A 57671-nucleotide genomic window follows, 5' to 3' on the forward strand; every position below is an offset into this window, starting at 1 on the left:
TACCACGGCGCCCGGCGCCGGGGCCATCGGGGCCGGCACGAGGGCCGCGCACGGCTGGCCGCGCCAGTCCAGCGTGACGAGGGCCTCGGCGCCGAGCAGCTCGACGAGCTCGACCGTGCCGGTCAGCGCGAGCGTGCCGGGGGTCGGATCGCCTTCGGCGACGAGCCGCAGGTGGTTCGGCCGGATCGCGGCCTTCACCGGCTGGCCGTCCTGCAGGCGCGCGAAGCGCGGCGACGCGAGCGGCCAGCGCGTGCCGTTGCAGTCGAGCAGCACGTTCGCGCCGACGCGCGCGATCGTGCCGTCCGCGAAGTTCATCGCCGGCGTGCCGACGAACCCGGCCGCGAAGACCGTGTGCGGCTGGCCGTACAGCTCGGCCGGCGTGCCGATCTGCTCGATGCGGCCGCCGCGCATCAGCACGACGCGGTCGGCGAGCGTCATCGCCTCGAGCTGGTCGTGCGTCACGTACAGCGTCGTCGTCTTCAGCCGCCGGTGCAGCCGCTTGATGTCGCCGCGCAGCTGCGTGCGCAGCTTCGCGTCGAGGTTCGACAGCGGCTCGTCGAACAGGAACACGGCGGGCGTCTTGATCATCGCGCGCGCGATCGCCGCGCGCTGCTGCTGGCCGCCGGACATCGCACGCGGGCGACGGTCGAGCAGCGCGTCGAGGCTCAGGATGCGCGCCACGTCGCGCACGCGGCGGTCGATCTCGTCGGCCGGCACCTTCAGCCGCCGCAGGCCGAACGCGATGTTGTCGTACACCGTCATGTGCGGGTACAGCGCATAGTTCTGGAACACCATCGCGACGTTGCGCTCGCGCGACGGCAGATCGTTGACGACCGCATCGCCGATCACGAGCTCGCCGCCGGTGATCGCCTCGAGACCGGCGATCATCCGCAGCATCGTCGACTTGCCGCAGCCGGACGGGCCGAGCAGCACGATGAATTCGCCGTCGGCGATCTCGAGGTCGAGCGGATGCAGCACGGCGGGGCCGCCGTCGTAGTGCTTCGACAATGCGTGGCAGAGGATTCGGGCCATGGTTTAGGGCGTGTTCACGCTAATAACGGGTTTGCGCTGGCCCCCAGAAGGGCCGAGTGCGAGGATTGCGACGAAGCGAATACTCGACGTATTCGCGAGGAGCATGACGCGGCGATCGGCCCTTCTGGGGGCCAGCCCCGCGAATGAATTTTTCCAAACAGGGGAACGTGCCTTTCCGCCCACATTGCGGCGTCGTGCGTCGCTTGTTTGGCACGGCCAAACGGCGCTCCTTACTCCTTGCACTGCGGGCGGAAAGGCACGTTCGCAAACCCGTTATTAGCGTGAACACGCCCTAATCCATTTCGATCTGAATCTTGACGTCGCGCGGCTGCCCGCTCGCCGCTTCCTCGAACGCGCGCACGCCTTCGGAAAACGGGAACGTGCGCGAGATGAACGGCTTCACGTCGATCGCGCCGGACGCGATCAGCGCGAGCGCGCGCGGGAAGATGTTCGCGTAGCGGAATACCGATTCGATGCGGCCTTCCTTCGCCTGCAGCGCGACCACGTCGAGCGGCACCGGCGCGACCGGCATCCCGATCAGCACCGCGCAGCCGCCGGGGCACATCAGGTCGACGAGGCCCGCATATGCGTTCGCACTGCCGCTCGCCTCGAACACGACGTCCGCGCCCCAGCCGCCGGACGCTTCGGCCACCGCGTCGGCCAGCGGCCGGCTGCGCACGTCGACGGTCGTGACGGCCGGGTTGCCTGCGAACAGCGCGAGCTTCTCCGGCACGACGTCGGCGAGGATCACGCGCGCGGCGCCGCCGGCCAGCGCGGCGAGCGCCGTCATCGCGCCGATCGTGCCGGCGCCGATCACGACCGCGAGGTCGCCCGGCTTCATCGCCGCCTTCTTCGCGGCCTGCAGGCCGATCGACAGCGGCTCGACGATCGCGCCTTCGGCGAATGACACGTTGTCGGGCAGCCGGTACGTGAACGCCGCCGGATGCACGACGAACGGCGTCAGGCAGCCGTGGATGGGCGGCGTCGCCCAGAAGCGCACGTCGGGATCCAGGTTGTAGAGCCCGCGCAGCGTCGCGGCCGAATCGAGGCGCGGCACGCCGGGCTCCATGCAGACGCGGTCGCCGACGCGCAGGTGCGTGACGCCGCTGCCGATCTCGACGACCGTGCCGGACGCCTCGTGGCCGAGCACCATCGGCGCGTCGACGCGGAACGGGCCGATGCCGCCGTGAACGTAGTAATGCACGTCGCTGCCGCAGATGCCGACCGTATGCACCTTGATCCGGACGTCGCCGGGGCCGACCTCTTGCGGCAGATCGATGTCGCGCAGCGCGAGCTCGCGCGTGCGTTCGAGTACGAGTGCTTTCAACGTGTTCTCCTCATGTTCCCTTGACGATCGAATTGAGCAGCCGGCTCAGCATGCCGACGAAGACGAGCGGCGGCAGCGCGAGCAGCACCGTCGACGCGTTGATCACGCCCCACGGCACTTCCTGGCCGAGCGACGTGAACGCGGAGGCGACCACCGGCAGCGTCGCGCTGCGCGACGACGTGAGCGCGAGCGCGATCATCAGCTCGTTCCACACCAGCACGAAGCTGAACACGATGCCGCCGAGCAGCGTGCTCGCGCACACCGGCAGCGCGATGTGCCAGAACACCGCGTACGGGCCGTAGCCGTCGAGCGCGGCGGCTTCCTCGATCTCGCGCGGCAGCCGGCGGAACACGGGAATCGACAGCCACGTGATGGTCGACAGCGTGACGAGCAGGTAGGTGACGATCATCGACAGCTTCGTGTCGTACAGCCCGAGATCGACCCAGATCGCGATCAGCGGCAGCGCGACCGCGACGGGCGGCAGGAAGCGCAGCGACAGCAGGAAGAACTGGATGTCGCGCTTGCCGCGCACCGGGTAGCGCGCGATCGCATACGCGGCCGGCACGCCGAGCACCGCGCCGATCAGCACGGCCGCGCCGACGATCGCGATGCTGTTGCCGAGCCCGATCAGCACCTCGGGGCTCGACAGCACCTGTTCGTAGTTCGCGAGCGTCGGCGTGAAGAAGAAGCGCGGCGTCGGCGTGACGATGTCGAGCAGGTGCTTGAGCGAATTGAGCACGGCCCAGAACAGCGGGAATGCGGCGACGAGCAGGATCGCGCCGGCGATCGCGACGGTGGAAACGGCGGCGGCGGGGCCGCGGCGGGCCATCAGTCGTCCCATTTGTCGACCCTCTTCCAGATGAGCGTGAAGACGAGCGTGGTCGCGACCATCATCAGCACGGCCATGCCCGACGCATACGACACCTTGCCGGCGAGGCCGATGCCCTGCTGGTACGCGTAGAGATCGAGCGTCTCGGTCGCGATGCCGGGGCCGCCCTTGGTCATCACGTAGATCAGGTCGAACGAGCGCAGCGACTCGACCATCTTGATGAACACGAGGCTCACGAGCGGCGCCTTCAGCATCGGCAGCGCGATGTATGCATGCACCTGCCACGTCGTCGCGTAGTCGAGCCGCGCGGCTTCGAGCGGCTCCGGCGGCAGCGTCTCCAGCAGCTTCAGGATCACGACCGCGAAGAACAGCCCCCACTGCCACACGTCGACGAGCGCGACCGCGTAAAGCGCGAGATGCGGATCGGCGAGGAACGCGGTGTGCTCGACGCCGAGCGTGCCGAGCAGCCAGCTCAGGATTCCGGTGAGCGGCGCGTACATGAACTTCCAGATGAACGCGGCCGACACGCGCGGCAGCAGCACCGGCATGATCAGCACCAGCGACGCGACGCGGCGCCAGCGGCCGTGCACGCGCTCGAACAGGAACACCGCGAGCGCGATCCCGACGAGCACCGCGCCCGCGACCGTGACGACTTCCCACAGCACCGATACCTCGATCGCGTTCAGGAAGCGCCGGTCCGACGCGAGCCGCACGAAGTTGCGCAGGCCGACGTATTCGCTGTCGGGGTAGCGCAGCACGCGGTTGCGCAGCGCGAGGTTGATCGCGGCGATCGTCGGGACGAGGCTCAGGACCGCGAGCAGCGCGAGCGTCGGCGCGAGGAACACCCACGGCAGGCTCGTGCGGTCGCGGCGCGCGCGAGTGCGCCGGGCCGACGTTGCGGAAGGGGCCGGGCGGACGCCGAGCGCGCGTCCGCCCGCGCCGTCATTTGCGAGCGCCATGTTCGAGCGCGTCCTTCGCGTACTGGTCCGCGTCGTCGAGCGTGCCGCGGATATCCGTCTGCGTGCCGGTGAACACCTGTTCGAGCGCGATGCCGAGGTTGTCGCCGATATCGGGCCACTGCGGCGTGCGCCAGATCGTCACCTGCGTGACGGGGTTGGTGTCGTTCAGCCCGGCCTGGATCTGCGGCGCGACGTGCTGCTTGAAGTACGGGCTGCCGATCGTGCTCGAGCGGTTGTAGTCGCTGAACACGCCGTTGCGCAGCCGCGCCTGCTCTTGATCCTTGCTGGTCGCCCACGCGATGAAGCGGCCGGCGGCCATCCGCGTGCAGTCGTCCTTCGCGCCGACCGCGGAGATCGCGAAGCCGTGGCCGTACGCGGCCGACGGCAGCGGCGCGGGCGGCCGCGTGTAGCCGACCTTGCCGGCCACGCTGGACTTGCTCGCGTCTTCCATCCAGTCCGCGAACGGCGTCGATTCGATCATGAACGCGACCTTGCCCGAGCGGAACGCTTCTAGCGCGTTGCTCCAGTCGTAGGTCGGCGAGCCGGGCGGCGCGTACTTGAACAGGTCGCTGTAGAGCTGCGTGGCCTTCGCGGCGGCCGGCGAGTTGAACGCGGGCTGGCCGCCCTTGTCGGTCCACGTGCCGCCCATGCCGAGCATGAAGGGCGACCAGCGCCACACGTTCATCCCCGAGCCGCGCTGGCCGCGCGCGACCCAGCCGTACAGCTTCGGCGGCGCGTTGAGTTGCTTGATCGCGGCGACGAGCTGGTCGAGGGTCTTCGGCACCGGGATGTGCGCGGCGTCGAGCAGGTCGCGGCGGTAGAACAGGAAGTCGCCGCCGCCGATCAGCGGCGCGAAGTACGCGACGCCGTTGTAGCTCGCGACCGCGCGGCGGCCGGGCAGGAAGTCGTCGTAGTCGTATTCCTTCGGGTAGTACTTGAGGAGCGGCACGATCCAGTTGGCCGACGCGAATTCGGCGACGTTCGCCTCGTCGACGTAGTAGATCTGGTAGGAACCCGCGCCGGTCGACGCGTCGAGCCGCGATTTCGCGCGGCGGTCGTTCTCGCCGAAATAGCTGATCTCGACCTTCGTGCCGCTCTTCTTCTCGTAGTCGGCCAGCGACTTCTCCATCACCGACAGGCCGAGGCTCTTCTGCGCGAGCACGCGCAGGGTCGGCACCTTGCAGGTTTGCGCGGCCGCGACGCCCGGCAGACAGGCGCCGAGCAGCAGGCCGGCTGCGACGATTCGCATCTTGTTCACCCGTGTCTCCTTGATTCTGCTTGTTCGAATGCCGCCGATGACGGCAGGAACAATGGTGTGACGCGGGCGACGCGATCACCACATCAAAAGGATTCCTTAGCCGATACTTTTTGCTCACGGTGGGTCGTGCGATGCACAAAATGTGGTGGTCGATCCGTCGGGCGGCAGCGCCTCCCTGTCTTGCCGCGCCGCGCATCTGGGAGAATGCGGCTGCGGCCGTGCGATTCACGGCCGGCGTGCCGGCCGTCGCCGACACGACGCGCGATCCGACAGGTGGGAAATTGACCGACGACGACGAACTTTCACTTCGCCCGGAGAGCCGCTTCTGGCAGCTCGCACCGGTGAAATGGTGGATCCGCGGGCATGGCCGCGACGGCTATTCGTTCCGCCTGCTGCTGTGCCCGCTCGCGATCGTGTGCGTGCTCGAATTCGTCTGCATGATGGCCGACGCGCTGTACACGAGCATCGCGGTCAGCGCGGTCGCGACGCTGTTCCTCGGCATTGCCGGGTTCCACGGCGCGCAGCGCGAATGGCTGATGACGGCGGCGCCCGCCCGCGCGCTCGTGAAGGCCCGCATGAAGAAGGCGGCCGAGCGGCTCGCGTCGCTCGGCGTCGGCGCGACCGTGCTCGCGATCTTCGTCGCCGCGACGTCGCTGTCGCTCGTGATGGCGGGGCGGCCGGTGCTGGACAGCGTGTCGAAGGACGCTGTGTCGATCTTCATCGCGCTGGTGTTCCTGCCCGTGTACGTGTCCGGCGCGGTACGCAAGCTGGCGATCGCGCGGATCGAGGAGCTGGAGGCGTTGCGTCAGGCGACCGTCGGCACGCGGCTGACATTCGACCGCGCCGGCGCGGTGCGCGCGGTGGTCGTGCAGGGCGCGGCGGGGACGGGGACGGTGTCCGTGATGGAGTACACGGTGCTCGGGTTCAGCCCGCCGCTCGAACAGGTCGGGCGCGAACCGCGCGCATGAGGGCGTAACGGCGGCGCGTTACGCCGGGAAGCGTTCGCTGTCGGCGGCCGGCGCGAGATCGTCGGGCCACTGCACCTCGAACCGCGTGCCGCCCGCGCCGGTCGGCACGCACAGCGCTTCGCCGCGATGCGCATGCGCGATCGCCGCGACGACCGCGAGCCCGAGGCCGGTGCCGCCGGGTTGCGACTCGTCGACGCGCCGGAACGCCTGGAACACGTGCGGCGCGAACTCGGCCGGGATGCCGGGGCCGTCGTCCTCGACGCGCAGCCGGCACATGCCGTCTTCGATGCACGTCTGGATCCGGATCGTGCCGGGCACCGCGTGGCGGCGTGCGTTCTCCAGCAGCGCGAGCAACGCCTGACGGATACGGACCGGATCGCAACGCATGCGTCGCGGGTCGAGATCGAGCACGGGATGCTGGCCGGCGGCCTGCAGCGCGTGCGCGAACACGTCGACCACCGCGCGCACCTCGGCGGCGAGGTCGGTGTCGCGGATCTCGATGCTCAGGTGCCCGCTGTCGGCGAGGCTGACCACGCGCAGATCCTCGATCAGCCGCGTCAGCCCTTCGACCTGCGCGAGCAGGCTGCGGTACAGCGCCTCGCTCGGCGTGAACACGCCTTCGGCGAGCCCCTGCAGCCGGCCGCGCAGCACGGTCACGGGGGTGCGCAGCTCGTGCGCGATCGCCGCGTTCCAGAACGTCTGCTCGTCGGTCACGCGCTGCAGTTCGCTCGCGAGCGCGTTGAAATTGTCGGCGAGCAGCGCCGCTTCCTTCAACGAACGGTCGCCGGCGACCGCGCGTGCGCCGAGATCGCCGCGCGCGACGCGGCGGATGCTGTCCGTCACCGAATTGAGCGGCACGAGGATGCGGCGCGACAGGTTGATCGCGACGACGACCGCGATCAACAGGCCGACCAGCGTGGTCGAGGTGATCCAAACCCACTCCGGCCCGCTCGGGACCCAGCTCACCGCCTGGAAGGATTGCGGCGAGTACTGGTACAGCAGGTAGTAGAACACATAGGCCGTCACGACGATCAGCACCGTGATACCGAAGGCGATCGCGCCCATCGTCAGCGCGATCTGGCGGCTCAGGCCATCGAGTCTCACTCGCCGCTCCACAGTTTGTAGCCGACGCCGCGCACGCTTGCCGGCATGCCGGTGACGCCGAGGTCGTCGAGTTTCTTGCGCAGCTTGCTCACGTGGCTGTCGACCGTGCGCTCCAGCGCATCGCCTTCCGGCAGGCAGGTGGCCATCAGCTCGGCGCGGCTGAACACGCGGCGCGGCGCGCGGGCGAGCTGCGCGAGCAGCTTGAATTCGGTGAGCGTCAACGCGAGCGTGTGGCGCGCGCCGTCGACTTCGACCGTCGCTTCGTGATGCTCGAGATCGATCTCGAACGGCGCGGCGCGCAGCACGCGCTGCTCTTCGTGGCGCGAGCCGGCCATCGACCGGCGCAGCACGGCCTGGGCCCGCGCGACGACTTCGGCGGGGTTGAACGGCTTGACCACGTAGTCGTCGGCGCCGATGCGCAGCCCGGTCAGCTTGTCGATGTCCTGGTCGAGCGCGGTCAGCATGATGACCGGCGTGTCGCCGCGATGGCGAATCTCGGCGAGCACCTTCCAGCCGTCGACGTGCGGCATCTGCACGTCGAGCAGCACGAGGTCGGGCTTCAGCGACAGGTGGAGTTCGAGCGCGCGGCGGCCGTCGGCGGCGTGCACGGTGCGCAGGCCGTTGCGCGCGAAATAGGCGATCAGGATCTCGGCGATCTCGGGTTCGTCCTCGGCGATGAGGACGAGCGCTTGCGCGCCTTGGCCGGCGCCGGGCGATGAAGAAAATTCGGGCATGGCCACTCGTTCAGATCCATCGGGGTTCCATCGAATCGCCATACTACCGTAGTGCCCGCGCGACCGAACGGAGGCGGGCGAGGCCGCGCCGGTCGCCAACGCGCAGGCAGTCTTTCCGCGACCTTTCGGAAGTGCGGCCATGCGCCGTCCGACAGGGGAATACCCTGTCTTTTTTTTTCGAACTTGTTTTATGTATCATGACCTATCTTTTGCAACATGTACTAATTAAGGGCGCCGGAAAATCCTTATCGGTAGAAGGCAATACGGCGCGTGTACAGGCAGGAATGCGAACCGGATGCCCGTGCCTCGTCCGAGGCAGGCGGGCCGGCGGCAGGTGAAGCGGAGCGGGATCGCATCCCGTCGTCAGATTCCGCGCGAGCGCAGGCAGCACGCCGTCGGGGCATGCCGCCGTTCGCGCCAATTTCAGGCGTCATTCATAGATCATGTCCAGGAAGTCATCCATCAGCGGGGCGGCCGACCTGCAGCGCAGGCAGTGGCTGAAGGTGGCCGGCGCATCGGTCGCGGCGGGCGGTCTCGCACTCGGCGGCACGCGGGCGAAGGCCGATGCGGCACCGGCCGCCGGCCATGAAGGCGACGTACTCGACGTCGCGATCGTCGGCGCCGGGCTGGCCGGCCTGACGGCCGCGCGCGACCTGCGCCACGCGGGCTGCGAATCCTTCGTCGTGCTCGAGGCGCGCGACCGCGTGGGCGGCCGCACGCTGAACTACGACGTGGGCGGCGGCTTCGTGACCGAAGTCGGCGGACAGTGGATCGGCCCGGGTCAGACGGCGGTCGCCGATCTCGCCCGCGAACTGGACGTCGGCACGTTCCCGAGCTACTACGCGGGCAAGACGGTGATTCTCGGCGGCGACGGGCGTGCGGAGATCGACCTGGAGGGCACGTTCGGCACCGACGAGGCCGTCGCGGCGAAGCTGAGCAGGTTGTCGCGCGACGTGCCGTCGGGGGCGCCGTGGACGTCGCCGAAGGCCGGCGAACTCGACCGGTTGTCGGTGGGCGACTGGCTCGCGACGCAGGGCATCAAGGCGGAGGACCGGATGGGCTGGAACGCGTCGATCTCGCTGTCGGGCGGCGTCGCGCCCGCGAAGATGGGGTTGCTGCACTTCCTGTCGATGATCAACTCCGCCGATTGCGATTACGCACAGCTCGACTCGATCAAGCACAGCGCGCAGGAAACCCGCTTCGTCGGCGGCTCGCAGCTCCTGAGCATCCGGATGGCGCAGCAACTGGGCGACAAGGTGCGGCTGTCGTCGCCGGTGCGGCGGATCGTCGGCTGGGATCGCGACGTCGTCACGTTGCAGACCGATCGCGGCACGGTACGCGCGAAAAAGGTCGTGATGGCGCTGCATCCGGCGCTGTGCCACCAGATGCAGTTCGACCCGCCGTTGCCGGAAAAGCGCCACGCGCTGCAACGCGCATGGCCGGCCCATTCGCCGGCGCGCAAGACGGCGATGGTCTACCGCCGCCCGTTCTGGCGCGACAAGGGCTTGAACGGCCACATCTTCCAGACCGACGGGCCGGTGTTCTGGGCCTACGACAATTCGCCGCCGGGCGGCGAGATCGGCGTGATCAACGCGTTCGTCCGGAATGCGCTGGTGCCGTCGGATCCGCAGGCCGCGAAGCAGATGCATATCGATCTCTATGCGCAGGCGTGGGGCGACGAAGCGCGCGCGCCGGTGTCGTATCACGATCGCGACTGGGGGCTCGCCGACCCGTGGACGATCACGTGCGTGTCGGCGATTCCACCCGGGTTCTGGAGCGCGCACGGCGACGCGCTGCGCGCGCCGTGCGGCAACCTGATCTGGTCGGGCACCGAGACCGCGACCATCTGGGCCGGCTACATGGACGGCGCCGTGCGAGCCGGACACCAAAGCGCGCTTCAGGCGCTCAATGCGCTGCGTCATGCTTAGGATCACGAAGATGAAGAAACGGATTGTACTGATCACGGCATTGGTCGCGATCGGCGCGTTACTGGCGCTCTACGGCCCGACGCTGCTCGGCTTCTACCGTCTGCAGCGCCATATCGATACGGCCGCGCAAGCCGACGACGCCGACGGCGGGCCGTGGCCGCGCGTGACCGACGCGTGCATGGGCTGCCATGGCGTGAAGGGCACGTCGCTCAGTCAGGCGTATCCGAGCCTGGCCGGCCAGCCGGCGCAATACGTGGCCGCGCAGCTTCACGCGTTTGCGAGCGGGCAACGCGCGAACCCGACGATGGGACCGCTCGCGATGACGATGAGCGAAGCCGAGATCACGCGTCTGGCCGGCTATTACGCGAAGCAAGCGCCGCTGGACAACCGCTATTTCAAGCCGGATGCACGACTGCGCACGAAAGGCGAGCAACTGGTGACGGGCGGCGCGTGCGCGGCCTGCCACGGCGCACGGTTGACGGGCCAGGCGCAGTTTCCGCGTCTGGCCGGGCAGGGCTACGACTACCTGCTCGCGCAGCTCGACGCGTTCGCGTCGGGTTCGCGCAGCGAAGCGACCGGCACGATGCAGCGCGTCGCGCAAGCGATGTCGGCGGACGATCGGGCGGCGGTGGCGACCTATCTGGCGAGCCTCGGCCCCGCCAGGCAGTGAATCAACGGCAGCAATCGACCTTGGGAGTTCGACTCATGGATTACAGATCACTTGTCCTTTGCCTTTCCAGCGCGACGCTGGCGGCGACGACCGGCATCTACGGCTTCAAGTTCGTCCGAAAACGCAATTTCCTGCTCGGCTTCGAATGGTGGATCGTGACGGTCTCCGCGTCCAACGCCGTGATCTTCTTCGCGACCGAATCGCCGGTGTCGTACTTCATCTCTCACTTTCTCGACGCGTTTTCGCGCGGGTTCGGGATGCCGGTGATCGCGGTCGCGGGCCTGATGGCCGTCACGCACGGCTACCGGCCGTCGATGCGGCAGGACGTGACGCTGTTCGTGCTCGCGACGCTCGGGACGATCGCGCTCGTGGCCGGCGCGTTGCAGCACGCGTTGCCGTACTTCTACGTGGCGATGTGGACGCTGATGTCGATCTATCTCGCCGGTTTCGTGTGGCGGCTCGTGCGTGCCGGCCACGCGCTCCATGCGCTGACGACGACGCTGGGCCTCGTCGCTGCGCAGGCGATCGCATGCATCTACGATTTCTACAAGATCCCCGGCGAGGAAACCAACGTCGTGTTCAATTTCTACGTGCTGGCGCTGCTGACCTGGTCGTACCTGACCGTCACGCTCTATTACGCTTATTGCGCGCTGGAGCGGGAGAAGGGGCGCGGTCGGGCCGATGCCGGCGTGTTGTCGTATCCGAAATGAGTAGCGCTACTGATGAAAAAATGAAGGACCGAGCCGGTTGCCGGCCCGGCCGCGGCGATCGCGGAGCACGTGGATGGACCGCGTTCGCCTGACCCGCGCCGAGCGGCGCGATGCGACGCGCGAACGCCTGATCGACGCCGCCCGCGCGATCTTCGCGGAGAACGGATACGCGGCCGCGAGCGTGGAAGACATTGCTGCTGCGGCAGGGCATACGCGTGGTGCGTTCTACTCGAACTTCCGCGGCAAGGCCGACGTGCTGTTCGAGTTGCTGCGACGCGATCAGGACGAGGCTGCCGCGGCATTGCAGCGGATCGTCGGTTCGCATGACCCGGCCGACGATGCGCAGCGCGCGCTGCTCGCGTACTGGCGAAGGGGCACGACGCAGCCGGCCTCGCAGCTGATGTGGCTCGACGCGCAGCTCCAGGCGGCGCGCGATCCGCTATTCCGTGCGCGGTTCGGTGCGTTGCTGCGCGACCGGCAGGCGCTCGCGATTGCGTGCATCGACGCGTATGCGGCGCGGGCCGGCGTATCGCCGTCGCTGCCCACGCCGGTGCTGGCGCTCGGCCTGACCGCGCTGTGCGACGGCATGCAGTCGCACAGCGCGGCCGATGCAGGCAGTACCGCCGGCCCGCTGGCCGATGCGGTGCTGGTCGGCTTCCTCGCGCATACGGTGTGCGACCGCGTGCGCGAATGAAGGTGCGCAGCAGCGGCGGCCGTGCGTTGTCGTGCGCTTGTATCAGGGCTGAAAGCCGATTGTCATGACGGGGCGGCGGCGTGCGGCGACGCACGTTCGATCATGCAGACGAAACAGGGAATACCCCGTCTTTTTCTTTTCTTTATTTTTGTCATGATGACCTAACATTGTCACTATGTTCTACTCAAGGCGTCGGCAGTGATCGATCGCGGCCGGCAGGGTTGGGACGAATAAGGAGATCTACGATGGATGCACTCATGCGCAAGGCTTTCTTCGAGGACGGTGCGGTTCTCGTCGAAGGCGTACTCGATGCGGCGCAACTCGCGCAATGCCGCGCGGTGTACGACTGGGGGATGGAGAACCCGGGCCCGATGGCGACGACGCTGCTCGACGGCACCGAATACCAGTCGCACAACGACAACGCGAACCCGTATGCGAAGACGCGGCTCGACGAACTGGTCGCCACGCTGCCGTTCGGCAAGCTGTTCGCCGACCTGTGGGGTTCGAAGCACGTGTGGTATTTCGCGGAAGAACTGTTCATGAAGGCCGGCGGCAAGAGCGCACGCTCGCCGTGGCATCAGGACACGTCGTACCTGCCGTGGCAGGGGATGCATTTCGGCAACGCGTGGATCAGCTTCGAACACGTGCCGAAGCGCAACGCGCTCGAGATCGTGCGCGGCTCGCATCGCGGCGTGCGGCACGACGGCACGACGTTCCAGAACGCCGAGGATCCGACCGACCCGCTGCATGGCGGCGACGTGTGGCCGCGCCTGCCGGACATCGAGGCCGAGCGCCGCGTGGCGCCCGATGCGTACGACATCCTGTCGTGGGAAACGAAGCCGGGCGATGTGCTGCTGCTCCATCCGGGCGTGCTGCATGGCGGCGGCGCGGTCGATGCCGACTTCCCCGATCGCCACACGCTCGTGCTGCGCTTTTTCGGCGACGACGCGGTGTTCAGCCCGTTGCCCGACGAAAGCCGCTCGGGATTCACGCCGGCCGGCGTGCTGTTCGTCGAGGAGCTGGCCGGGCTGAAGGCCGGCGATCCGTTCCGCGCGCCGTGTTTCCGTCAACTCGTCTGAACCGGGAGAACGCATCATGACAGCAACCCCGAAGCGGCAATCGATCGTGCCGGCTGCCTTCCAGCCGTGGTACGACGCATATCACTTCTCGCCGGCCACACGTGTCGGCGACACGATCTGGGTATCGGGCCAGGTTGGCCTCGATGCACGGATGCAGCCGGCCGACGGCGTGCAGGCGCAGGCGCGGATCGCGTTCGAGTGCCTGAAGGCGATCCTCGAGGAAGCCGGCGCGAGTCTCGCCGACGTCGTCGAGCTGACGACTTTCCACACGGATCTGCAGCGCGAGACCGAAGACTTCGCGGCGGTCAAGGACGTGTATTTCCCGAACCGTTACCCGTCGTGGACGGCGGTCGGCGTCACGCAACTGGCGCTGCCGGGATTGTGCGTCGAGATTCGTGCGGTGGCGGTGGCCGGGTCCGGCAAGGACTGATCGGAGGCACGACGGTTTTCGCCGGATCTGCGTTTCATATGCATCGCAGTACTGACGAAAAAACGAGAACAGGGATCGATCGGCAGGCGGCCGGGCGGAACCCCGGCCGGCCCGGATCAGGGAGCGATCGTCGTCGTCGGCTGACGACGACGATCGCAGCAAATGCGTCTCGTCCCGGGCGGGCGAGCGAAGGCGGAGCACGAAGGAGAACCATGATGAAGAAGCATCGTTTCTGGACCACGTCCGCGATCGCGGCCGCTGCATGTGTCGCGATCGGCACCGCCGTCGCGGCGGACGACCTGACGCCGGCCGGCGCCGAGCGCTCGGCGAGCAAGGACGGCGCGGTGCCGGCCTATGCGGGCAAGCAATCGCCCGACGCCGGCTGGGAGTGGGGCAAGGTGCGCGGCGATTTCTGGAAGCATCGCAACGAGAAGCCGCTCTACTCGATCGACGCGGCGAACGTCGACAAGTACGCGGACAAGCTGTCGCCCGGCCAGGTCGCGCTGATCAAGCAGAAGAAGGGCTACCGGATGGACGTCTACCCGTCCCATCGCGAGTGCCAGTTGCCGGATGCCGCCGAGCAGAACTCGAGGGCGAACCTCACCGCGGCGAAGCTGGATGCGAGCGGCGAGAACCTCGCATCGGCCGCGTTGCCGGGCGTCCCGTTCCCGCAACCGAAGAGCGGCATCGAAGCGATCCTGAACTACGAGATGCGCTATCGCGGCGAAGGCGTCGAATGGGCGCAGGTCGCCACGAGCATTTCGCCGCGCCCCGGCAGCAGCGAATGGATCGACGCGGTCGGTCCGCAGACGTTCTACTTCCCGTCGGCCAAGCTCGGCAAGACGTCGCCGCAGGAGGTCGACCAGTTGAGCGCCGCCGTCTACTTCCAGATGAACTCGCCGGCCGCACTGGCCGGGCAGGCCTTCGTCCAGCGGCAGTACTTCAACAAGGATTCGGAAACCTACTACTACTTCCCGGGCCAGCGCCGCGTGCGACGCATGCCGGCCTATACGCACGACGCGCCGTTGATCGGCTTCGAGAACCAGTATCTGATCGACGAAGGCAACATGATCAACGGTTCGCTCGACCGTTTCAACTGGAAGCTGGTCGGCAAGAAGGAAATGCTCGTCCCGTACAACGCGTTCGGCATGTACCGGTTCAAGAGCAAGCTGCACGACGTCGCGACGCCCGACGGCCTCGCCGCCGCGAACCGTCGCTACGAGGCGCATCGCGTGTGGGTCGTCGAAGCGACGCTGAAGCCGAGCGCGCGGCACGTCGCGTCGAAGAAGGTGTTCTATCTCGACGAAGACAGCTGGCTCGCGCTCGTCGGCGAAGACTACGACGCGCAGGGCAAGTTGTGGAAGGTGCGGGAAAGCTACCCGATTCCGGTATGGGAGCTCGGCGGTACCTGCGACAACGAACCGCTCGCGCAGTACGACATGATCAACGGCCGCTATGTGTTCGATGCGTCGTCGATCGGCCAGGGCAAGGACATTCGCTGGTTCGGTCAGGCCGACGATCCGCGCTTCAAGCAGGATTTCTACACGGCGGAATCGCTGCGCTCGGTCAGCGAACGGTGACGATCGCCGGCTGACGGGTACAAGGACCGGCGCACGCAACGATCGCGCGCCGGCGTCGAACAGGGGCGGAGGTGGATCATGGAACCGGCAAGATTGTTCAGGAATGCTACCGTATCGGTGGCGATGGCGGGCGCCGCGACGTCGAGCGCGTATGCATACGACTTCACGGTGGGCGGCGGCGCGGTGCAGGGTTCGTGGGTGACGAACCTGACGGCGGGCGCCGGCATCCGGACCAAAAACCCGAGCTGCTCGCTCACCGGCGACCCGAACGCCTTCGGCTGCGGCGCGGGCGCGAACACCAACCAGTGGGGCTACGCGGACAACGGCGACCTGAACTATCGCAAGGGGCAGCCGTTCAGCACCTACGTCAGCGCGACCAGCGAGCTGTTGCTGAAGATGCCGGCCGAAGGGCTGAAGTTCATGGTGCGCGGCACCGGCATGTACGACTTCATGGCCAAGAACACGAACCGCACGCCGTTGTCGAGCACGGCGGCCGCGCAGGTCGTCTACAACGCGCAACTGCTCGACCTGTGGGCGCAGAAGGATTTCACGATCGGCGGGCGCAACGCGCACGTGCGGCTCGGCAACCAGGTGATCAACTGGGGCGAGAGCATGTTCGCGCAGAGCGGCATCAACGCGACGAACTCGATCGACGCGCAGAAGCTGCTGATCCCCGGCTCGCAGCTCAAGCAGGCGCTGCTGCCCGCGCCGATGGCGAGCTTCGCGGCCGACCTGTCGCACGGGTTCAGTACCGAGGCGTATTACCAGTTCCAGTGGAACGGCAACCGCTATCCGCCGGTCGGCTCGTACTGGTCGGTGTCGAACGGCTTCGGCCGCGGCGCCGAGCCGTTCACGATCAACACGAACAACCTGAACGTGACCGGCCCGAGCGCGGGCACGATCGCCAACGCGATCGGCGGATCGGGCGCGGCCGGCAACCAGGACACGCTCAACGCGATCAAGAACGGGCTCGTGAACGGGAGCTATGCCGGGCCGCCGTTCAACGACATCGGGCTGCCGTCCGTCACCAACCTGCCGGCGAAATACCGGCCGCAGTTCGGCGTGAAGTTCAACTATTCGCCGCGTGCGTTCGACGCGAACTTCGCGTTCTACTACCTGAACTACACCGACAAGTCGCCGGTGCTCGCGTCGCTCGCGAACGGCACCGAGCAATGGTCGTATCTCGGCCGACGCCAGCTGTTCGGGGTCAGCGCGAACTTCGGCATCGGCCCGTGGGCGATCGGCACCGAACTGTCGTACCGGCCGCGCGATGCGGTCGCGCTGTCGAGCTGCTACGGCGCGGGCGGCCCGCTCGACCTGAACACGAACGGCGTGGCCGGCATCGACTGCCAGCAATGGGTCGACAAGAAGAAGTTCCAGTACGACATCAACGGGCTGCTCGCGCTCACGCGCAGCGAGTACCCGTTCCTGAAGCTGCTCGGCGCCGATTCGGCCGCGCTGACGTGGGAACTGACGTGGATCTACTACCCGGGGCTGAGCTCGAGCGGCGTCACGCGCACGGTCGGCGGGCAGACCGTCACGCAGGTGCCGCAGACCGGCTACCTGCCGTGGTTGAACAACGGCTCGGCGGCCGGCTATCCGATCGGGATGGGCCAGGGCACGTCGAGCTCGGTGGGCGGGACGATCGACTTCAACTGGACCTATGACGGCACGCTGATTCCCGGCTGGCAGGTCACGCCGGGTGTGACGTTCAGCACCGGCCTGTACGGCTACACGCCGACCTTCACCGCGAACTACATGCAGGGTGCGAAGTCGCTGAACGTCTACGTGCTGTTCAACCAGAACCCGCCGAACTGGCAGGCCGGCATCAACTTCACCGCGTTCTGGGGCGGCCACAACACGGTGGGCCAGCCTTATGCGGACCGCAATTTCGTCGGCTTGTTCGTCACGCGGAATTTCTGACGGCGGCGGGCGGCAAGTGGCAGGTGGCAGGTGGCGTATGCCACCGGAATACATGAAGGGGTAACGTCGTGCTCAATCGTCTGGTCAGTCGCCTGGAAAGGCTTTTCTTCGGTCACCGCGCGATCGTGCTCGCGGCGATCGCGTTGTTCACCGTCGCGATGGCCGTGTTCGCCGTGCAACTGCGCATGGATGCCGGCTTCGAAAAGCAGATGCCGATCGGGCACGAGTACATCCGCACGTTCCAGCAATACCGGAACGACCTGCTGGGCGCGAACCGGATCACGGTCGTCGTGCGCGCGAAGCACGGATCGATCTGGTCGAAGGAAGGGCTGACGCGGCTGTACGACGTCACGCAGGCCGTCACGTACCTGCCGAACGTCGACCGGATCGGCGTGCGCTCGTTGTGGACGCCGAACGCGTTCGTCAACGAAGTGACCGAGGAAGGGTTTCGCGCCGAGCCGATCATTCCCGGCACGATCACGCCCGACCAGTTGACGCCGGAACGCGTGCAGCGCATTCGCCGTGCGACGACGCTCGGCGGCTACGTCGGCACGCTCGTGTCGCACGGCGAGGACAGCGCGATGATCACGGCCGAGCTGAACGAGCGCGACAGCGCCGGCAAGGTGCTCGACTACGTGGCGTTCAATCACCTGCTCGAAGACAAGATCCGCAAGCCGTTCGAGGACGACGGCTACGAGATCCAGATCATCGGCTTCGCCAAGCAGATCGGCGATATCGCGGACGGCGCGACGGCCGTGCTCGGCTTCTGCGCGGTCGCACTGCTGCTGACGACGCTCGCCGTGTACTGGTACTGCCATTCGGTGCGCTTCACGGTGCTGCTGGTCGCATGCTCGCTGACGTCGCTCGTATGGCAGTTCGGCACCCTGAAGCTGCTCGGCTTCGGCCTCGATCCGCTCGCGGTGCTCGTGCCGTTCCTGGTGTTCGCGATCGGCGTGTCGCATGGCGTGCAGCAGGTGAACTTCATCGTCCGCGAGATCGCGCACGGGCAGAGTTCGTTCGATGCGGCGCGTCACAGCTTCAGCGGCTTGCTGATCCCCGGCGTGCTCGCGCTGATTACCGCGTTCGTGTCGTTCATCACGCTGCTGCTGATCCCGATCCCGATGGTGCGCGAGCTGGCGATCACCGCCTCGCTCGGCGTCGCGTACAAGATCGTGACGAACCTGATTCTGCTGCCCGTCGCGGCATCGTGCTTCGACTTCACGAAAACCTATGCGGACGACTCGCTGAAGCGCGCGCAGCAGCGTGCGAAGCCGCTTCGCGTACTCGCCCGCGTGGCGGAACCGAAGTATGCAGGCCTCACCGTCGCGCTGACGGTGGCGATCTTCGCACTCGCCGCATGGCAAAGCCGCGACCGCGTGATCGGCACGCTGCAGCCGGGCGCGCCGGAGCTGCGCGCGGACGCGCGCTTCAATCGCGACGCGACGTCGATCGCCGGCAACTACGACATGGGCCTCGACTGGCTGACGGTCGCGATCGAATCGACGGGCAAGGCGTGCAACAACCCGGCGGTCGGGCTGTACGAGGACGACTTTTCGGCCGCGATGAAGACCGAGCCGGGCGTCGTGTCGGTGCAGTCGTACTCGGCGATGCTGCGCGCGTACAACCAGGGCTACAACGAGGACTTCCCGAAGATGAACGTCGTGCCGATCGACCCCGAGAACTACGGCGCGGTGTCGGTGGACGTGTCGCGCGTGAAGGGCTTCATGAGCCGAGACTGCGGGATGACGGCGGTGCACCTGTTCCTGACCGACCACAAGGCGACGACGATCAACCGCATCCTCGACGACGTGAAGCAATACCGCGCGTCGCATCCGTTCCCCGGCATCACGGTGCGCCTGGCCGCGGGCAACGCGGGCGTGCTCGCCGCGACGAACGACGAAGTCGAGAAGAGCGAGCTGCCGATGATGCTCTACGTGTATGCGGCGATCCTGATCCTCGTGTTCGTCGCGTATCGGGACTGGCGCGCGATGCTCGCCTGTTGCGTGCCGCTGTCGGTCGCGACCTTCATCGGCTACGGGTTCATGAAGGAACTGCAGATCGGGCTGACGGTGGCGACGTTGCCGGTGATGGTGCTGGCGGTGGGTATCGGCGTCGATTACGCGTTCTACATCTACAACCGGCTGCAGGTACACCTCGCCGGCGGGCAGGACATCGTGAAGGCCGTGCAGCACGCGATGCTCGAAGTGGGCGTGGCCACGATCTTCACCGCGATCACGCTGGCGATCGGCGTCGCGACGTGGAGCTTCTCCGCGCTCAAGTTTCAGGCCGACATGGGCAAGCTGCTCGCGTTCATGTTCATCGTGAACCTGGTGATGGCGATGACGGCGTTGCCCGCGCTGGCCTCGGTACTGGAGCGCTGGTTCCCGCGCCGCAAGCCGGCTCGCGCGCCGGGCCTGTTCAGCCACTGAAGCCGACGAACGTTCCGACGGAGATCCAGTCATGGTCAAGACCTTCGCTGTGTGCGGCGCACTTTGCCTCTTGGCCGGCGCCTACACACGCTTTCATGAAACGGTCGCGCAGCAGTCCGCGCCGGCCCACGCGTTCGCGACCGACGTGAAACGCGTCAGTGTGCGCCACGCCACGGGCGACGAACCGGCCGTGGCCCCGCCGTCGAACGACGGCGACGCCGGACGCGGGGCGGCAGCCGCGCAGGGCGCCGACAAGCCGCCCGTCGTCGCGCTCGGCGTCGCGCACGCCGGCTGGTCGGTGCTGTTCAGCCACTGATGCCCGCGCATACCACTACGGAGGTTTTTCCATGATCAAGACGCTCGTTGCCTGTACCGCGCTGTGCGCCGCCGCGGCGGCCTTCGCGCAACCGCAGGACGGCACGGTGGCCGCCTGGGCCGCGAAGCCCGCGCATGCATGGGCCGAGCCGGCGCACCGGATGCTGATGGACGCGGCGCGCGCCGGATCGCGGATCGTCGCGGTCGGCGAGCACGGCATCGTGCTGCTGTCCGACGACGACGGCAAGACGTGGCGGCAGGCGCGACGCGTGCCGGTAGCGGCGACGCTGTCGGCCGTCTCGTTCGCGGATGCGAAGCACGGCTGGGCCGTCGGCCAGTGGGGCGCGATTCTCGCGACCGACGACGGCGGCGACACGTGGGTCACGCAGCGGCTCGATACGTCGGTCGACCAGCCGCTGTTTTCGGTGCTGTTCACGAACGCGCGGGACGGCATTGCCGTCGGCCTGTGGTCGCTGATGCTGCAGACGCACGACGGCGGCAAGACCTGGACGCGCACGACGCTGCCGAAGCCGCCGGGCGGCGGCAAGGCCGACCGCAATCTCTATCACGTGTTCGCCGACGCCACGCAGGCGCGCTACATCGTCTCGGAACAGGGGATGGTGCTCAAGTCGGCCGACGGCGGCGCGAACTGGACCTATCTGCCGACGGGCGGCAAGGGCACGTTGTGGTCGGGCGTCGCGATGCCGGACGGCCGGATCGTGGTCGGCGGGCTGCTCGGCAGCCTGTTCGAGAGCCGCGACGGCGGCACGACATGGGCCGCACTGCACACCGGGACGCGCAGCTCGATCACCGATCTCGTCGCGAGCGGCGGCGGGCTGACCGGCGTCGGGCTGGACGGCCTCGTGTTGACGCAGCGCGTGGCCGGCGGCCCGTTCGACATCGTGCAGCGCGCGGATCGCGCGACGCTCACCGCCGCGCTGATCGACGCGCGTGGCAAGCCGGTGCTGTTTTCGCAGGACGGCGTGCTGGCCGCGCCGTGAGTTGAATTCATCGAGAAAAACGAGGAAGCATGGAGCACTTGACATGAAGCGCAAGCACAAGCCGGACATGCAGGCCCGGCGGCGGATATTGCGCGCCGCGGCCGCGGGTGCCGCGTCGCTCGCCACCGGCGAGGTGTCGTTCGCCGAAGGCGCGGCGTCGGCATCCGCCGATCGTGGCGTGTTCGACGTCGTCATCATCGGCGCGGGGCTCGCGGGGCTGACCGCCGCGCGCGACCTGAAGCGCGCCGGATGCGAATCGTTCGTCGTGGTCGAGGCGCGCGATCGCGTCGGCGGGCGCACTTACAACCACGACCTCGGCAACGGTGTGGTGTCCGAAGCCGGCGGCCAGTGGATCGGGCCGGGGCAGACGGCGATCGCCGATCTCGCGCGCGAACTCGGGGTCGATACGTTCCCGACGTATTACGCGGGCAAGACGGTCGTGCTGGCCGGCGACGCGCGCGTCGCCCAGGATTTCCACGGCGGCTCGGGCGGCGACGACGCGATCGGCGCGAAGCTCGGCGCGCTCGCGCGCGGCGTGCCGTCGCGCGAACCGTGGACCGCGCAGCACGCGGCGGAGCTCGACAAGCTGACCTACGGCGACTGGCTGCTCAAGCAGGGCGTGACTTATGAAGACGGCTACTTCCTCGGCCTCGCGGCGAAGCTGTCGCTCGGCGGCGCACCGGCGCAGCTCGGGCTGCTGCACTACCTGTCGGTGATCAACAGTGCCGATTGCGACTACGCGAAGCTGGAATCGATCAAGGGCGGCGCACAGGAAACGCGCTTCGTCGGCGGCTCGCAGGTGCTGAGCCTGCGGATGGCGCGCGAACTCGGCGCGAAGGTGCAACTGTCCTGCCCGGTGCGCAAGATCTCGGGCTGGGATCGCGACGTCGTCGACGTGCAGACCGATCGCGGCGTGCTGCGCGCGCGGCGCGTGATCGTCGCGCTCAATCCGGCGCTGTGCCAGCAGATCGCGTTCGATCCGCCGCTGCCGGACGGCCGCGCGCAGTTGCAGCGCAACTGGCCGGCGAATGCGCCGATGCGCAAGACGGTGCACGTGTACGACCGGCCGTTCTGGCGCGACGACGGCTACAACGGACAGATCTTCGAGGTCGGCGGTCCGGTGTTCATGGCGTACGACAACTCGCCGCCGGACGGCTCGGTCGGCGTGCTCGCCGCGTTCGTCGCGCCGGGCGCGCTGCCGGCCGAGCCGAAGGCCGCCGAACGGACGCTGTCGGCCATCTTCGCGCGTGCGCTCGGCGACAAGGCGCTGCACCCGACGCAGTTCCACGACTACGACTGGGGCCGCGTCGATCCGTGGACGCTGCAGTGCATCCACCCGTTGCCGCCCGGCTTCTGGACGAAATGGGGCAAGTTCCTGCGCCCGGAGGCCGGCCGGCTGATCTGGTCGGGCACCGAGACGGCCGACCTGTGGCCCGGTGCGATGGACGGCGCGGTGCGCTCCGGGCATCGCGCGGCGTTGCAGGCGCTCGGCAAGCTGGCCGGCCGCGGCGGGGAGGCCTGAATGAAACGAACCTGGATGATCGGCGCGGCACTGGTGTTGGCGGCTGGCGTCGCGGCAGGCGTGCTGTACGGGCCCGATCTCGTCGACGGCATGCGTTACCAGAAGGCGATGGCCGCGATCGGCGAAGCCGACAAGGGCAACGGCGGCGCGTGGCCGCAGCCGCAGGAGACGTGCTTCTTCTGCCATGGCGCGCACGGGCAGTCGCAGAACGCGTGGTATCCGTCGCTGTCGGGCCAGCCGGCCACGTATATCGCCGCGCAACTGCGCGCGTTCGCCACGGATCAGCGCCGCAACGCCTACATGGGGCCGCTTTCGCGCGAACTCGACGACGCGAGGATCGCCGCGCTGGCGACCTATTTCGCGCGACAGGCGCCGGCGCGCAACGAGGCCGTGCCGGCCGACGCGGCGCTCGACAAGCGGGGCATGGCGCTCGTGGCGGCGCGAAGCTGCAGCGCATGTCACGGCGCGGCGCTGACGGGCAAGGATCCGGCGCCGCGCCTCGCCGGCCAGGGGCAGCTTTACCTGGAAGCGCAGCTGGCGGCGTTCCGCTCGGGCGAGCGGCACGATCCGACCGGCGCGATGAACGCGTTGGCCGCGACGTTGTCGGGCGACGACACGCGTGCCGTTGCGCACTATCTGGCCGGCCTGTCGCCGGACGGGGCGGCCAGATGATGCGCGAAAGGCGTCAGGGCCGGGAATACCCTGCCTTTTTCTTTACCGTTTACTTTGTCATAGTGACCTAAGATTGGTAATGTGTTCTACAAAAGAACACGCCGGATACGAAGTTGCAGTACCCGACCTCGAACCGAACCGGTTCCCGACAATTCACGTTTCAGGAGACAAGCATGGCTAAGCACCCCGTCGTCGTTTATGGCGCAAGCGGTTACACCGGCATGTTGATCATGGACTGGCTGATCGACCAGAACATCCCGTTCACGGCGGTCGCGCGCAATGCGGGCCGCGCGAAGGAAATGATGGCGCAGCGCGTCGTGCGGCTCGAATCCGCGCAATACGAAATCATCGAAGCCGAGCACGACGTCGATGCGCTCGTGAAGGCGTTCCGCGGTGCGAAGGTGGTGTGCAACACGGTCGGGCCGTTCTCGAGCTTCGGGCTCGTCGGCGTCGAGGCCGCGCTGAAGGCCGGCTGTCACCACCTCGATACGACCGGCGAACAGTCGTATATCCGTGCGGTGCGCGACCAGTTCGGCGAGCAGTACCGCCAGGCCGGCCTGCTGGTGTCGTCGTCGAACGCGTACATGTACACGTTCGCGGAGATCGCCGCCGAGCTCGCGCTCGAAACGCCGGGCATCGACGCGCTGGAGACGGCCACGCTGACGCGCGGCCCGCGCGGCGCGGCCGGCGTGAGCATCGGCTCGACCGCGACGATCTTCGACGGCGCGCGCCACGAGTCCTGCTACCTGTGGGAGAAGGCGCTCGTGCCGCACGCCGCGGACGCATCGTTCACCGTCGCGACGCCCGAGCTGATGCAGCCGGTGTTCTGCCTGCCGTGGGGCGGCACGTCGCTGCCGGTCTACTTCGAGCACGATGCGCGCGTGCGCAGCTGCATCTCGTGCGTGGGCTTCTACGACAACAACGTGATGAAGCTGGTGCACCAGTTCGGGCAGAAGTGGGAAGCCGAATACAAGCACCTGCCGCGCGAGCAGCAGGACGAAGTGCTGAAGCAGGTCGTCGCGTCCACCACGCCGACGATGCCGCCGCGCGAGCGCACGACGATCCAGCGCAGCGTCGACTTCGCGATCGGCCGCGGCCAGCTCGCGGCGGTGCGCGCGACCGTGCACGGTGTCACGCCGTACATCTCGACGGGCGCGATTCACGCGGCCGGCGCGCTCAAGCTGCTCGACGGCGAGACCGCGCGCACGGGCTTCGCGTCCGGCTCGAAGGCATTCGGCCATCGCTACCTGCTCGGCTTCCTCGAACAGCGCGGGCTCGCGCGCGCCACCGTCACGCAACTGTGACGGCCGCCGCCGCACCGGACCAGACCCAACGGAACTTGTGACATGGCCATTATCGATTTCTACGACCGCGGCTGGCGGCTCAATCCCGACGGCATCGCGTACATCCAGGACGAGCGCAACTACACGTTCCAGGAGATCGGCGAGCTGTCGTGCCGCATCGCCAACGGCTTGCTCGCCGCCGGCTTCGCGAAGGAAGCGAAGGCGGCGGTGTGGGCCGACAACGACGTGATCGGCTGGAGCTGCGCGCTCGGCATGTGGCGCGCGGGGCTCGCGTACATCCCGGTGAACGGCCGCAACGCGGTGGCCGAGAATCAATACGTGCTCGATGCGTTCGACTGCGAAGTGCTGTTTTTCCATCAGGCGTTCGCGGCCGCGATCGACGCGCTGCGGCCCAGCCTGCCGAAGATCCGGCTGTGGGTGTGTCTCGACGCCGACCTGCCGTGGGCGCCGTCGCTGGCATCGTGGAGCGAGCACCAGCCGGCGACGCCGCCGGTCGTCGATTACGCGATGGACGACGTCGTCGCGCTGTCGGCCACGGGCGGCACGACGGGCGCGCCGAAGGGCGTGATGAACACGCACCGTTCGCTGCAGACGTACTTCGCGCAATTCATGATCGCGATGACGTACGGCGATGCGCGCCCGGTCAATCTCGCCGCGGCGCCGATGACGCACACGGCCGGCATGATGTCGCTGCCGTGCACCGCGCGCGGCGGCACGGTGGTCGTGCTGCCGAAACCCGACCCGGCGCTGTTGCTCGGCGCGATCGTCAAGCATCGCGTGACCGAGTTCTTCCTGCCGCCGACCGTGATCTACCGGCTGCTCGACATCCCCGGCATCGAGCAGGTCGATTTCTCGTCGCTGCGCTACTTCCTGTACGGCGCCGCGCCGATGTCGGTCGAGAAGCTCAAGCGCGCGATCGACGTGTTCGGCCCGGTGATGACGGGCGGCTACGGGCAGACCGAGGCGCCCGCGTCGATCTCGTACCTGACGCCGGCCGAGCACTTCGTCGACGGCAAGCTCGCATCCGACACGCGGCTCGCGTCGGTCGGCCGCCCGAACCCGCTGGTGCGCGTCGAGATCGTCGGCGAGCGCGGCGAGCTGCTGAAGCAGGGCGAGACCGGCGAGATCTGCGTGCGCGGCGACCTCGTGATGAAGGGCTACTACCGCGCGCCGGACAAGACGGCCGAAACCATCGTCGACGGCTGGCTGCATACCGGCGACATCGGTCATCTCGATCAAGACGGCTATCTGCACATCACCGACCGCAAGAAGGACATGATCATCAGCGGCGGCTTCAACGTCTATCCGAGCGAGATCGAGCAGGTGATCTGGGCGCACCCCGCCGTGCAGGACTGCGCGGTGATCGGCGTGCCCGACGACAAATGGGGCGAGGCGGTGAAGGCCGTGGTCGAGCTCAATGCCGGCCAGCAGGTGAGCGCGGAAGAACTCGTCGCGCTGTGCAAGGAGAAGCTGGGCTCGGTGAAGGCGCCCAAGAGCGTGGACTTCGTCGCCGCGCTGCCGCGCAGCACGGCCGGCAAGGTGCTGAAGAAGGACCTGCGCGAACAATACTGGCAGGGTCGGCAACGCAGGATCTGAACCTGCTTCATACGGATTCCATACGATGAGCAACATCTACATCGCCGGCATCGCGATGACCGTGTTCGGCCGGCATCTCGATCGCAGCCTCGACGATCTGGCGAGAGAGGCGCTGCAGCGCGCATTGCGGGACGCCGGCTGCCACGCCGATGCGATCCGCGCCGCGTTCTACGCGGGCATCACCAACGGCGCGCTGCAGGGGCAATTGTCGATCCCCGGCCAGGTCGTGTTCAGCAAGATCGGCATCGAGGGCATTCCGGTGTTCAACGTCGAGAACGCGTGCGCGTCCGGCAGCACGGCCGTGCACCTCGCCGTGCGGCAGTTGCAGTCGGGCGCATGCGACGTCGCGCTCGCCCTCGGTGCGGAAAAGATGAACGTCGCGGACAAGGCGAAATCGTTCGCGCTGTTCGAAGCCGGCTGGGACGTGTCGCGCGTCGACGAGAATTTCGCGACGCTCGCGCGGCTCGGCGAAGGGATCGAGCCGCCGCCCGGCTCGGAATCCGACCGCCCGTACAGCCGCTTCATGAAGATCTACGCGGCGATGTGCCGGCATCACATGCACACGTACGGCACGACCCAGCGGCAGATTGCCGCCGTGTCGGCGAAGAACCACGGGCATTCGGTGCACAACCCGTACTCGCAGTTCCGCCAGCCGTTCACGATCGACGAGGTGCTGGCGGCCGCGCCGATCACGTATCCGATCACGTTGCCGATGTGCGCGCCGCTGTCGGACGGCGCGGCGGCCGCGATCCTCTGCACGGAGGAAGGGCTGGAACGCATCGGCGCCGATCGCAGCCGCTGCATCCGGATCGCCGCGAGCGTGATCCGCAGCTTCACGCGGCGGCGCATCGACGAGCCGCACAAGCACATCGGCCGGCTCGCCGCGCTGCAGGCGTACGAGCTGGCGGGCGTGGGGCCGGAGGACATGGACGTGGCCGAAGTGCACGACGCATCGGCGATGGGCGAGATCATCCAGGCCGAGAACCTCGGCTTCGTGCCGCTCGGCGAAGGCGGGCCGGCCGCCGAGCGCGGCGAGTTCACGCTCGGCGGGCGCATCCCGATCAACACGTCGGGCGGCCTCGAATCGAAGGGCCATCCGCTCGGCGCGACCGGTATCGGGCAACTGTACGAGCTGGTCACGCAGTTGCGCGGCGAAGCGGGCGCGCGGCAGGTGGACGGCGCGCGTCATGCGATCCAGGAGAACGGCGGCGGCTTGCAGGGCGTCGAAGAGGCAGCGCTGGCGATTCACATTCTCAGCAGGGACTGACGGAGGCGGACATGGGCGACACACACGGCGCGATGGCGCGCGGGCAAGTAGCGCCGGCAGGGCAGGCGATGCGACAGGCGCCGGGTGGGGTCGGCGCGGCGGCGGCGATGCAGGCGGCGGGCGCCGAGGCGGCCGGGCCGCTCGCGCGCTGGGGCGAGGAAATTCGCACCGACGCCGCGTTGCGGAAGTATCGTCCCGTCGGCGGATGGATCGAGCCGCCCGAGCATGCGCAACCGGCGCTCGAAGGCGACGTGCAGGCGGACGCGATCGTCGTCGGCGCGGGCTTTGCCGGCCTGTCCACCGCGCTGGAACTGGCCGCGCGCGGCGCAAGCGTCGTCGTGCTCGAACGCGAGTTCGCGGGCTTCGGTGCGAGCGGGCGCAACGCCGGCTATCTTGCCGGCGGCCAGGGGCTCGAATACGAGCTGTTTCTCAAGCGGGTCGGCCACGAACAGGCGAAGCGGATCGTCGGCTTCTACGACGAAGGCGTCGCGTACGTCGAACGCAAGCTCGCCGAGTACGCGATCGACTGCGACTACCGCGCGTCGGGCATCATTCGCGCGGGCGTGCATCCGTCGCAGGAGAAGCGCCTGCGCGAGAGCATGGCCACCGGCATCGAGCTCGGCTCGCCCGCCGAGTTCCTCGATGGCGCGGCGATGCGCGAACGCGGGATTCCGCCGGCGTTCCTGTTCGGCGCATACGTGCCGGGCGGCGGCACGCTCGATCCGGGCAAGTACGTGACCGGCTTGCGGCGCGCGGCGCTCGCGGCCGGTGTGAAGCTTTACGAAAACACCGCGCTGCTCGATTTCGACGCGGGTAAGACGGTGCGCGTGCGCACCGCGCGCGGCAGCGCGAGTGCGCCGGTGCTGGTGCTCGCGACCAATGCGTACACGCCGCAACTCGGGCTGCTCGGCGACAAGGTGATGCCGCTGCGCGTGTCGGCGCTCGAAACCGAGCCGCTGTCCGACGCGCAGCTCGCGGCGCTCGGCTGGCCGAACCGGGAGGGCATCGTCACGTCGCACCTGACGATGGAGAGCCACCGCCTGACCGCGCGCAACACGCTGCTGCTGACGACCAAGCGGCTGCATTACGTGTACGGCTCGCAGACGCCGAACGTGCCGGACGACGACGCGTATCGCGCGCTGCTGAAGACGTTGCGCGCGCGTTTTCCGTCACTCGGCGACGTGCCGGTGCGCGCCTGCTGGAGCGGCTACATCTCGTTCGCGGGCGATGCGTTGCCGGTGGTCGGCGCGGCCGGCGCACACGGCAACGTGTTCTACACGGCCGGGTGTTCGGGGCACGGCGTCGGCACGCAATCGCTGATCGGGCGCGTGCTGGCCGAGCGCATTCACGACGGACGGTCGCCGCTGCTCGACGCGTTGACGCACAAGACGCCGTCGGTGCCGCCCGAGCCGCTGCGATGGTGTGCGATGACCGCGATGCTCGGCGTCGCGAACCTGCTCGACGAACGCGTGAACCGAAAGGTGCGGCCGGTGTAGCGGCGCACGCGATCGTCGCGACGCGCGAACGCGCATCCGGCTGGCCCGCCCGGTGGAAGGGCGGCTCGATGGAAAATGAAGCGCGCATCGGGTATAGTCGTTGGCGCTCCGTAAGGTGCGGAGCGTCCATTCGACGAAGCCGAAACGCCATTTTCACGACGAACACGATGACAGTGTCCAACGAGCCGCGCAGCACGAGAAAGCGGCGCACTTCGACTGCCACCGCCGCAGCGGGCAATACCGACGGCTTGCGGGCGCAAGGCCTGCGCACGCGCAACACGATCATTCGCGTCGCGCGCAAGCTGCTGCTCGAAGGCGGCCCGCTCGAATTCTCGCAGCGCGCGGTTGCCGCGGCCGCGGGCATCAGCGTCAGCAATCTGCAGTACTACTTCCCGACCCGGATCGCCGTGTTGCGGGCCGTGATCGAGCCGGTCATCGACAGCTATCTCGACGACATGAAGCGTGCGATGAGCAGCGAAGCGTCGCCGCGCGACGTGTTCGAGGAGATCATGCAGCGCTCGATCTCCGACGCGAAGGATGCCAAGTACAACGCACTGTTCCGGCATTTGCTGTCGTTCGCGGCCACCGATGCCGAATGCTTCAAGCTGTACGACGAGTGGTACACGACGCTCACGCGCGACCTCGCGCAACTGCTGCGCGCCGTCAATCCGGCGTTCAGCGCGGCCGACAGCCGGCATGCGGCGACGATGCTGATCGCGCTGGCCGACGGCCTCGCGATGCAGTACGGCACCGGCCGGCACACGCAGGCGCTCGATGCGTATTTCATCGCGACGTCGCGCGCGATCGCCTTCGGCACGCTGACGGCGCCCGCGGGTAAATAGCGGCGCGATCCGCCGCGGCGGCCACGCGAACCGAGACAGGGGAATACCCTGTCTTTTTTTTGCTTCCTGTGTTTGTCATGATGACCTATGTTTGGTATGTATTACTAGATGTGGGATGGCCGGGCGCGTCCGCTGCCGGGCCGACATGATTCGAGTCCAGGAGGAGAACGGAGATGATTCGTCTGAACAAGTCCGCGGCGCTGCCCGTGGTCGGCATGACCGGCTTCGAGACGCCGCTGAGCGAAGAGGAAAGCGCGATCCAGCACACGGTTCATCGCTTTGCGCGCGACGTGCTGCGGCCGATCGGGCGCGAGCTCGACCGGATGACGCCGGAGGACGTGATCGCACCGGGCTCGCCGTACTGGGCCGCGATCGTCGAGAGCGCGAAGCTCGGGCTCGATCCGCAACTGATCGCGCAGTTTCCGCCGGAGACGGCCGTGCGCATCGAATCGCTGATCGGCGAGGAACTCGGCTGGGGCGATTCGGGCCTTGCCGTGTCGATCGGCGCGGCCACGATGCCGCTGATGATGGCGCACACGGTCGGCAACGCCGAACTGATCGAGATGTGCGCGGGCAAGGTCGGCTGCTGGATGAACACGCAGCCCGATCGCGGCTCGGACGCGGCGATCCTGTATCGGCAGGAACTCGGCGCGCACGGCCGCCAGCCGGTCGGCAACGTGACCGCGAAGGTCGGCGCCGACGAGATCGTGATCAACGGGCAAAGCTCGGCTTGGATCTCGAACGGTTCGGTCGCGCAGGTCGCGCTCGCGTACATGGCGGCCGACTACGGCGACGGCTTCTACGGCGAAGGCGAGCGCAGCGCGTTCACGAACGGCATCGCGATGATCCTGCCGCTCGATCTGCCCGGCGTGTCGCGCGGCAAGCCGCTCGACAAGATCGGCCAGCGCTCGCTGCCGCAGGGCGAGATCTATTTCGACAACGTGAAGGTGCCGAAGCGCTTCGCGGTCGCGCTGAAGGACGACTATCTCGGCAACCTGGCGTCGACGTGGTCGTATGCGGGCACGCACATGTGCCAGGTGTTCGTCGGTGCGGCGCGCGCCGCGTTCGAACTGGCGCTCGCGTATTGCCACGAGCGCAAGCAGGGCGGCGCGCTGCTGATGGATCACCAGATGACGCACCTGCGCATCGGCGAGATGCTGCGCCGGCTCGAGATGGCGCGCGCGATCGCGCGCCGCAGCCTCGCGTTCTCGCGGATGTCGCCGCAAAGCCATCCGTACGCGACCGCGCAGGCGAAGGTGAGCGTGACCGAGGAAGCGATGAAGATCACGCACGAGGCGTTCCAGCTGTTCGGCGGCAACGGCACCACGCGCGAATTCCCGATCGAGAAGCTGTTCCGCGACGTGCGCTCGGCGCTGATCGAGGACGGCGAGAACTACATTCTCGCGTCGCGCCTCGGTGTGCTGGCCGGGAAGCTTTACGAGAACGGCTGGACGCGGGAGTGAGCGCGGGCCGCGCGGGCGCGTTTTCCGTTACGGCTTACTTTCGTGTGTAAAGAAGACATGGCCGAGGTCAAGGCGGCGATACCGGAACGCCGGAGCTGAACGCGCGTGCCCATGCAGCGGCACGCGCGTTCCCTCCTCAGATGCGACCGAGCAGCACCAGTATCACGACAATGACGACGATCAGACCGACGGTTCCCGATGGCCAGTAGCCCCAGCTTCGGCTATGCGGCCATGCAGGAAATGCGCCGATGAGCAGCAGAATCAGAACGATGATGAGGATCGTACCGAGCATCGCATCCCTCCTGGATTGATTCGACACGGAGTGCGCTGACGCAATTCATGTGCCGCGGCGGGGCGCCGATGAAAGGAGGTGCAAGCGCATCGTCTGAATCGCCTGAATTCACGGGATGAATACCGATTGATTCAGAAAATAAATTTCAAAAATGTACGCACGGTCGCTATGCTGGGCCATCGTTTTCCCTCGGGCGGGCGCAATGGCTGAACTCTTTCTGGTACGGCACGGACAGGCATCGTTCGGCACCGACGACTACGACCGGCTTTCCGCGACGGGCGACCAGCAGGGCGTCTGGCTCGGCGAATATTTCGCGCGGCAGGGCCTGGCGTTCGACCGCGTGATCTGCGGCACGATGAACCGCCATGCGCAGACGGTCGCCGCGATCCTGCGCGGGATGGGCCGCGAAGGCGTCGCGGTCGATCGCCATCCGGGCCTGAACGAATACGATTTCCACGGGCTGTTCGCGGCAGCCGCCAGCGACTACCCGGAGATCGCGCGGCTCGCGGCCGGCTCGATGAAGGAGCATTTCCGCGCGCTCCGGCAGGTGCTGCAGCTGTGGACCGAGGACAAGCTCGGCGATGCGGCCCCCGAGACCTGGGCCCGTTTCCAGCAACGCGTGGCCGACGCCCGCGCGGCGATCCGCGCAGGCGACGGCCAGCGCGTGCTGGCGGTGAGCTCCGGCGGCCCGATCGCGGTCACCGTGCAGCAGGTGCTCGCGGCGCCGCCGTCGAGCGCGATCGCGTTGAACCTGCAGATCCGCAACAGCAGTCTTTCGCAGTTTTTCTTCAACGCCGAGGCGTTCCACCTCGCGTCGTTCAACGGCATCCCGCATCTGGAGGATCCCGAACGACACGCGCTGCGCACCTACGGCTGACCCACGAACGATCGCGACGATGACGAACCCTTCCCAGCAACTCGACGTAGCCCGCCTCACGCGCTATCTGGAAACGCACGTGCCGGGCTTCGAAGGCCCGCTCGACACGGAGAAGTTTGCCGGCGGCCAGTCGAACCCGACTTTCCTGCTGAATGCGAAGAGCGGCCGCTACGTGCTGCGCCGCCAGCCGCCGGGCGAACTGCTGAAATCCGCGCACGCGGTCGACCGCGAATTTCGCGTGCTCACCGCGCTGTCGGGCACCGCGGTGCCGGTCGCGCGCCCGTATAACCTCTGCGAGGACCGCGACGTGATCGGCAGCCTGTTCTACGTGATGAGTTTCGAGGATGGCCGGATCTTCTGGGATCCCGCGCTGCCGGAACTGCCGAAGGCCGAGCGCGCGACCTGCTACGACGCGCTGCTGCAGACGATGGCCGCGCTGCACGACGTCGATGTCGACGCGGTGGGCCTTGCCGACTACGGCCGCCCCGGCAACTACTTCGAGCGCCAGATCGGCGTGTGGACGAAGCAGTATCGCGCGGCCGAAACGGGGCGCCTCGACGCGATGGAGACGCTGATCGACTGGCTGCCGAAAGCGTGCCCCGAGGATACGGGCCGGCCGGCGCTGGTGCACGGCGATTTCCGGATCGACAACCTGATGTTCGCGCGCGACGGCTATCGCGTGCAGGCCGTGCTCGACTGGGAGCTGTCGACGCTCGGCAACCCGCTCGCCGATCTCGCGTATTTCTGCATGTGCCTGCGGCTGCCGTCGGGCGGGCAGGTGCGCGGGCTCGCCGGTCAGGATCGCGATGAACTCGGCATTCCCGACGAAGCGGCGATCGTCGCGCGCTATTGCGAACTGCGCGGGATCGAACCGATTCGCGACTGGCATTTCTATCTCGCGTTCAGCTTTTTCCGGCTCGCCGCGATCGCGCAGGGCGTGAAGGCGCGCGCGCTGCAGGGCAACGCATCGAGCGAGCAGGCGCTGCGCGTCGGCGAAATGGCCGGCCGGCTGGCGGAGCTCGCCGTCGGCGTGATCGACGCGCATCGCTGATATCGCCGCGAATCGCAACGATCGCGCGGGGACACGACAACTCAATCAATGGAGGAGCACAGCAACATGGCAACGAACCTGTTCGACCTGACGGGCAAGATCGCACTGGTGACGGGCGCGAGCCGCGGCATCGGCGAGGAAATCGCGAAGCTGCTCGCGGAGCAGGGCGCACACGTGATCGTGTCGAGCCGCAAGCTCGACGACTGCCAGGCCGTGGCCGACGCGATCGTCGCCGCGGGCGGCCGCGCGGAGGCGCTGGCGTGCCACGTCGGGCGTCTGGAAGATATCGCCGCGACGTTCGAGCACATCCGCGGCAAGCACGGCCGCCTCGACATCCTCGTGAACAACGCGGCCGCGAACCCGTATTTCGGGCACATCCTCGATACCGATCTCGCCGCGTACGAGAAGACCGTCGACGTGAACATCCGCGGTTACTTCTTCATGTCGGTCGAGGCCGGCAAGCTGATGAAGGCGCACGGCGGCGGCGCGATCGTCAACACCGCGTCGGTGAACGCGCTGCAGCCGGGCGACCGGCAAGGCATCTACTCGATCACGAAGGCAGCCGTCGTCAACATGACGAAGGCGTTCGCGAAGGAATGCGGGCCGTTCGGCATCCGCGTGAACGCGCTGCTGCCGGGCCTCACGAAGACGAAGTTCGCCGGCGCGCTGTTCGCCGACAAGGACATCTACGAGACGTGGAAGGCGAAGATCCCGCTGCGTCGTCACGCGGAGCCGCGCGAGATGGCCGGCACCGTGCTGTATCTCGTGTCGGATGCGGCGAGCTACACGAACGGCGAATGCATCGTCGTCGACGGCGGGCTGACGATCTGAGCGCGATGAAACTCGACAGCTACGCCGGCCAGGCCGTGATGATCACCGGCGGCGCGAGCGGCTTCGGCGCGCTGCTCGCGAGCGAACTCGCGGCGATGGGCGCGCGGCTCGCGCTCGGCGACCTGAACGCCGACGCGCTCGAACGCGTGGCCGCGCCGCTGCGCGCGGCCGGCGCGGACGTGATCGCGCAGTGCTGCGACGTGCGCGTCGAAACGGACGTCGCAGCGCTGGTGCAGGAAGCCGTCGCGCGCTTCGGGCGGCTCGACGTCGGCATCAACAACGCGGGCATCGCCCCGCCGATGAAGGCGCTGATCGACACCGACGAAGCCGATCTCGACCTGAGCTTCGCGGTGAACGCGAAGGGCGTGTTCTTCGGGATGAAGCACCAGATCCGCCAGATGCTCGCGCAGCGCGAAGGCGTGATCCTGAACGTCGCGTCGATGGCCGGGCTCGGCGGCGCGCCGAAGCTGGCCGCGTACGCGGCATCGAAACATGCGGTGGTCGGGCTCACGAAGACGGCCGCGCTCGAATACGCGCGCCACGGCATCCGCGTGAACGCGGTGTGCCCGTTCTACAGCACGACCCCGATGGTCACCGACAGCGAGATCGGCGACCGCCAGGATTTTCTGGCGCAGGGCTCGCCGATGAAGCGGCTCGGCCGCCCCGACGAAATCGTCGCGACGATGCTGACGCTGTGCGCGAAGGAAAACACTTATCTGACCGGGCAGGCCGTCGCCGTCGACGGCGGCGTCTCGGCCTTCTGAACCGAACGAACGGAAACGGAATCTCGAGGAGTCGATCATGGACTTTGGCTACACCCCGAAAGTGGAAGCGCTGCGCGAACGCGTGCGCGCGTTCATGGATGCGCACATCGTGCCGCGCATCCGCCAATGGAACGAAGAAGTGCACGCGGGGCACTATCCGGTGTCGTTCATGGAGGAGCTGAAGGAGCGCGCGAAGGCGGAAGGCCTGTGGAACCTGTTCCTGCCGCACCTGAAGGACGACGAGCCCGGCATGGGCCTGACGAACCTCGAATACGCGCCGCTCGCCGAGATCATGGGCCGCGTGAGCTGGGCGTCGGAAGTGTTCAACTGCAATGCGCCCGACACCGGCAACATGGAGCTGCTGCACATGTTCGCGACGCCGGAGCAGCGCGAACAGTGGCTGCTGCCGCTCTTGCGCGGCGAGATCCGTTCGGCGTTCGCGATGACGGAGCCCGACGTCGCGTCGTCGGACGCGACCAACATCACGACGCGCATCGAGCCCGTGGGCGACGAGTACGTGATCAACGGCCGCAAGTGGTTCATCACGAACGCCGCGCATCCGAACTGCCGGATCTTCATCGTGATGGGCAAGACCGATCCCGAGGCCGAGTCGCACCGGCAGCAGAGCATGATCCTCGTGCCGCGCGACACGCCGGGCGTGACGGTCGTGCGCAACATCACGGTGGTCAATCACTACGCGCCGGAAGGGCACTGCGAAATCACGTTCGACAACGTGCGCGTGCCGGCGCGCAACCTGCTCGGCGAGGAAGGCAGCGGATTCGCGCTCGCGCAGGCACGGCTCGGGCCGGGCCGCATCCACCACTGCATGCGTTCGATCGGCGCGGCCGAGCTGGCGCTGGAGCTGATGGTCGACCGCGCGCAGTCGCGCGTCGCGTTCGGCAAACCGTTGAACCGGCACGGCACCGTCGGCGAATGGATCGCGCGCTCGCGCATCGAGATCGACCAGGCGCGCCTGCTGGTGCTGAAGGCCGCGTGGATGATCGACAAGGTCGGCGCGAAGGCCGCGCGCAAGGAAATCTCGATGATCAAGGCGCTCGTGCCGACCGTCTATACGGACGTGTGCGATCGCGCGATGCAGGTGTTCGGCGCGGCGGGCCTGAGCCCCGATACGCCGCTCGCCGACCTGTGGACGTGGGGCCGCGCGCTGCGCTTCGCCGACGGCCCGGACGAGGTGCACCTGCAGGCGATCGCGCGGATGGAGATCAAGGACGGCGAGCCCGGCGCGACGGCGCCGTACCTGACGCCGCCGCCGCGCGGCTGAGCGGGGCGACGTGGACGAACGAATGGCGCCCGCCGTAAGATCTCGGCAAGGAGATCCGGCGATGCGCCTTTCGAAGATTGATCTGAACCTGTTCGTCGTATTCGAGGCGATCTACAACAAGCGCAACCTGACGCGCGCGGCCGAGGTGCTGAACCTCACGCAGCCGGCCGTCAGCAACGCGCTGGCGCGGCTGCGCAAGACGCTGAACGATCCGCTGTTCGTCAGCACGCCGGCCGGGATGATGCCGACGCCGATGGCCGAGAACATCGTCGGCCGCGTGCGCGAGGCGTTGCAACTGCTCGATTCGAGCGCGCACGAGGGCGACGTGTTCGATCCGGCTTCGTCCGAGCGCGTGTTCCGGTTGAGCATGAGCGACCTGACCGAGGCGCTGCTGCTGCCGGCGCTCGGCGAACTGCTGCAGACGCATGCGCCCGGCATGCACGTGCGCAGCTACACGATGGACCGCCGCGAGGTGGCGACCGCGCTCGCGAACGGCTCGGTCGACATCGCGATCGACGCGCCGCTGATCGGCGACCCGCATCTGCACCAGGCGTTGCTCGTGCAGGACCGCTACGCGTGCATGATCCGCGACGACCACCCGTTCAAGGGCGACACGTTGACCATGGACGACTACCTGTCGATGGGCCACATCCACGTGTCGAGCCGCCGCAAGGGCAGCGGGCACGTCGACGCCGAACTGACGCGGCTCGGGCTGCGCCGCAACATCCAGATGCGCGTGCAGCACTACATGGTCGCGCCGCTGATCGCGATGCGCAGCGATCTCGTGCTGACGGCGCCGCTGCGGCTGCTGCGGCGTTATCCGGCGCGGATTCTGGCGTTGCCGTTCGAGATGCCGGGGCTCGACTACTTCTGCTACTGGCATCGCAGCGCCGATCAGGATCAGGGCAGCCAGTGGCTGCGCGAGCAGTTGATGACGTTGATGGGCGGGATCGGCGAGGTGTGGTGATGAGCGGGGTGTGCGCGTCGCCACGTTCCTTCCGGCACCAGCCGGTTCAATACGAATCGTCTGCGAAGCGCGACGCCGCCGGCCGGCGTTTCATGTCCTTCAACCAGTTCCTGACCTGATCCGGATCCTCGAATTCGCGCAGCGCGACGGTCAGGTCCTGGTTGCTCCGCTGCATGCCGGCAATGTCGCGCGCGAGCATGCGCATCACGGTATCGGGTGCGATCTTGGTGGACGACGCGATCCCGTACGTCCGCCTGAAGTCGTTCTCGACGTGCACGATCTCCCGATCGAGTTCGCGCAGTTGTTCCTCCAGGATGCCGTTGTAGCGCGCGAGCCGTGCCTCGCCGAGGCCGTCGATCGCACGGCGATCGATCTGTTCGATTTCCAGCTGCAGTTCGAGCAGTTGCAGCAGGTTGCCCTTCTCGTACGCGCGGTTGACCCGCTGCATCAGCACGGTCTTGCGTTGCTGCTCGTGCGGATCGGTTTCGCGATCGGGATGCAACGCGCTCGCGAGCTTGCGATAGATCTCGCGGATCGATTTGCTCGACTCGGCCCGCTCGGCTTCGATCCGGGCCTGAGCGGCCGATTGCTTCGGTGCTTTCTTGCGCTTCGCGCGCTGCGCCTCGCGGGCCGCGTGGGCGGCCATGTCGCGCTCGAACTGGGCGTCGAGTTCGGCCTGCATGCGTTCGGCGAGTTCGTCGGGCGACAGCGAGTCGAGATCGTCCGGCGGTTCGGCGGCGGAATGGGGTTCGGGTTCCGGCTTCGTCCGTGCGGGGGCCGCCGCTGCGTGGTCGTCGTCGCCGGATGTGCAGTGCCGGTTGTAGATGATTTTCAACGCCGCGTCGTCGCTGACGTCGAGCAAGTCGCGCGCCATGTCGGCGATCAGGTCGGACAGCGTGCGCTGCTCGGCCTTGCTCAGGCCCTTCCGCAGGAACGCGTCGTCGAGCAGATGGATCAGCCGGATGCGCAGCGTCGTCGCCGCCTGTTCGAGCGGCAACAGGCCGTCGACGAACTTCTTCTGGAACGCCGGCATCGCGGCTTCCCACGCGCCGAGCCGCTCGCGTCGCGCTTCGATTTGCTTGACGAGCGTATTGAACGTTTGCTGGGCTTTCGACAGGCTGGCTGTCTCGTGGCCGGGTGCGATGGCGACCGCGGCACCGCGACGTGCGGTCATGATGAATGTCCTCCGGCCGCGGCGGGACGCGCGGCAGGCCGGTATTTTAGCCGCATGCCCGCGGGGCGGCGCGCAAGGGAGGCTTCCCCGCGGCGGTGGGCGGCGCGTCAGCGCGTGACGCCCGTCGATGCCGGTGCGCCGGCATCCGAGCCCGGTGCGCCGTTCGGCCCGTAGCCGGCTTCGGCGTTCCCGTGTTCGGCGAGGCGCTTCGCGGCCAGGCGTTCCTGCGCGGCGACGATGTCGTCCGGATAGCTGTCCCCGTCGCCGATCGACGGGTTGTAGCCGACCGATTCGAGGTCGAGCAGTTCCTGGCGCACTTGTGCACGGGTGAGCGTCGAGTGCGACGACTGCGCGTACGACAGAGCCGGTGCGGCGAGTAGCGCGGTGGCGGTCGCGGTGACGCTGGCGATGGTAACGATGATCGATTTCACGATTTCCTCTGACGGTTGCGTTGCGGTTCGGCGCAATGGCGGCCGGCCGGACCGATGGAGCAAGTTTAGGAACCCGGAACGGGCGGATAAACGGCGATTCCTGGCGAGCTGTGTTCCAGAATGCGCGAGAGTGTGAGCAACGCGCATGCCGCTGCGATCGCGCATCGGCAATGGCCGCGACGGTGCCTCTCGCATCGACCGTTCCCGATGCGCGCGGTGCGGCGAGCACGGCGGCGGTCGATCGACAGACCCACGGTCGACATGCGTTGCATTGCGTTGCGTGAAACGAATCGGTTGCATGCGCAACCGGGTCGGGCCGGAGGGTGGCCCGTCAGTCGCCGAACAACTGCCCCTGCCCGGAGATCACGCGTTCGAAATCGTCGCGCAGGAACGGCAGGATCGCGTCGGCGACGGGCTGAAGCTGGCGGCTCAGGTAGAACGCATAGTCGATCGGCGAGCGCATCGTTTCGAGCGGCTCGGGGCCGGCGGTCGTCATCACGTAGCTGATCCAGCCGCCGCGCTGGTACTGCAGCGGCCGGCCCTGCGCGTGGTTGAATTCGTCGGCGATGCGCGCCGCGCGCACGTGCGGCGGCACGTTGCGCTCGTATTCGCGCAGCGGCCGGCGCACGCGTTTGCGGTAGATGAGCTGGTCGTCGAATTCACCGGCCAGCGTGCGCCGCACGTAGTCGCGAACGAAATCCCGGTACGGTTCGCGCCTGAACACGCGCCGGTACAACTCGCGCTGGAACTGTTGCGCGAGCGGCGTCCAGTCGGTGCGCACCGTTTCGAGCCCCTTGAACACGAGATCCTCGCCGCCGTCGGCGGTTGCCGCGAGGCCCGCATAGCGCTTCTTGCTGCCTTCTTCCGCGCCGCGCACGGTCGGCATCAGGAAGCGGCGGTAATGCCGCTCGTATTGCAGTTCCAGCGCGCTGTCGAGCCCGTACTGTTCGCGCAGGTGGGTACGCCACCAGTGGTTCACGTGCTCGACCAGCGCGCGGCCCTTGGCGCCGGCTGCGTCGTCGTCGTGCGCGCGGCCGAGCCACACGAACGTCGAATCGGTATCGCCGTAAATCACTTCGTAACCCTGAGCTTCGATCAGTTTGCGCGTGCGATGCATGATCTCGTGGCCGCGCATCGTGATCGACGACGCGAGGCGCGGGTCGAAGAAGCGGCAGCCCGTCGAGCCGAGCACGCCGTAGAACGAGTTCATGATGATCTTCAGCGCCTGCGACAGCGGCGCGTTGCGCTGCCGCTTCGCGTCGTCGCGGCCTTCCCACACGCGGCGCACGATGTCGGGCAGGCAGTGCGCGGTGCGCGAGAATCGCGCACCGAGAAAACCGGGCACCGATGCGTCGTCGCCGGGGTGCGCGAGCCGCTCGATCAGGCCGACCGGATCGATCAGGAACGTGCGGATGATCGACGGATAGAGGCTCTTGTAGTCGAACACGAGCACCGAGTCGTACAGGCCGGGGCGCGAATCCATCACGAAACCGCCGGGGCTGTTCTGCCCCGTCACGTCGCCGAGGTTCGGCGCGACGTAGCCGAGCCGGTGCATGCGCGGCAGGTACAGGTGCGTGAACGCCGCGACCGAGCCGCCGGTGCGATCGGCCGCGAGGCCCGTGACGCTCGCGCGTTCCAGCGCGAAGGACAGCAGGTCGGCCTTGTCGAAGATGCGCGTGACGAGTTCGCAATCCTTCAGGTTGTAGCGTGCGAGCGCGGGCTTGTCGTGATCGAAGCGGCGCTGGATCTCGTCCATCCGCTGGTACGGGTTGTCGATCGACTTGCCTTCCCCGAGCAACGACTGCGACACGTATTCGAGGCTGAACGACGGGAACGTCCACGTCGCGGATTTCAGCATGTCGATACCGTCGAGGATCAGCCGGCCGGCCGCGCCCGCGAAAAAGTGGTCGGGCTGCTGGCCGTGCGCGCGCCAGTCGAGCACGCTGCCGCCGCGGCCGAGCTTCAGCGGGATACCGTACTGCTCGGAATGGGCATGCAGGATGCGCAGGTCGAACTGCACGAGGTTCCAGCCGATCACCGCATCGGGGTCGTGCTCGTCGAACCAGTCGTTCAGCCGCGCAAGCATCGCGGGGCGGCTGTCGCAGTAGTCGAGCTCGAAGTCCAGCGTGCCTGCGCTGCCGCTTGCGTCGCCGTTCGGCGGGCCGAGCATGAAGACCTGGCGCTGCCCGCAGCCTTCGAGCGCGATCGAGTACAGCTCGCCGTGGATGCTGGTTTCGATGTCGAGCGACACGCAGCGCAGCGCCGGGCGGTAACCGGTTGCGGGCTTCAGCTCGCCGCCGGTCAGCGTGCCGTCGCGGCCGGGCTGGCCGCGAAACTGCACGCACGCGGTGATGAAGCGCTCCATCGCGTAGCGGTCGGGCGGCTGCACGTCGGCCTCGTAGACGTCGACGCCGGCGGCGGCCAGGCGCTTCTGGAGCCCGGACAGATGGCGGTAGCGCTTGCAATAGAGGCCGACGACCGGGCGCTGCCGGAAGTCGCGCAGCGCGAGCGGGCGCAACTCGGCGTCGCGCTCGCCGGCCAGCGTGCGTTCGGCGAGCGCCTGCTGCTCGGCCGGGACGAACGCGACGGCTTCCTGCGGGCGCAACCGCACGCGGCGCGGACCGTGTTCGGTTGCCAGCCAGAACTCGATCTCGATGCCGGATGCGGTGTCCCGCCAGTGGCGGGTAAGGATGAAGCCCTGCTCGAACGCCGTCAAAACGCTTGCTCGTCGTGGATGCCCAGGCGGCGGATTTTAGCGCTTGAATGGCGGCCGTGCCGGCGAGGACGCCTGGCAACAGGCGGCAGGAAGTCGTCCGACGATGTGCGGGCCGCGCCATGGACCCGAGGGCATGGCGACGACGGCCGGCGCGGACGGTCACGCGCACGACGCAACGAGGCGGCTACGCGCGATGCAGCGTTTCGTGCACGATTGATGGCGACCGCCGGCCGGCGCCGTCACCGTTCGACTGGAGCCTGGGCATCATGCCGACGACGAAGTCGATGAACGCTCGGACCTTGGCCGGAACGTGGTTTCGACTCGGATAGTAGACATAGAGCGGGAACGTCTCGTCGGGCCAGTCCGTCAGAACCGGCTCCAGCGTGCCCGCACGCAGGTGCGTGTCGATTCCGAGGTCGATCACCTGGGCGATCCCGAACCCGGCGAGACAGGCGCCGATCTTGGTTCCCGCGTCCGTGACGGTCAGGTTGCCGCCGACGGCCACTTTCACTTTCTCGTCACCACGCCAGAACTCCCAGTCGAACGGTCTGTCGGTCGCCGGGTCGAGGGCCAGGATGCATTCGTGGCCATCGTCGACCAGATCCTGCGGCGACCTTGGCCGACCGCGTTGCGCGAGGTAGGACGGCGCGGCCACGGTCAGTACCCGTGGGCTGTACAGCCTGCGACAGACGAGGGACGAACGGGACGGCGGTCCGAACCGGATGGCGAGATCGAATCCGTCGCTGACCAGGTCCGAGAGGTTGTTCCGGGTCTCCAGCTTCAGGTGAAGCGCGGGATGATCCTTCATGAACTGGGCCAGCTGCGGCGCGAGCACGAGGCGGGAGAATGCGGCATCGCACGCCACACGGAGCGTTCCGTTGACGATCGAGCGCTGGCCGGAGGCGTCGGCAGTCGCCTCTTCGATCCCCTGGAGTAACGGCAGTACCTTCGACAACAACGCATGGCCCGCGTCGGTTACTTCGACGTGTCGGCTGGTGCGATGCACGAGCTTCGCACGCAGGCGGTCCTCCAGTCGCTGGATGGCGCGACTGACCGCAGGCTGGGTCTTGCCCAGCCGAGATGCCGTGCGACCGAAGCTTCCGGATTCGGCCAGGGCCGCCAGGACGAGCAAGCCGCTGACCAGTCCTCCATCGAGGTCTTCCATGATCCATGTGTTCCTGTAATGGCAGCGATAACCGGGTCGCCGTAGCCGACGGCGGGGGCGATCGCTCACTATACGAGCCGTTCACCATCGAGGAAAGCAGCCATGACCCAGACCCAGGCCGTCGTCGCGTTGATCGACGACTACTTCAATTTGGCTTACGAGCCGAAGAGCCGTGACTTCAACACGGTCTTTCACCCGAGCTGCCGGATTCAGTGGCTGGATGAAGGCCGGTTGCGCACCTTGTCGGCGCACGAGTATGCAACGCTCATCAACGGGAGGCCCAGTCCTCGGTCGACCGGCGCGCCCAGAGACGAGGCGATCCTGTCGATGGAGCATGTCTCGGACGGCCTTTCGACAGCGACGGTACGGGTGCGGATCGGCAACAGGCTGTTCCACGATCACTTCGTCATGCATCAGGAAGAGGGGCGCTGGTCGATCGCAACCAAGGCGTCCGCCATCGTGCGTACGTTCGACTGAAGTGCGGCGCGGCAGATGCGCATCGGCGGCCGGATGCGTCAGCGCGCGACAGTGTGCGCGCCGTCACCGAGAACAAAAAACCCGGGAAATTCGTCGATTTCGCGGGTTTTTTACGCTGCTGGACATGGACTGACTTGAAGCGGCTGTCTGAGGCCGGACGCGATCCCGCTCCCCTCAAACATGCCCCTCATGCTCGATCGCTCCGGCGTTGCCGACCTGCGCCGCGACCCTCGCCGGCACCCCTGACATCCTGACCGCCCGCTTCGCCCACATCGCCGTCAGAATCGGCACGAGAATCGCCGTCAGCAGGCACGCGGTCGCGACGATCGCCGTCGCCGCCGGCACCATCGGTTTGAACTTCGGAATCATCTCGCCGATGATCGCCGGGTTCGCGACCGCGGCGCCGGCCGTCGACGATGCGGCGAGCCCGGCGGTGCCGTTGCCGCCGCCCAGCAACCTGTCGGCCAGCATCAGCGGCACGCCGGTTACGACGATCACCGCGAGCCCGAGCGCGATACCCGGCAACCCGCTCTTCGCGATCACGTTGAGATCGATGCCGTTGCCGAGCGCGAAGCCGAAGAATGGAATCAGCGGATGCACGCAGCGGCCGAACAGCTCGCGCAGTTCCACATCGAGGTTGCCGAGCGTGAAGCCGATCAGGAACGGCAGCACCGCGCCGACGAAGAGCCGCGTCTCGAACACCGCGACGCCGGCCGCGCCGAGAATCAGCATGCTGACGAGCGGCCCCGATTCGATCGACATCAGCACGAACGCGCCGGCCTCTTCCTTGCTGCCGTACTGCTGCATCACGGCCGCATAGAGGCCGCCGTTGGTCATGTCCATCGACGTCGTGATCGCGAGCAGCGACAAGCCCGCGAACAGGCCCGTGCGGATGCCGTCGTCGGGGATGAACCGCGCGGCGATCATCGTCGCGAGCCACGCGACCACGATCTTCGTCACGAGCAGCGTGCCCGATTTGCGCAGCACGACACCGGTCGCGTGCAGGTTGATCGTCGCGCCCATGCAGAAGAACCAGACGGCGAGGATCGGCACCGTGCCGGCGATCAGGCCGTTGGTGAACGAGCCGAAGTACTTCCCGGCGTTCGGGGCGAACGTATGCACGCACGCGCCCAGCAGCATCGGGACCAGCATGAGCCCGCCAGGAATGCGGTCGATGGCCTGTTTCAGCTTCACGTCTCCTCCGTGGACGTCGATGCGTCCCGTTGTCGAATGATGTCTGCTGACTGACTATAGGACATGATTCGGAACACGGGTCCGTTTTTGTGAACGTCGACGGTGGTCGTATCGCGGGATTGTCGATGTCGTTTCCGACGATGCAGCGCGGCGCGGACACGAAGGCGCATTACGCCGCGTGGCCGATTGAAGCCGGGCAGGCAATTTCCGCGCGGCTCGGGCATCATCCGGAAGCGGCCGGCGTCGAAGCGGCAAACCGGAAAAACGATACGGCGGAGAGCGCGAATGACGAAGACGAAAATGACGATGCGCATGGGCATCGCGATACTGGTGCTCGGCGCGAGCCTGGGCGCGAACGGCGCGCACGCCGGGAGCGCGGTCGATTGCGGCAAGCTCGATGCGGCCACGAACGGCCCCGACGACAACTTCCGGCCGCCGGCGTCCGGCACGGTCGTCGGCACGGGCCGCGCGTATTTCTACTCGGCGCCCGATGCGCAGTGCATGACGAAGCGGACTTTCATCATTCCGGGCGATTCGGTGACCGTCTACAAGTCGCACGGGCGCTGGTACAGCATCATGTACGTGAACGACAAGACCGGCGACGACTTCCAGGGATGGGTCGAGCAGGGCCGCGTGCGCCTCGACGGTCGATACGGCGGGCAGTAGTCGCCGCGCACGGCGCCGCTACGCGGTCGCCCAGGCGAAATCGCGCCGCAGGTGCGCCGCGCGCGACGGCCGCTGATACAGGTAGCCTTGCGCGTACTGGATCCCGACCGCATGCAGCGCGCGGTGCTGCGCTTCGGTCTCCACGCCTTCCGCGATGATCTTCATGCCGTAATGATGCGCGACGGCCGCGATCCCCTCGATCAGCCTCGCGCTGCCGCTGTCCAGTTGCGAGATGAACTGTCGATCGATCTTCACGTAGTCGAACGGAAAGCGCGACAGCATGTCGAGGTTGCTGTGATGCGTGCCGAAATCGTCGATTGCGAACTTCGCGCCTCTCGATCGCAGTGCGTGGAAGATCTCGGTGGTGCGCGCGTTCTTCTCGAGCAGGATGCGCTCGGTGACTTCGAGCACCAGCGTGAAGCCGGGCGGCAGCGCGCGGATGGCTTCCTCGACGACGGTCACGAACCGCGCGCGCTCCAGATCCTGCGGCGCAACGTTGACGGCGATGCGCAACGGCGCGGACGGCGTCAGCGCGGTCAGTTCGGACACCGCCGTGCGCAGCACGAATTCGGTGATCTTCGGCAGCACGGTGCTCGATTCCACCTGCGGGATGAACACGGCAGGACTGATGGCTCCCCACTTCGGATGGTGCCAGCGCAGCAGCGCTTCGACACCGACCGTCCTGCGCGTCTGCACGTCGACGATCGGCTGGTACTCGACGTGGAACTCGCGGCGCCTGAGCGCGTGGCGCACGGCCTTCAGCAACAGCCGCCGCGGCGCCATCGCGAGCAGGTAGGCGGCCATCACGAGGCTGTCGGCCAGCAGCACGATCGTCGCGCAGATCAGCCGGTAGTGGCGCCGGACCTGTGACGCGTAGCGCGCCGACGCGATGACCGACACCGTGAACGGCCAGCGCTGCGAAGCAATCGAGCTGCCGCCCGCGGGGGCGGCGTCTGTTTCCGGCGTGAATTTTCCGTGCTGATCGAGGCGGCCCGAGCCCGCGATCGACAGCGTGGCCGTTTCCGCCCCGTGGCCGGTGCCGTGGGCCAGCGCGTCGGCCACGTAGTCGCCTTCGATCAGGTACAGGACGCCCGTGCCGCGCGCGGTGGCGCGGAATACGGACAGCACCGGAATCCCTTGCTGGAACGGCGTCTGGCGCAGCAGCGCGACGGTCATCGCGCCCGGTTCGGGCTCGCGCGCATACGCCGCGAGCGGCAGGTCGATCGAACCGAGCGCCGACGAGCACATCAGACGGCCGTCGTTCACGAGCCCGACCGCACGCAGATAGCGCAGGTGAGTGCCCACTTGGGCGAGTGTCCGGAACACCGTCGCGCAGGGGCGTCCGACGAGCGCGTTCAGTTCGTCCACGTGTCGAACGCGCACGCCGTCGAGAATGCGATCCACGGAAGTCACGATGTCCTTTGCCGCGACGCGCTCGTGCGCGGTGACGGCATCGCGTGCATAGCGGTCGGCCAGCACGAGCGCGAACACGGGCACGAGCACGCAAATGATCACGGCGGCGAAAAAGACGACGCGTGGCCACGCGCCGCTGCGGTGGAACAGGAGCTTCGAGCCGGGCGTGAGCGCCCGCATTCCCGCGGTGGCCTTTGGTGTTGTTCGCATGGCGTGGCAAGTCGAACCGGTCGATGCGCCGGCGGCGCGCATGCCACATGCCCGAATCGGACCATGCGGCCCGCGCGGCGGTTCAGGACGCCGATCGATTCGGCCCGCGCGACGGCATCGGTTCAGCCTGTCGCGATCGGCCATTCATCTGGCAGCATTCCTCAGTAACATGCGTGCATTGCGCATGTATATCGACGCAGCGTACCGAAAAAAGTCCCGGCCGCACAGTGTGTGCGGCCGGGACGAAAGACACCGTCTTCTTGGCACGAGGATGGTGCGCGGAAAGTATATGATGCGGCGCGCTATTACGAAATATTGTTGACGAAAAATTGATGCGATTTCGTGATTGTGTCTCAAAAAGAAACATTTTCATGCGGCCCGCTTTCGGTGGTCGGCCGCCAGGTGTCGAGCACGCGCTTTGAGATGGAAAAAAATACTGCGCCTGCGGTCATCGTGACCGATGGCGCTGCTGCGGCGTGCTGTCGAACGTGCGGGGGGTGCTTCAGAAATCGTTGCGCATCTTGTGGAACAGGCCGCTCGGGGACTGGTGCGTGTCCACGGCTGTGAGGACATCGGTCAGGAACCACGGCAGGTTCAGCTGCGTGTCGGAATCGCCGACGCAGACGCGGATCGGCGGCGCGCCGGACGGCGAACGGGCGCCTGGCGCGGCCTCTCGCGACGGCACGCAATTTTTCGCGTATGCCGGAGCCGGCGCGACGGCGTCGGAGGGCGTACCGGCGATTGCCGGCACGTCGATGGCGGCAAACAGGGCGAGGGTAGCGACAAGGGCAACGCGTTTCATGAGGGTTCTCCGATGATGCTCGTTCGACCATGCGAGCCGATGCGAGTTCTCCCGTGCGAGATGCGTGTCGGTTGCCCGAAAAGATGATCGCTCGGTCGCGTGCGACGCCGACCGCCCGCACCGGCGGCCGCCCGTCGCGCGGTGCTCATGCATCGGGTGCCACTGCGGAACGATGTACGCGAAGGTTGGCGAGCCGCGGCGCGCATGAAGAAGTCAGGGCGGTCTGTTCCGTCCTGGTTTCAACGCGCGTCCGGCCAGATGGCCTCGCCGCATCACGTCACCGATATCCGTAACACTGCTTCAGCCCCGCGTAGTCGTAGAAGTGGCTGCCCGGCGCGATCTTCGCGCCGTCGCACGCGGCCTGGAAATCCGTCTCGCGCTCGTTGTACAGCATCTTCACGATGAGCCGCGACCCGTTGCGATAGACGTCCCACTGCATGTTCGCGGCCATCGGCGATACCTGCTCGCCGCGCCACGGGTTGTTCGCATACGTGTAGGTCTGCGCCTGCGGCGTCGGCACGAACACGTTCTTCAGGTTCATGATCGACGCGAACGGAATCACGATCTCCGCATGCGTGAAGCGCAGCTTCGCGGCGTGCGTCAGGTCGCCGCGCGCGATCGCGTCGACTTCGCCGAAGAAATCGTCCTGCAGCACCTTCGCCATCCGGTACGTCACGGGGTTCGCTTCCAGGATGCCGGGCCCCTTCTGGTAGTAGTCCTCGGCATCCTGCAGGTACGCAAGGTACTGCGCCTGCTCCGCGCCGATGTACTTCTCCATCGTGACGCCGCCTGTTTCCGCGGTCATGGCCGGCGCCACCTGCAGCAGGTTGTACAGCACGTTCACCGCATCGACGGCCGTCGCGATCTTCGTCTTGCCGTCGCCTTTCAGCGTGTTGGTGAACTTGCCGTCCGTCGACGTGAACGCATAGGTGCCGGTGTTCGCGAACGTATAGCCGTCGGAGCCGAGCTTCGCGATGAAAGCCGGCGACACGAGGGCGGACAGCACCGTTTGCGCGACGTCGGCTGCCTGCGGCGCGGCCTTGATCGCCTTCAGCTTCGCGGCCACCGCCGCGTCGTTCGCGTAGGCCTGGTACGCCTGGCTCGCCTGATAGGTCGCGTAGTATGGATCGCTCGTGTCGGTCACGAGATCGGTGGCCGGCTTCAGCGAATGGAAATACAGCAGGAAGCGATCGGTGCCGGCCGGTTGCGCGACCGGCGCACCCGTCGGATAGCCGGATGGCGCGGCTGGCAGCGTGATGGCCGGTGCCAGTGCCGGCTGCGCGGCGACGAGCGCCGCCGAGAAATACGTGGAACTGTCGACCGCGCGATCCTGGCCCGAGTTGACGACGACCACCTGGCGGTTGCCGGTGGCGAACAGCGCGGGCAGCCGTTGCGCGAGACGCGCGGCGAGTTGCTGATGTTCGCGGATGCCGGCTTGCGTGAGGTTGCCGTACCCGGGTGTCGAGATGCCCTGCACGCCGTAGCCGAGCAGCGCGTTGGCCTTCATCATCGCGTACGTGTCGGCCTTGAGTTGCGCGCCGAGCGCGGTCAGCGCGCCGTCGGCCTCGGCCCTGACGAGCATCGCGTAGATCGCGCCGTCGTACTTGAAGCCCGACAGTCCGCGCGAGCCGTGACGCGCGACGAGTTCGGTGTAGACCGGCGCGTAGCCGGCCGGCGGTGCTTCGTACGTCGCGGCGTCCTGCTGCGGGCGGTACGGCGTCTTCGTCTGGTAGTAGGCCGCGGGTGCCGGGGGCGGCGTCGGCGTGGGTTGAGGCTGCGGAGCGGGCGCCGTGCCGCTGTTGTCGGCCGGCGTGGCGGACGGCGTCAAGTCGTCCCCGCCGCAAGCAGCGAGCAACAGGCAGGCAATCGTAACGGCGGCGGCGGTGCGGGTCGGGCGTGTCATCGTGGCGGGCAGCGGACGGGACGATACGCACGCGCGTCGTCCCGTCTTCGGGGGAAGGTGGTCGAGCCCCGAAGTGTTGCAAGCGACTTTGACAGCAGAATGTCAGGGTGCGGTCGGGCAATCGTCGGATTGCCGCCGGACCGATGGGGATGACGAGCCGCGGCCGGCCCGTGTGCAGGCGTTCAGTGCAGCCCGGCCGATGCGATCGAGCGCACCGAATCGGTGATGTTCACACAGCGCGACAGCCCGAAATGTTCGGCTTCGCGGCGTTCCGGTTCGCTGCTCGCGATCCCGACCGCGCGCTCCGGCGGCACGCCGAGCGCCTGCAGCGCGACATCGAACGGATGCTGGTTCGATCGGGAGTCCTGCTGATCGGCATCGGTGACGACGACCGAGAAGCGGTCGAGGTTCGCACGGCCGAACTGGCCTTCGAACATGTCGCTGAGCCGCGCGGCCGGCAGCGTCGTGACGAGACCGAGTCGATATCCTTCTTCCGATGCGCGATCGAGCCACTGGATGATCGCGTCGCGCTGATGGCGCGATTCGCGGGAATCCGGTGTTGCTTCGATCTGGGCGAATGCTGCGTCGAGACGGGTGACGATGGCTTCGATGACCACGGTGATTCCTTTTCAGAAACGTGATGATCCGTTCGCCGACGGGAATGCCCCACACCTTAGCGTCGATCCGGAAAACACAACCAATTAATATTTTTAGCCGACCCATACGATTTGACTAATGATTGGCGCGGCGAGCCAGAGCGGGCGCGGGATGCGTGTCGTGCGGCATGCGCCGCGCGAACGGCATCGTATCGACGGTCTTCAATCTGATGCACCAGCGTGGCGCACATTCCCGAGGCATCGCGCATACGCATATAAAAAAACGGCATATCGAGCGATGGCCGCTCCGAGATGCCGTGTCGCGATACCGCGTGCGAGTCGTCGCTCAGTGCAACTTGATCGACGGCTGGTTACGGCTTTGCAGCCAGTGGCTCAGCGACTGGAACAGCGCGCGCTTCATGCCGACGACGCTGAACAGGTGCTTGCGATACAGAAGCTTGTACAGCCCGATCGCCGCCAGCCCGTCGACGATCAGCGAGCGCGAGCGCCCGCCGATGTCCGCCTGGTACACGGCGCCCGCATGCCCGAGCGACACGACGGTGCCCGCATCGCGGAACGTGAAGCCGGCCACCGGCTTGCCGGCGACGCGGCGCGCGAAGGCGTTGACCAGATACACGGCCTGCTGGTGCGCGACCTGCGCGCGCGGCGGCAGGAATCCGCCCGCAGTGGCCGACGGGCACGCGGCGCAGTCGCCGAACGCGTACACGTGCGGATCGTCGGGCGTCTGCAGCGTGTCGGTCACGATCACCTGGTTCGAGCGGTTGAGCGCGATGTCGCCGATGTCCCGCAGCATCGCGGGGCCCGCGACGCCGGCCGCCCAGATCGTGATGTCGCTCGCGAGGCGTTCGCCGGTCACGGTCGCCACGGCATCCGCGCCGACTTCCGCCACGCGCGTATCGGTCAGCACGTCGACGTTCAGCGCGCGAAGCTGCGCGTGCATCTTGCCGGACAGCCGCTCGTCGAGCGCGGGCAGGATGCGCGGGCCGCCTTCGATCAGCCGGATGTGCACGTCGCGCGCGGACACCAGCGCCTTGAAGCGGTACGTCGTCAGTTGCTGGACGGCGTGCCGCAGCGCGGCGGCCAGCTCGACACCCGTCGCGCCCGCACCGATCACGTTGATGCAGATCGGCGCCGCGCGCCGCGCGGGCTGCTGCTCGGCCCGGTGATTCGCCTTCGTGCACGCTGCCAGGAACTTGCGGCGGAAATCCTCGGCCTGGTCGAGGTTTTCGAGCGGCAGCGCATGACGCTCGGCGCCCGGCACGTTGAAGAAGTTCGTCACGCTGCCGACCGCCAGCACGAGATCGTCATAGTCGAGCATGCGCTGCGGCAGGATTTCCGTGCCGTCCGCATCGAGCACGGCCGCGATCGTCGCCGTGCGTGCCGCGCGGTCGACCCGCTGCAGCGCGCCCTGCACGAAACGGAAGCCGTGGCGCTTCGCCTGCGCCGCGTATTCGATCGTATGCGAGGCCGGATCGCGATGGCCCGACGCGGCTTCATGCAGCAGCGGCTTCCAGAAATGTGTCGGATAGCGGTCGACGAGCACGATTTCGGCCTGCCCGCGGCGTCCGACCGTATCGCCGAGACGCGTCGCGAGCTGCAGGCCGCCTGCGCCGCCGCCGACGATCACGATGCGCGGCACGCGCGCTGCGCGCTCCGTTGCCAGGTTGGGCGTGATGTTGTCCATGTTGGGCTCCCGCTGAATGACGATTCGGATGACATTGCTCAAGAACCGACGATATAGTTTCGAACCCACTCGAACAATTTAATGTTTATAAGCGACTCATATGTATTCACTTATAGGAAAAACCGCGACGTTCCGGCAGTTGAAGGCGCTGGACATGATCGCGCGGCTCGGCAGCGTGTCGCGCGCGGCCGAGGAGCTGAACCTGACGCAGCCGGCCGTGTCGCTGCAGGTTCGCCTGCTCGAGGAGGCCGTGGGCGCCGCGTTGTTGCAGCGGGTGGGACGCGGCGTGCAACTGACCGCGGCCGGCGAGATCGTGGCGCGCTACGCGCGCGAGATCCTGCATCTGTGGAGCGAGGCCGGCGACGAGGTGGCCGCGCTGACGGGCGATCTCGGCGGCACGCTGCGGATCGGCGCGATCACGACGGCCGAATACCTGATTCCGCCGCTGCTCGTCAAATTCACCGCGACGCGCCCGCATGTGAAGACCTACTTCAAGGTCGGCAACCGCGACGACATCATCCGCATGCTCGCCACGCATGAAATCGATCTCGCGGTGATGGGCAGCGCGCCGAAGGAGCTGCGTACGCACGCGGTCGAGTTCGCGAAACACCCGATGGTGTTCGTCGCGGCGCCCGGCCATCCGCTGATGCAGCGCAAGCGCGTCGCGCTGAGGGATCTCGAATCCGCGCACCTGCTCGTGCGCGAACGCGGTGCGGGCACGCGCTCGACCGTCGAGAGCCTCTTCAAGAATGCGGGCTACCGTTTTCATGTGGGGTCCGAACTGTCGAGCAACGAGGCGATCAAGCAGATGGCCGAAGCCGGGCTCGGCGTCGCGTTCCTGTCGTTGCACGCGTGTGCGCTCGAACTGCGCACGGGGCTGCTCGGGCAACTGCCGTTTCCCGGCAACCCGATCGAGCGCGAATGGTATGTGGTCACGCTCGCCGACCGGCGGATCTCGCAGGTGACGGGGCTGTTCCGCGATTTCCTGATCAAGCAGGGCGCGCCGGTGATCGACGGGGCGACGGTGGCGCCGCACGAGCGGCGGCGCAAGTAGGTAGGTTTGGCCGGCCGGTCAGCCGAGCCCGAAGTCGTCGTTGCTGTCGGGAATCGACGCGAGCAGCCGTTCGAGCCGATACCAGCCGACCACGCGCAGGCACCACGCGGCGATGGCGGTGCGGTCGGTGCGGGCTTGGGGGCCGGATGAGGGGCGGGCGGCGGCGGGCGCGCGCGCGATGAAGGCCGCGCGTTGCGGGCAGTAATGGGGCATGACGGGCTCCGTAGGTGTCGGATGAGTCGATCGTAAGCGGCGCGGCGCCCGCCGGCGCGCACGCAAGGATCGTTCCGAGCACAAACGGATGATCTTTTTATGCTGGATCCGGCGGCGGCCGCGCAAGGCCGGCACGCCGGCCCGAAACGCGTCACAATGCGCGTTCGGCACCTGATCTGGTGGAGACCATCAATGAGCGATCCGATTCTTGCCGCGCCGACCGACAACGGCGTCCCGGTCAGCCTGCGCTCGAGCCGCGGGCTGGGCTGGCGCGGCTTCGGCGCGTCGCTGCTGGAGATCCGCGCGGGCACGTACCGGATTCCGGCGGCCGAGCATCACCGGATCGGCGTGCATATCGGCTCGCCGGTGCGCGCGGATTGCGTGTGCGACGGCGAGCGCGTGTCGCGCATCCAGGCGCACGGCGACATCGACGTGATTCCGGCCGGCCTGCCCGGCCAGTGGACCGACAGCGCCGACTGCCGGATCCTGCACATTGCGCTCAGCGACACCTTCGTGCGGCGCACCGTCGAACAACTCGAACTGAAGGCGTCGCACGCGCAGATCCGCCGGCGGCTGCAGGTGCGCGACCCGCGGTTGCAGCACATCGCGTGGGCGATGGCCGCCGAACTCGAAGCGGAAGACGCGTCGGACCCGCTCTACGCGGAAAGCCTGTGCACGGCGCTCGTCGCGCGGCTGGTCGACGGCCAGCCGGCGTTTCGCGAACGCCGGCGCGCGCTGGCGCCGAAGGCCGCGGCGCGCGTGATCGACTATGTCGAAGCGAATCTGGACCGGCGCATGACGCTGGCCGAGCTCGCGGCGCTCGTGTCGATCAGCGTGCCGCATTTCAAGGTGCTGTTTCGCGAAACGCTCGGGATGCCCGTGCACCAGTACGTCGTGCGGCGCCGGGTGGAGCGCGCGAAGACGCTGCTGCTCGAAGGCCGGCTCAGCATCAGCCAGATCGCGCTGGAAGCCGGGTTCGCGCATCAGAGTCACATGGCGAACTGGATGAACCGCGTGCTCGGCGCGACGCCGACGGAGATCGCGCGGTCGGGCGCACGGGGCGGGTTGCGGCTGGCTTATGACGGCGGGGATGACGCGAAACCTTCACGTCGCTAGCTAGCGCGCCGACGGATGCGCGGGCCGTGCCGACGCCCGCATCCCGTCATCCTTTCCTGCTCGATTCATCCCTCCGTGCGCGCCTTCCCGGCCGGGCGTGCCGACAATCACAGCACTTTCATTCCTCGGGAGCGAATCGTGTTCGTGATCTTCGGAGCATCCGGCAACGTCGGCCTGTCGACCGTGACGACCTTGCGCAACGCCGGCCATTCCGTGCGCGCGGTGCTGCGCGACGCACGCCATCGTGAACGTTTCGCGCAGCTCGGCTGCGATGTCGCGATCGCGGACCTGACGGACGCGAACGCGATCGCCGCGGCGATCGACGGCGCGCAGGCCGTGCAGATGCTGTGCCCGGTGCCGGGCGCCGACCCCGATCCGGCTGCGACGATGACGCGGACGATCGACGTCGCGACCGCCGCGCTCGCCGCAAACCCGCCACCTGTGCTGCTCGCGTTGTCGGACTACGGTGCGGAGCTGGAAGGCAATACGGGTATCACGCGTCTGTTCCATGACTTCGAGGAACGGCTGAAGACGATCCCCGCGCAACTGACGCTGCTGCGCTCGGCCGAGCATCTGCAGAACTGGGCGCGCGTGCTGCCGGTCGCGCTCGGCACCGGCGTGCTGCCGAGCTTCCACCATCCGGTCGGCAAGGTCTTTCCGACGGTCTGGGCGCCCGATGTGGGCATCGTCGCGGCGCGGCTGCTGCGCGATGCGCCGGAAGGCGGCAGCGGGCCGCGCATCGTCAGCGTCGAAGGGCCGCGGCGGGTGAGCGCGACGGCGATCGCGGATACATTGAGTGCGGCGGCAGGCCGCGCGATCGTCGCGCACGAGCTGCCGCGCGACACGTGGAACGCGACGCTACTGCGCGCGGGGCTCAGCGATCGTCATGCACAGCTGATCGTCGATCTGTACGACGTGCACAACGCGGGGCGGATCGACGTCGAGGCCGGGGTGTCGGAGCGGGTGTACGGGACGACGCCGCCGGAGGAGGGGCTCGCGCAACTGGTGCGCGGGCATGCGCATTGAGTGATGCGGCCGTGCGCGGCGCGCATCATGCGGGCCCCCGCACCCTGTTCACCACCCCATACGCCACCGACCCGATCACGATCCCCCAGAACGCCGACCCGAGCCCGAGCCACGACATCCCCGACGCGGTCGCGAGGAACGTGATCATCGACGCTTCGCGATGGTTCTCGTCCTCGAAGATCCCGTGCACGTTCGCGCCGATCGCGCCGATCAGCGCGAGCCCGGCGAGAATCGCGACGAACGCCTTCGGCAGCGCGAAGAACAGCGTGACGATCGTGCCCGCGAAGAGCCCGCCGATCAGGTAGAACACGCCGTTCGCGAGCCCGGCGACATACCGCCGGTCCGGATCCTCGTGCGCGTCCTTGCCGGTGCACAGCGCCGCGGTGATCGCCGCGACGACGATCGTGATCCCGCCGAAGCACGCGACGACCAGTGACATCACGCCGGTCGCGGTGATGATCGGGCGCGCCGGCGTGTGATAGCCGGACACGCGCAGGATCGTCATCCCCGGCAGGAACTGGCCGGTGAGGCTGACGACGACGAGCGGCAGCGCGAGGCTGAGGGTCGTGCCGAGCGTCCATTCGGGGGCGATGAAGATCGGCCGCGCGAGGCTCGGCGACACGTTGCCGAGATGCGTCATCCCGAGCAGCGTCGCGAGCGCGGCGCCCGTCAGCAGCACGAGCACGATGCTGTAGCGCGGCAGCAGGCGTCTGAAGATCACGTAGGCCGCGATCATCCCGAAACCGAGCACCGGCTGCGCGGTCGCGGCGGAGAACGCGCGCATGCCGAACGGCAGAAGGATGCCGGCCATCATCCCGCACGCGATGCCGCGCGGAATGTGGCGCACGAGCCGGTCGAAATAGCCGGTCACGCCGATCAGCAGGATGATGAGCGCAGCCGTGATGTACGCGCCGACGGCCTGGTTCAGCGTCAGTTGCGGAAAGAGGCCGACCAGGAGCGCGGTGCCGGGCGCGGACCAAGCGGTCACGATCGGCACTTTCAGCTTCCAGCTCGCGAACAGCCCTGACACGCCCGCGCCGATCGAGATCGCCCAGACCCACGACGACACCATGTCGGTGGACGCATGTGCGGCTTGCGACGCCTGGAAGAAGATCGCGAGCGGGCCTGCATACGAAATCAGGACCGCGAGAAAGCCTGCCGTGACCGCGGAGACGGACCAGTCGTTGCCGATCGTGCGGATCGCGCCGGGTGGGGTGTTCGGTTGCATCGTCGTCGGGGAATGCGGCGCGCGGTTGTGCGGCGGAGCCGGGGCGGATGAGGGTTGGAAGCCCCTGATGAGCCGTCATTCTGGGCATGGCCGACGCAATTGGCAATCCGCGGGCGACGATCGGTGCTGTCGGCTTTTCGTAACGATTGGTGCCGAAACGCGGAAACTTCTGACGTCACGTACTGATCTGCAACACCCTGTCGACCACCGCCACCTTGATCCCGCTGCCCGTCGACAGCGATGCCGTGCCGGCGTCGAACGGATGCACGGGCGGATCGGTCGGCGTCCACGCATGGCGTGCGAGCAGTTCGCGATACCCGCCGCGGATCACGAAGCCGCCGCATTTCCGCGCATACGCGTCGCGCCGCATCCGGTACGCGCGCGGCAGGTCGTACCACGGCAGCTTCGGCAGGTCGTGATGGACGAGGTGATAGTTGTTGTTCAGGTACAGCAGCCGCATCGCGAAGCCGGCTTCGTTGATCGTGATGCGCGCCTTCGGATGCGGCGCGGCGCGATGCTCGTACAGCGAGCGGATCATCGCAAGCGATAGCGCGGGCCATGTGACGGCCAGCAGGTAGTACCACCACGGCACACCGATCGCCCATTGCAGCCAGGCGAGCAGCGCGACCACGCAGGCCACGTGAGTCAACCACATCGGCAGATAGCGGAAGTCGCCGCGCCGGAATGCGGCGAACGCATCGCGGAACGTCGCGGCGATGGCGAGCGGCGGCCCGACGACGATGCGTCCGAGGAACGTCTTGCGCGCGAGCGTCAGCGCCCGGCGCCAGCGCGGCAGCCGCGCCCAGCGCTCGCGCGTCACGTAGTTCGTCTCGGGATCGACGCCCGGCACGGTCAGGTCTTCGTCGCGATGATGCTCGAGATGCGTGTCGCGATACAGCGTGTACGGATACCAGACCGTCAGCGGCGGATAGCCGAGCAGCTTGTTCACGAAGGCGGAACGCGTCGGATGGCCGTGCAGCAGCTCGTGCTGCAGCGACAGGTGCCACGCGCCGAGCAGGATTAGCGGCGGCGTCGCGGCGGCGAGCGACAGGCGCCCGTCGCGCACGAGCAGCAGCACGGCGAGCCAGCCGCCGTAGATGACCACGACCAGCAGCCAGGTCGGCCACTCGGTGCGGGCGGTGAAGCGGGCGTCGAGCGCGGCGATCGCGCGCGCGTGGTCGACGTCGAAGTATTCGGCCATGGCGTTGAGGCGGATGAATCGGGCAGTGCGGGGAACGAGCGATGGAACCGGGGCGCTCGGCCCGGGTGCGCTGGTGTCTCGCGGATCACGGTCGGCCTGCCCGGCATCGCGCGGTGGCGGCGCCGGCAGGCCTTCGAACGGTACCGGGGCGGCGCGGCTACGCCAACCAATCGATTCGCATTTGC

52 protein-coding genes and 1 pseudogene (1 of these 53 only partly in view) are annotated in these 57671 nt (G+C 67.6%); 32 read left to right on the top strand and 21 right to left on the bottom strand.

Annotated elements, in window-relative coordinates; all coding sequences use genetic code 11:
* The 5 genes from ugpC to HWX62_RS04365 all read right to left on the bottom strand — a co-directional run.
* Positions 1–1032: the 5' portion of a sn-glycerol-3-phosphate ABC transporter ATP-binding protein UgpC gene (gene ugpC / locus HWX62_RS04345; protein WP_175930380.1), read on the bottom strand. Its footprint begins 162 nt before the window's first position; the window shows 1032 of its 1194 coding nt (coding positions 1–1032); its start codon is at positions 1030–1032; its stop codon lies off the left edge, out of view.
* A gap of 292 nt (positions 1033–1324) precedes the next feature.
* Positions 1325–2359, bottom strand: coding sequence for an NAD(P)-dependent alcohol dehydrogenase (locus HWX62_RS04350; protein ID WP_175930379.1), 1035 nt, complete (start codon positions 2357–2359; stop codon positions 1325–1327).
* Between the two features lie 10 nt (positions 2360–2369).
* Entirely contained in the window at positions 2370–3200 is an 831-nt protein-coding gene (locus tag HWX62_RS04355) for a carbohydrate ABC transporter permease (protein ID WP_175930378.1), read from the bottom strand.
* On the bottom strand, positions 3188–4147 hold the full coding sequence (locus tag HWX62_RS04360; protein ID WP_244135960.1) for a sugar ABC transporter permease: 960 nt from the start codon (positions 4145–4147) through the stop codon (positions 3188–3190). The genes HWX62_RS04355 and HWX62_RS04360 overlap by 13 nt, the downstream gene beginning before the upstream one ends.
* Entirely contained in the window at positions 4131–5405 is a 1275-nt protein-coding gene (locus HWX62_RS04365) for a sugar ABC transporter substrate-binding protein (protein ID WP_175930377.1), read from the bottom strand. The genes HWX62_RS04360 and HWX62_RS04365 overlap by 17 nt, the downstream gene beginning before the upstream one ends.
* A gap of 281 nt (positions 5406–5686) precedes the next feature.
* On the opposite strand from HWX62_RS04365, the gene HWX62_RS04370 reads away from it, so the two are divergent.
* Positions 5687–6373, top strand: a complete 687-nt coding sequence (locus HWX62_RS04370) for a hypothetical protein (RefSeq protein WP_175930440.1) — start codon at positions 5687–5689, stop codon at positions 6371–6373.
* An 18-nt stretch (positions 6374–6391) separates the two neighbouring features.
* Here the strand turns inward: HWX62_RS04370 and HWX62_RS04375 are convergent, their stop codons facing one another.
* Positions 6392–7477 carry an ATP-binding protein gene (locus tag HWX62_RS04375; RefSeq protein ID WP_175930376.1) on the bottom strand — a complete coding sequence of 362 codons (1086 nt, stop codon included), beginning with the start codon at positions 7475–7477 and terminating at the stop codon, positions 6392–6394.
* On the bottom strand, positions 7474–8211 hold the full coding sequence (locus HWX62_RS04380; protein ID WP_175930375.1) for a response regulator: 738 nt from the start codon (positions 8209–8211) through the stop codon (positions 7474–7476). The genes HWX62_RS04375 and HWX62_RS04380 overlap by 4 nt, the downstream gene beginning before the upstream one ends.
* A gap of 443 nt (positions 8212–8654) precedes the next feature.
* Between HWX62_RS04380 and HWX62_RS04385 the strand changes: the two genes are divergently transcribed.
* From HWX62_RS04385 to HWX62_RS04475, 19 genes are all read left to right on the top strand, one after another.
* On the top strand, positions 8655–10139 hold the full coding sequence (locus tag HWX62_RS04385) for an FAD-dependent oxidoreductase (protein ID WP_175930374.1): 1485 nt from the start codon (positions 8655–8657) through the stop codon (positions 10137–10139).
* A 10-nt stretch (positions 10140–10149) separates the two neighbouring features.
* Positions 10150–10809, top strand: a complete 660-nt coding sequence (locus HWX62_RS04390; protein WP_175930373.1) for a c-type cytochrome — start codon at positions 10150–10152, stop codon at positions 10807–10809.
* Positions 10810–10844: 35 nt separating this feature from the next.
* Positions 10845–11519, top strand: a complete 675-nt coding sequence (locus tag HWX62_RS04395) for a hypothetical protein (protein WP_175930372.1) — start codon at positions 10845–10847, stop codon at positions 11517–11519.
* 73 nt (positions 11520–11592) lie between these two features.
* Complete coding sequence (locus HWX62_RS04400) at positions 11593–12213, top strand: TetR/AcrR family transcriptional regulator (RefSeq protein ID WP_175930371.1); 621 nt, start codon at positions 11593–11595, stop codon at positions 12211–12213.
* Positions 12214–12458: 245 nt separating this feature from the next.
* Positions 12459–13292 carry a phytanoyl-CoA dioxygenase family protein gene (locus HWX62_RS04405; protein WP_175930370.1) on the top strand — a complete coding sequence of 278 codons (834 nt, stop codon included), beginning with the start codon at positions 12459–12461 and terminating at the stop codon, positions 13290–13292.
* 16 nt (positions 13293–13308) lie between these two features.
* Positions 13309–13722, top strand: coding sequence for a RidA family protein (locus tag HWX62_RS04410; RefSeq protein ID WP_175930369.1), 414 nt, complete (start codon positions 13309–13311; stop codon positions 13720–13722).
* Between the two features lie 212 nt (positions 13723–13934).
* The gene (locus tag HWX62_RS04415; RefSeq protein WP_175930368.1) at positions 13935–15302 is read left to right on the top strand and encodes a DUF1329 domain-containing protein; all 1368 of its coding nucleotides are present in this window, start codon (positions 13935–13937) and stop codon (positions 15300–15302) included.
* A 78-nt stretch (positions 15303–15380) separates the two neighbouring features.
* On the top strand, positions 15381–17225 hold the full coding sequence (locus HWX62_RS04420) for a DUF1302 domain-containing protein (RefSeq protein ID WP_175930367.1): 1845 nt from the start codon (positions 15381–15383) through the stop codon (positions 17223–17225).
* Between the two features lie 68 nt (positions 17226–17293).
* Positions 17294–19654 (top strand): efflux RND transporter permease subunit, encoded by a 2361-nt coding sequence (locus HWX62_RS04425; RefSeq protein ID WP_175930366.1) that lies wholly within the window; start codon positions 17294–17296, stop codon positions 19652–19654.
* 31 nt (positions 19655–19685) lie between these two features.
* Positions 19686–19970: a hypothetical protein gene (locus tag HWX62_RS04430; protein WP_175930365.1), complete on the top strand. Its 285-nt coding sequence runs from the start codon at positions 19686–19688 to the stop codon at positions 19968–19970.
* 31 nt (positions 19971–20001) lie between these two features.
* A complete protein-coding gene (locus tag HWX62_RS04435) occupies positions 20002–20970 on the top strand; it encodes a YCF48-related protein (RefSeq protein WP_175930364.1) in 969 nt (322 codons plus the stop codon).
* Between the two features lie 43 nt (positions 20971–21013).
* The gene (locus HWX62_RS04440) at positions 21014–22492 is read left to right on the top strand and encodes an FAD-dependent oxidoreductase (RefSeq protein ID WP_175930363.1); all 1479 of its coding nucleotides are present in this window, start codon (positions 21014–21016) and stop codon (positions 22490–22492) included.
* Positions 22493–23164: a c-type cytochrome gene (locus tag HWX62_RS04445; protein ID WP_175930362.1), complete on the top strand. Its 672-nt coding sequence runs from the start codon at positions 22493–22495 to the stop codon at positions 23162–23164.
* 173 nt (positions 23165–23337) lie between these two features.
* Positions 23338–24468, top strand: coding sequence for a DUF5938 domain-containing protein (locus HWX62_RS04450; protein WP_175930361.1), 1131 nt, complete (start codon positions 23338–23340; stop codon positions 24466–24468).
* 42 nt (positions 24469–24510) lie between these two features.
* Positions 24511–26064, top strand: coding sequence for an AMP-binding protein (locus HWX62_RS04455; protein WP_175930360.1), 1554 nt, complete (start codon positions 24511–24513; stop codon positions 26062–26064).
* 25 nt (positions 26065–26089) lie between these two features.
* A complete protein-coding gene (locus HWX62_RS04460) occupies positions 26090–27331 on the top strand; it encodes a thiolase family protein (protein WP_175930359.1) in 1242 nt (413 codons plus the stop codon).
* A gap of 11 nt (positions 27332–27342) precedes the next feature.
* Positions 27343–28827: an FAD-dependent oxidoreductase gene (locus HWX62_RS04465; RefSeq protein ID WP_175930358.1), complete on the top strand. Its 1485-nt coding sequence runs from the start codon at positions 27343–27345 to the stop codon at positions 28825–28827.
* 167 nt (positions 28828–28994) lie between these two features.
* Positions 28995–29669: a TetR/AcrR family transcriptional regulator gene (locus tag HWX62_RS04470; protein WP_175930357.1), complete on the top strand. Its 675-nt coding sequence runs from the start codon at positions 28995–28997 to the stop codon at positions 29667–29669.
* A 173-nt stretch (positions 29670–29842) separates the two neighbouring features.
* A complete protein-coding gene (locus HWX62_RS04475; RefSeq protein ID WP_175930356.1) occupies positions 29843–31132 on the top strand; it encodes an acyl-CoA dehydrogenase family protein in 1290 nt (429 codons plus the stop codon).
* Positions 31133–31268: 136 nt separating this feature from the next.
* Here HWX62_RS04475 and HWX62_RS04480 read toward each other — a convergent pair whose 3' ends face one another.
* Positions 31269–31424 carry a DUF3309 family protein gene (locus HWX62_RS04480; RefSeq protein WP_006483086.1) on the bottom strand — a complete coding sequence of 52 codons (156 nt, stop codon included), beginning with the start codon at positions 31422–31424 and terminating at the stop codon, positions 31269–31271.
* 202 nt (positions 31425–31626) lie between these two features.
* Here HWX62_RS04480 and HWX62_RS04485 point away from each other — a divergent pair, with 202 nt between their 5' ends.
* The 6 genes from HWX62_RS04485 (at position 31627) to HWX62_RS04510 (ending at position 37196) form a co-directional block, all read left to right on the top strand.
* Positions 31627–32301: a histidine phosphatase family protein gene (locus HWX62_RS04485; protein ID WP_175930355.1), complete on the top strand. Its 675-nt coding sequence runs from the start codon at positions 31627–31629 to the stop codon at positions 32299–32301.
* Between the two features lie 19 nt (positions 32302–32320).
* Positions 32321–33352 (top strand): phosphotransferase, encoded by a 1032-nt coding sequence (locus tag HWX62_RS04490; protein ID WP_175930354.1) that lies wholly within the window; start codon positions 32321–32323, stop codon positions 33350–33352.
* Between the two features lie 66 nt (positions 33353–33418).
* On the top strand, positions 33419–34183 hold the full coding sequence (locus HWX62_RS04495) for an SDR family oxidoreductase (RefSeq protein WP_175930353.1): 765 nt from the start codon (positions 33419–33421) through the stop codon (positions 34181–34183).
* A gap of 5 nt (positions 34184–34188) precedes the next feature.
* The gene (locus tag HWX62_RS04500; RefSeq protein ID WP_175930352.1) at positions 34189–34947 is read left to right on the top strand and encodes a glucose 1-dehydrogenase; all 759 of its coding nucleotides are present in this window, start codon (positions 34189–34191) and stop codon (positions 34945–34947) included.
* Between the two features lie 37 nt (positions 34948–34984).
* Entirely contained in the window at positions 34985–36229 is a 1245-nt protein-coding gene (locus HWX62_RS04505) for an acyl-CoA dehydrogenase family protein (protein ID WP_175930351.1), read from the top strand.
* A gap of 61 nt (positions 36230–36290) precedes the next feature.
* Positions 36291–37196 (top strand): LysR family transcriptional regulator, encoded by a 906-nt coding sequence (locus HWX62_RS04510; RefSeq protein ID WP_175930350.1) that lies wholly within the window; start codon positions 36291–36293, stop codon positions 37194–37196.
* 46 nt (positions 37197–37242) lie between these two features.
* Here the strand turns inward: HWX62_RS04510 and HWX62_RS04515 are convergent, their stop codons facing one another.
* From HWX62_RS04515 to HWX62_RS04530, 4 genes are all read right to left on the bottom strand, one after another.
* On the bottom strand, positions 37243–38370 hold the full coding sequence (locus HWX62_RS04515) for a J domain-containing protein (protein WP_175930349.1): 1128 nt from the start codon (positions 38368–38370) through the stop codon (positions 37243–37245).
* 107 nt (positions 38371–38477) lie between these two features.
* On the bottom strand, positions 38478–38801 hold the full coding sequence (locus HWX62_RS04520) for a DUF4148 domain-containing protein (protein WP_175930348.1): 324 nt from the start codon (positions 38799–38801) through the stop codon (positions 38478–38480).
* Positions 38802–39132: 331 nt separating this feature from the next.
* Positions 39133–41517 carry a DNA polymerase II gene (locus HWX62_RS04525; RefSeq protein WP_175930347.1) on the bottom strand — a complete coding sequence of 795 codons (2385 nt, stop codon included), beginning with the start codon at positions 41515–41517 and terminating at the stop codon, positions 39133–39135.
* A gap of 184 nt (positions 41518–41701) precedes the next feature.
* On the bottom strand, positions 41702–42682 hold the full coding sequence (locus tag HWX62_RS04530; RefSeq protein ID WP_175930346.1) for a LysR family transcriptional regulator: 981 nt from the start codon (positions 42680–42682) through the stop codon (positions 41702–41704).
* A 102-nt stretch (positions 42683–42784) separates the two neighbouring features.
* Between HWX62_RS04530 and HWX62_RS04535 the strand changes: the two genes are divergently transcribed.
* The gene (locus HWX62_RS04535; protein ID WP_175930345.1) at positions 42785–43159 is read left to right on the top strand and encodes a nuclear transport factor 2 family protein; all 375 of its coding nucleotides are present in this window, start codon (positions 42785–42787) and stop codon (positions 43157–43159) included.
* A 174-nt stretch (positions 43160–43333) separates the two neighbouring features.
* Here HWX62_RS04535 and kdgT read toward each other — a convergent pair whose 3' ends face one another.
* Positions 43334–44353, bottom strand: a complete 1020-nt coding sequence (gene kdgT, locus HWX62_RS04540; protein WP_175930344.1) for a 2-keto-3-deoxygluconate transporter — start codon at positions 44351–44353, stop codon at positions 43334–43336.
* A gap of 110 nt (positions 44354–44463) precedes the next feature.
* Between kdgT and HWX62_RS32985 the strand changes: the two are divergent.
* Positions 44464–44592, top strand: a pseudogene (locus HWX62_RS32985) (DNA-binding transcriptional regulator KdgR); the annotation flags it as partial.
* A 46-nt stretch (positions 44593–44638) separates the two neighbouring features.
* Positions 44639–45019, top strand: coding sequence for a hypothetical protein (locus HWX62_RS04545; protein WP_175930343.1), 381 nt, complete (start codon positions 44639–44641; stop codon positions 45017–45019).
* An 18-nt stretch (positions 45020–45037) separates the two neighbouring features.
* On the opposite strand, the gene HWX62_RS04550 is transcribed toward HWX62_RS04545, so the two are convergent.
* The 5 genes from HWX62_RS04550 to HWX62_RS04570 all read right to left on the bottom strand — a co-directional run bounded on the left by HWX62_RS04550 (position 45038) and on the right by HWX62_RS04570 (position 51648).
* Positions 45038–46642: an EAL domain-containing protein gene (locus HWX62_RS04550; protein WP_175930342.1), complete on the bottom strand. Its 1605-nt coding sequence runs from the start codon at positions 46640–46642 to the stop codon at positions 45038–45040.
* Between the two features lie 502 nt (positions 46643–47144).
* Positions 47145–47444 (bottom strand): hypothetical protein, encoded by a 300-nt coding sequence (locus tag HWX62_RS04555; protein ID WP_175930341.1) that lies wholly within the window; start codon positions 47442–47444, stop codon positions 47145–47147.
* A gap of 277 nt (positions 47445–47721) precedes the next feature.
* Positions 47722–49347 (bottom strand): histidine-type phosphatase, encoded by a 1626-nt coding sequence (locus tag HWX62_RS04560; protein WP_175930340.1) that lies wholly within the window; start codon positions 49345–49347, stop codon positions 47722–47724.
* 182 nt (positions 49348–49529) lie between these two features.
* Positions 49530–49964, bottom strand: coding sequence for a phosphatase (locus HWX62_RS04565; RefSeq protein WP_175930339.1), 435 nt, complete (start codon positions 49962–49964; stop codon positions 49530–49532).
* A 325-nt stretch (positions 49965–50289) separates the two neighbouring features.
* Complete coding sequence (locus HWX62_RS04570) at positions 50290–51648, bottom strand: NAD(P)/FAD-dependent oxidoreductase (RefSeq protein WP_175930338.1); 1359 nt, start codon at positions 51646–51648, stop codon at positions 50290–50292.
* Between the two features lie 100 nt (positions 51649–51748).
* On the opposite strand from HWX62_RS04570, the gene HWX62_RS04575 reads away from it, so the two are divergent.
* Complete coding sequence (locus HWX62_RS04575) at positions 51749–52702, top strand: LysR family transcriptional regulator (RefSeq protein ID WP_175930337.1); 954 nt, start codon at positions 51749–51751, stop codon at positions 52700–52702.
* An 18-nt stretch (positions 52703–52720) separates the two neighbouring features.
* Here the strand turns inward: HWX62_RS04575 and HWX62_RS04580 are convergent, their stop codons facing one another.
* Complete coding sequence (locus tag HWX62_RS04580; RefSeq protein ID WP_175930336.1) at positions 52721–52915, bottom strand: hypothetical protein; 195 nt, start codon at positions 52913–52915, stop codon at positions 52721–52723.
* Positions 52916–53107: 192 nt separating this feature from the next.
* On the opposite strand from HWX62_RS04580, the gene HWX62_RS04585 reads away from it, so the two are divergent.
* Both HWX62_RS04585 and HWX62_RS04590 read left to right on the top strand, forming a co-directional pair.
* Positions 53108–54031 carry an AraC family transcriptional regulator gene (locus HWX62_RS04585; protein ID WP_175930335.1) on the top strand — a complete coding sequence of 308 codons (924 nt, stop codon included), beginning with the start codon at positions 53108–53110 and terminating at the stop codon, positions 54029–54031.
* Between the two features lie 138 nt (positions 54032–54169).
* Positions 54170–55057 carry an NAD(P)H-binding protein gene (locus HWX62_RS04590; RefSeq protein WP_175930334.1) on the top strand — a complete coding sequence of 296 codons (888 nt, stop codon included), beginning with the start codon at positions 54170–54172 and terminating at the stop codon, positions 55055–55057.
* A 25-nt stretch (positions 55058–55082) separates the two neighbouring features.
* Here HWX62_RS04590 and HWX62_RS04595 read toward each other — a convergent pair whose 3' ends face one another.
* Positions 55083–56285, bottom strand: coding sequence for a benzoate/H(+) symporter BenE family transporter (locus HWX62_RS04595; protein WP_175930333.1), 1203 nt, complete (start codon positions 56283–56285; stop codon positions 55083–55085).
* Positions 56286–56460: 175 nt separating this feature from the next.
* The gene (locus HWX62_RS04600; protein ID WP_175930332.1) at positions 56461–57486 is read right to left on the bottom strand and encodes a fatty acid desaturase; all 1026 of its coding nucleotides are present in this window, start codon (positions 57484–57486) and stop codon (positions 56461–56463) included.
* Between the last annotated feature and the right edge of the window lie 185 nt (positions 57487–57671).

The organism is Burkholderia sp. BCC0506 (assembly GCF_902833145.1).
Taxonomy (GTDB): Bacteria; Pseudomonadota; Gammaproteobacteria; order Burkholderiales; family Burkholderiaceae; genus Burkholderia.

Bases quoted from the DNA above. Each gene is read 5' to 3' on its own strand.
- HWX62_RS04355 (WP_175930378.1), bottom strand. From the start codon at position 3,200: ATGGGACGACTGATGGCCCGCCGCGGCCCCGCCGCCGCCGTTTCCACC.
- HWX62_RS04360 (WP_244135960.1), bottom strand. From the start codon at position 4,147: ATGGCGCTCGCAAATGACGGCGCGGGCGGACGCGCGCTCGGCGTCCGC.
- HWX62_RS04380 (WP_175930375.1), bottom strand. From the start codon at position 8,211: ATGCCCGAATTTTCTTCATCGCCCGGCGCCGGCCAAGGCGCGCAAGCG.
- HWX62_RS04385 (WP_175930374.1), top strand. From the start codon at position 8,655: ATGTCCAGGAAGTCATCCATCAGCGGGGCGGCCGACCTGCAGCGCAGG.
- HWX62_RS04390 (WP_175930373.1), top strand. From the start codon at position 10,150: ATGAAGAAACGGATTGTACTGATCACGGCATTGGTCGCGATCGGCGCG.
- HWX62_RS04395 (WP_175930372.1), top strand. From the start codon at position 10,845: ATGGATTACAGATCACTTGTCCTTTGCCTTTCCAGCGCGACGCTGGCG.
- HWX62_RS04400 (WP_175930371.1), top strand. From the start codon at position 11,593: ATGGACCGCGTTCGCCTGACCCGCGCCGAGCGGCGCGATGCGACGCGC.
- HWX62_RS04405 (WP_175930370.1), top strand. From the start codon at position 12,459: ATGGATGCACTCATGCGCAAGGCTTTCTTCGAGGACGGTGCGGTTCTC.
- HWX62_RS04410 (WP_175930369.1), top strand. From the start codon at position 13,309: ATGACAGCAACCCCGAAGCGGCAATCGATCGTGCCGGCTGCCTTCCAG.
- HWX62_RS04415 (WP_175930368.1), top strand. From the start codon at position 13,935: ATGATGAAGAAGCATCGTTTCTGGACCACGTCCGCGATCGCGGCCGCT.
- HWX62_RS04420 (WP_175930367.1), top strand. From the start codon at position 15,381: ATGGAACCGGCAAGATTGTTCAGGAATGCTACCGTATCGGTGGCGATG.
- HWX62_RS04430 (WP_175930365.1), top strand. From the start codon at position 19,686: ATGGTCAAGACCTTCGCTGTGTGCGGCGCACTTTGCCTCTTGGCCGGC.
- HWX62_RS04435 (WP_175930364.1), top strand. From the start codon at position 20,002: ATGATCAAGACGCTCGTTGCCTGTACCGCGCTGTGCGCCGCCGCGGCG.
- HWX62_RS04440 (WP_175930363.1), top strand. From the start codon at position 21,014: ATGAAGCGCAAGCACAAGCCGGACATGCAGGCCCGGCGGCGGATATTG.
- HWX62_RS04445 (WP_175930362.1), top strand. From the start codon at position 22,493: ATGAAACGAACCTGGATGATCGGCGCGGCACTGGTGTTGGCGGCTGGC.
- HWX62_RS04450 (WP_175930361.1), top strand. From the start codon at position 23,338: ATGGCTAAGCACCCCGTCGTCGTTTATGGCGCAAGCGGTTACACCGGC.
- HWX62_RS04455 (WP_175930360.1), top strand. From the start codon at position 24,511: ATGGCCATTATCGATTTCTACGACCGCGGCTGGCGGCTCAATCCCGAC.
- HWX62_RS04460 (WP_175930359.1), top strand. From the start codon at position 26,090: ATGAGCAACATCTACATCGCCGGCATCGCGATGACCGTGTTCGGCCGG.
- HWX62_RS04465 (WP_175930358.1), top strand. From the start codon at position 27,343: ATGGGCGACACACACGGCGCGATGGCGCGCGGGCAAGTAGCGCCGGCA.
- HWX62_RS04470 (WP_175930357.1), top strand. From the start codon at position 28,995: ATGACAGTGTCCAACGAGCCGCGCAGCACGAGAAAGCGGCGCACTTCG.
- HWX62_RS04475 (WP_175930356.1), top strand. From the start codon at position 29,843: ATGATTCGTCTGAACAAGTCCGCGGCGCTGCCCGTGGTCGGCATGACC.
- HWX62_RS04480 (WP_006483086.1), bottom strand. From the start codon at position 31,424: ATGCTCGGTACGATCCTCATCATCGTTCTGATTCTGCTGCTCATCGGC.
- HWX62_RS04485 (WP_175930355.1), top strand. From the start codon at position 31,627: ATGGCTGAACTCTTTCTGGTACGGCACGGACAGGCATCGTTCGGCACC.
- HWX62_RS04490 (WP_175930354.1), top strand. From the start codon at position 32,321: ATGACGAACCCTTCCCAGCAACTCGACGTAGCCCGCCTCACGCGCTAT.
- HWX62_RS04495 (WP_175930353.1), top strand. From the start codon at position 33,419: ATGGCAACGAACCTGTTCGACCTGACGGGCAAGATCGCACTGGTGACG.
- HWX62_RS04500 (WP_175930352.1), top strand. From the start codon at position 34,189: ATGAAACTCGACAGCTACGCCGGCCAGGCCGTGATGATCACCGGCGGC.
- HWX62_RS04505 (WP_175930351.1), top strand. From the start codon at position 34,985: ATGGACTTTGGCTACACCCCGAAAGTGGAAGCGCTGCGCGAACGCGTG.
- HWX62_RS04510 (WP_175930350.1), top strand. From the start codon at position 36,291: ATGCGCCTTTCGAAGATTGATCTGAACCTGTTCGTCGTATTCGAGGCG.
- HWX62_RS04515 (WP_175930349.1), bottom strand. From the start codon at position 38,370: ATGACCGCACGTCGCGGTGCCGCGGTCGCCATCGCACCCGGCCACGAG.
- HWX62_RS04530 (WP_175930346.1), bottom strand. From the start codon at position 42,682: ATGGAAGACCTCGATGGAGGACTGGTCAGCGGCTTGCTCGTCCTGGCG.
- HWX62_RS04535 (WP_175930345.1), top strand. From the start codon at position 42,785: ATGACCCAGACCCAGGCCGTCGTCGCGTTGATCGACGACTACTTCAAT.
- HWX62_RS04545 (WP_175930343.1), top strand. From the start codon at position 44,639: ATGACGAAGACGAAAATGACGATGCGCATGGGCATCGCGATACTGGTG.
- HWX62_RS04550 (WP_175930342.1), bottom strand. From the start codon at position 46,642: ATGCGAACAACACCAAAGGCCACCGCGGGAATGCGGGCGCTCACGCCC.
- HWX62_RS04555 (WP_175930341.1), bottom strand. From the start codon at position 47,444: ATGAAACGCGTTGCCCTTGTCGCTACCCTCGCCCTGTTTGCCGCCATC.
- HWX62_RS04560 (WP_175930340.1), bottom strand. From the start codon at position 49,347: ATGACACGCCCGACCCGCACCGCCGCCGCCGTTACGATTGCCTGCCTG.
- HWX62_RS04570 (WP_175930338.1), bottom strand. From the start codon at position 51,648: ATGGACAACATCACGCCCAACCTGGCAACGGAGCGCGCAGCGCGCGTG.
- HWX62_RS04575 (WP_175930337.1), top strand. From the start codon at position 51,749: ATGTATTCACTTATAGGAAAAACCGCGACGTTCCGGCAGTTGAAGGCG.
- HWX62_RS04580 (WP_175930336.1), bottom strand. From the start codon at position 52,915: ATGCCCCATTACTGCCCGCAACGCGCGGCCTTCATCGCGCGCGCGCCC.
- HWX62_RS04585 (WP_175930335.1), top strand. From the start codon at position 53,108: ATGAGCGATCCGATTCTTGCCGCGCCGACCGACAACGGCGTCCCGGTC.
- HWX62_RS04595 (WP_175930333.1), bottom strand. From the start codon at position 56,285: ATGCAACCGAACACCCCACCCGGCGCGATCCGCACGATCGGCAACGAC.
- HWX62_RS04600 (WP_175930332.1), bottom strand. From the start codon at position 57,486: ATGGCCGAATACTTCGACGTCGACCACGCGCGCGCGATCGCCGCGCTC.